The following is a 57,671-nucleotide window of genomic DNA, read 5'->3' as shown; positions in this document are numbered from 1 at the left end:
TTACCAAAATTTGGTCTGCTTGCTGAATGGTTGCTAGTCTATGGGCAATCACAATCGAACTTCTTCCCTTGGTCAATTTTTCAGTAGCGTTTTGAATTAAAATTTCTGATTCGGTGTCAATTGATGAAGTGGCTTCGTCCAAAACCAAAATTTCTGGATTGTATACATACGCACGCAAAAAGGAAATCAATTGTCTTTGACCGACCGATAAACTTGCGCCGCGTTCACTTACTTCCGAACGGTATCCGTTGGGTAGGCTCATAATGAAATCATGAATGCCAATTTCCTTTGCGGCTTTTTGTACTTGTTCCAATGAGATTTCGGGTTTACCCAAAATAATATTTTCATAGATCGTCGTATTGAACAAAAATACATCTTGTAAAACGACGGCAATATGACTTCGTAAATTGCTTAATTCAATCGAATAAATACTTTTTCCATCAATTTTGATATCTCCCGAATCTATGTCATAAAAGCGGCTCAATAAATTGACAATTGTGGATTTTCCAGCTCCTGTGGCTCCAACAATGGCGATGGTTTGTCCAGGTTTCGAATGAAAAGAAATTCCATTTAAAACTGTACTTCCTTGAATATATGAAAAGACCACATTTTCAAACTCAATTTCGCCTTTTACCTCAGTTAATAATTCTTTTCCATTGTTCGGTAATCGTTGATCATCATCCAAGATTTTGAATACTCGATCAGCACCAATCAAACCTCTTTGAATGGCATTGAAACGATCGGCAATTTGACGCATTGGAGTTGTCAACATCGTGATGTACGAAATGTAGGCAATTACTTCCCCAACCGAAACGTCTCCATGCATAGCTGTACGTAAACCTCCAAACCATAACAAAAGTCCGATGGCTAAAGCTGAAATAATTTCCACAACCGGAAACAATAAAGCGAAATACAAATTAGACTTTAAAAAAGCAGTTCGTAAATCTTTATTGATGACTTTAAACTTTTCAAATTCTTTTTCTTGGCGATTGAACAATTGCACAATCGTCATACCCGATAATCGTTCTTGAACAAATGTATTCAATTGAGCTGTGACGGTTCGTTCGGCTTGGTAAACCGATTTTAATGCCTTTTGAAACAAATTGGTAATCACAACCATTAATGGAAGAATAACAATCACGATACAAGCCACCATCCAATTCATATAGAACATCACACTGATGATGAAGATCATTCGCAATGCATCAACCATCAAGGTTAAAATTCCATTGTTGAAAATTTCGGCAATGGTTTCGATGTCAGAGACAGATCTTGTGACCAAAACACCATTGGGTGTTCGATCAAAATAGGCCAATTTGAATTTGATGATATGATTGAAAAGACGTACGCGAAGAAATTTGATGACTTTTTGGGCAATGCTATTGGCGTAGTAAATGACAAAAAAGTTCAAAGCAACTTCCAAAAATAAAACTGCCGCAATAAGGAAGATGAATTTCATTAATCCATTTACATCTTTATTTAAAATGTATAGATCAATTGCGTCTTTCATCAAATAAGGACGATAGGTAGACACAACTGCGCTTAAAATCGCAACAATCACCACGGCAATAAATAAGCCGCGATAACTCATTCCAATTTTCACCACACGTTTTAATCCACTATAATCGAACTTTGAGTCACTCATGAAGATAAATCGTTTCTGGATAAACTACATCCACCAAATACAATCCTTGGGCTGGTGCAGAACCACTTGCAAAACTACGGTCTTTTTGGTCAATTATCTTGATAAATTTGTCTAAACTAATTTTTCCTTTTCCAACATCTACCAATGTTCCAACAATAGCACGTACCATGTTTCGTAGGAAACGATCTGCTGTTATGGTGAATTTTAATTCATTCCCACATCGAACCCATTCAGCAAATTTCACGGTGCAAATATGGGTTTTGACATCAGTATGCAATTTGGCAAAACTACTAAAATCATGAGTTCCCAATAGGTTTTGAGCAGCTTCATTCATTTTATCTAAGTCCAATTCAATTTTGATTTGCCAAGCATAATCATAATTAAATGCATCTTTTCCAATTTGAACAAAATAATGATAGGTACGATCGGTTGCATCAAATCTTGCGTGGGCATCGCTTTGCATTTTGATAACGTCATAAATTACAATGTCTTTTGGTAGGAAAGAATTCATGCGATGGACGAAATCATGGTTGAGTTCTCCATCAAAATCAAAATGTGCAAACATGGTTTTGGCATGAACCCCAGTATCCGTACGGCCTGCACCCATGATATCGATTTTGGTTCGTAGCAAAGTTGACATGGCATGTTCCAACACTTCTTGAACCGAAATCTGTTTGGGTTGTTTTTGCCATCCAAAATAATTCTTGCCGTTGTAGGACAATTTGATAAAATACCTCACTACGAAAATTTTAGTTTTGCGAAATTACAAAATGAATTTTTCTGAATTCAGTAAAAAATTAGATAAATCTTTGAAGCATTGCAAAGCTTTGTTCATTTCTGTTAATTATCATCAAGTAGGATTTTTTACAAGTCGATGATTTTCTTATTTTTGTGAATTGAATTAACAATTAATATAGAAATACGTTAGACATAATGGAAAAAATTAAAGTAATCAATCCAGTAGTGGATTTGGATGGTGACGAAATGACTCGCATCATTTGGCAGTTTATCAAAGATAAATTGATTTTACCTTATTTGGATATTGACATTAAATATTTCGACTTAGGTATTGAAAATCGTGATGCAACCAATGACCAAGTAACCATTGATGCTGCTGAGGCGATTAAAAAGTATAACGTTGGTATCAAATGTGCGACCATTACTCCAGATGAAGAAAGAGTAAAAGAATTCAATTTGAAAAGCATGTGGAAATCTCCAAATGGTACCATTCGTAACATTGTAGGTGGAACTGTTTTCCGTGAGCCAATCATTATGTCAAACGTTCCTCGTTATGTTCAAGGGTGGACACAACCAATCGTTATTGGTCGTCATGCTTTTGGGGATCAGTACAAAGCGACTGATAAAGTAATCAAAGGAAAAGGAAAATTAACCATGAGTTTCATTCCAGAAGATGGAGGAGAAGCTCAAGTTTGGGAAGTGTATGATTTCAAAGGTGATGGTGTAGCAATGTCTATGTACAATACTGATGAATCTATCTATGGATTTGCACATTCTTCTTTTCAAATGGCTTTGACTAAAAAATGGCCTTTGTATTTGTCTACAAAAAATACCATTTTGAAAGCATATGATGGACGTTTCAAAGATATTTTCCAAGAAGTTTACGAACAACACTATAAAACAGAATTCGAAAAATTAGGAATTACTTACGAACACCGTTTGATTGATGACATGGTAGCATCAGCTATGAAATGGAACGGAGGTTTTGTTTGGGCTTGTAAAAACTATGATGGAGACGTTCAGTCTGATACAGTTGCGCAAGGATTCGGATCTTTAGGATTGATGACTTCTGTTTTGGTTACTCCAGACGGAAAAACTGTAGAGGCAGAGGCTGCACATGGAACTGTAACTCGTCACTACCGTCAACATCAACAAGGAAAAGAAACATCAACCAACCCAATTGCCTCTATTTTTGCTTGGACTCGTGGTTTACAACACAGAGGAAAATTAGATGATAACCAAGCATTGATTGATTTCGCTAATACGTTGGAACAAGTTTGTATTGAAACGGTTGAAAGCGGAAAAATGACCAAAGATTTGGCGATGTTGGTTTATGGAGACAATATGACTTCTGATAACTATTTGAACACGCAAGATTTCTTGAATGCTTTGGATGAAGCTTTGAAAGCGAAATTAGCTAAATAATAATCGAAAGATTAAAACATAAAAAAAGAGGCTGTATCACAACTCGTGAAAACAGCCTTTTTTCTTTAAAATATTCGACCCCGGAAAAGGAATTCGTTTCAAATATGAAAACCTCAAAGGGTTAATGGGTCTTGTGAGACTCCTTCTTCTATTTTTAGAAGAATCCTAAGGGATGGTAATTGTATTGTCAAATACTTTTACATCTCTCAAATCAAATTGATTTGTCTGTGGATTAAATTCTCCTAAAATTATATAAGGGTAGTAAGTTCCGGGCTGCATATTCTCAATGGCCCAGGTTGTTATAAATGATTGTTCTACTTTATTCCCTTTTGCTTCAATCGGATCAATGTCAATAAATGAATACATATTACCGATAAGTTCTGGTTTTTCCAAACTAAATCCTTTGTCAGCAAAATAAACCATCATACGAAGTTTTTGTGTTGGAACATCTGATTTGTTCAAAATTGTTCCTCCAGTCAAAATAATTTCTTTCTGCTCTGGATTCATACCCAATTCCCAATTTCCTTCAATTCCTAAAGCAGGAGAAAATTTCGCATCTGTCGCAGATGACATAGATCTAATTTCAGCTGTAGAAGCTGTTCTTACATTCAATTCTTTTCCTTGCTCTAAAGCAATTTCAGCTTCAGATTTTTCAGCAGCTACTTTTACTTCTTCTTTTGCGGTGGCTCTATTTTCTTGTTTTACTTTTTCTGGGGATAATGGTTTATCTTGTCCAAATGCAACAAAAGATATTCCAAGAATGGCGGTTAAAAATAATCGTTTCATAATTTTAAATTTTAAATTTACATTCACTTTTAAAATTCCAATTATTACGCCAATAGAAGTTAAAGAGCTGTTAAATCCTCTAAATTAATCTAAATTGAAGATGATCAAACTTATTGAAACTATGATAAATAAAGGTTTTTTCAGAAGATTAAAATTTATTAAAAAACCTTTTATGGTTTTAATTTTCGCGATTTTATTGGTTAGAATTTTAGGATTTACCCGATTTCCTGATTTAGTTTTCCCAAAAATTCATTCCTTTTTTGCCAATATTTTCTATTCTATTACAAGTCTTTTTTCAATTTCCATTGGTGATTTGATTTACTCAATGCTAATAATTTTGGGAATTTTATTTTTAGGTCGAATTATATATTATGTATTAAAAAGGAATTATTCAGAATTAAAAAATTCGATTGTAAAAATTCTATATTTCCTAGCTGGGTTTTATTTGTATTTTCATCTAATTTGGGGATTTAATTATTACAAAACTCCTTTAAAAGAGAATTATAATGTAGAAGTTGATTCAGTTGAAGAACTAAAAGGAATGGCTCATCAGTACTTTGTTAAGGCTGCTTATTATCGCAAAATTGTTTCAGAAGATGAAAATGGAAATTTCAAAATGAGTCTATCTATTCAATCTTTACGTGAAGAACTGAATCAATCAGCACTGAAAATTCAATCACAATACCCAGAATTGTTCATGCGAAACCCAAATCCTGCCAATTTAAAATCTTCTCTATATAGTGAAGGATTTAGTTATTTGGGAGTTTTAGGCTATTTTAATCCTTTTACCAATGAAGCCCAATACAATGTCAAAATGCCAGATTCCAAATTGCTTTTTACCAAATGCCATGAAACGGCACACCAGTGGGGATATGCTTCTGAAAGCGAAGCAAATTTCATCGGATTTGTTTTGGCAAATGAATCTAATCATCCCGATTTGCAATATGCTGCCAATTTTAAGGCTATGAGAAGTTTGCTCAATCGAATTTTATGGGTTGATCCTTTGTATGTGAAATATTATGTAGAAGTTTTGTATACAGATGGCATGAAGCGAGATCGTCAAAATGAATTGGATATCAATGCACAATATGGTGGATCTGCAGAAGACGCATTTTCCTTAATGAACGAAGCCTTCTTGAGATTAAATAATCAAGAAGGCCTCGAGTCTTATGGTAAATTTGTTGAATTATTGGTTGGTTTCAACCGAAAATATTCGTCAAATTAAAATTTAATAGTTGATGTAAAAGCACGTTTGTTACGAACTGCTTTACCGTTAGCATCGTTGGAAGAAACCGTTAGCAAAATATGGTACGTACCTGATTCAGGGATTGTAAACATATTGGTTTTTACAGCTGTATCAACAAATTTCTTGTTTGCATCAATTTTATTGATATTAGCAGATGCGATGTGTACTCCTTCAAAAGTTTTGGTAATAGTTGTTTGATCTTCTTTTGTCAAGTAAACATCTAAAATTACATTTTCAAAATCAGTGGTTGTGTTATTGGTAATGTCACCACCATTGATGTTTACCATGAAATTTTTGAAATCAATGTCCACTTTCCAATCCTTTTCAAAAGCAATGGCATTGTCTTCTTTTAAGTCAATCATTACTTTCGGATGTAAATTTGGAGCTTTTACGGTATGAGTTTGAGGCTGTTCTTTGAAGATAGCCAAAGTTCCATTTGTCGACTCTACGATACTTCTTGTTACCTTATAGGCCAACACATTATCTCTTCTGTCCGTTAATAACAATAAGGATTTGTATTTTCCTACAGGTGGAACCTCATCAATTGATTTGCGGATGTTCACGCCAACCATGTTTGAATTTTTGGCAATTTTTGACAAGAGAATAGAACTAACCAAATACCCGCTAAATTGACCATTATCTGGATTAGCATCTTGGTCCAACAAATAATAGGAAAGAGTTAAATTTTTCACATCATCAGATGTGTTATTTTCAATTCTTCCATTGTATATTAAGACAGAATTGTTTTCTATATGTGTAACCCAATTGTCAGATAATGAAAAAGATTCACTAGCTATTTTCATATTGTCAATCTGAACAGTCTTAAGCTCTTGCGAATACGTTAGAGCATTTAGGCTCAACAGTAAAGAAGCAGTTAAAAATAATTTTTTCATAAATTTTGAATGGTTTCGGTTTATTCTTGTCTGTAAAAATATTCATTATTTTTTAAATTCGCTAAAGGTTGAGCGTAAAACTTCTAGCGCATCATTTAATTCCTTCTCATTGATCACCAAAGGTGGTGCAAAACGTATGATATTACCATGGGTAGGTTTTGCCAATAAGCCATTCTGCATCAGTGCAACACATAAATCCCATGCAGTCGAACTTTCTGGTGAATCATTGATCAAAATCGCGTTTAATAATCCTTTTCCACGTACGGATTGAAGAAAATCAAATTCAGGTATCATTTTTTCAATTTCTGCACGGAAAATTTTACCCAAATTTTCAGCCTTTTTAGCTAAATCTTCATCGATTACCACATTCATTGCTTCCAAGGCAACTGCACAAGCTAAAGGATTTCCTCCATAAGTTGAACCGTGTTGACCAGGTTTAATTACATTCATTATGTAGTCATTGGCTAACACAGCTGAAACCGGATAAGCTCCACCGGATAAGGCCTTTCCTAAAATTAGCATATCTGCTTGAATTCCTTCGTGATCGATAGCCAACATTTTTCCAGTACGTGCAATTCCCGTTTGAATTTCATCTGCAATAAATAAAACATTGTTCGCTTTACAAATCTCATAGCAAGCTTTCAAATATCCTTCATCTGGAACATTAACACCCGCTTCTCCTTGAATTGGTTCTACCAAAAATCCACAAATTGAATCTTTGTTTTCTTCGATTACTTTTTTCAAAGCATCGCTGTCATTGTAATCCACTGAAATAAATCCAGAAGTATAAGGATTGAAATTTTTACGTGCATCATCATCATTGGAAAACGAAATAATCGTCGTGGTTCTTCCGTGGAAATTCCCGTTACAAACCACAATTTTGGCTTCGCCAGAAGCGATTCCTTTTTTCTCGTAACCCCATTTTCGGGCAATTTTAATGGCAGTTTCAACCGCCTCAGCACCTGTATTCATGGGTAGTACCTTATCAAATCCAAATAATTTGGTGATGAATTCTTCGTATTTACCCAATTCAGAATTGTAAAAAGCACGAGAAGTTAAAGTTAATTTTTGTGCTTGATTGATTAACGCATTGATGATTCTCGGATGACTATGTCCTTGATTGACGGCTGAATAAGCCGAAAGGAAATCAAAATATTTTTTTCCTTCAACATCCCATACAAATGCTCCTTCACCACGTTCCAATACGACAGGTAGTGGATGGTAATTGTGTGCACCATATTGATCTTCTAAAGCTATTAGGTTTTGGGATGTCATCGTTTCCATAGTTTGCAAAATTTTGCGCAAAGTTAGGAAATTTGAGATAGTTAACCGAAAGGATTATAATTGTTTTTCTTCCAATAAGATTGATTTTCCGAAGAAAAGTTTAGCCGTTTTGGCAAAATTTTCCGTGTAATCAGACAAATAGAAATGATAAGTTGGATTTTTAGTATTTCCGAGAAGATTGGATTTTTCCAATTCATGAATCAATTCATTTACGACAATCAAAGCGGAATTCACCACTTTTACTCTTCCTTGAAAAATAGACTGAACTTCTTTTTCAATCAATGGATAATGAGTACAACCCAAAATTAAAGTATCAATATCTTCCAATTTTTTATTGGATAAATATGATTCTAATGCGTGTTTGGAAACAGGAGTATTGCGAAAACCTTCTTCGATAATTGGAACCAAAAGGGGTGTAGCAAGTTGTATAACCTGTATGTGTCGATTGTATTTTCTGATGAATTTTTTGTAAGCGTTGGAATTTACGGTTGCTTTTGTCGCAATCACACCAATTTTTTGATGAAGTTCGTAGGCAACTTTTTTGGCAACAGGCGAAATCACGTCGATCACCAACGTACCATTGGCGGCTTGTTTGATTTCATCGATTGAATTGGAAGTTGCAGAATTACAAGCAACCACAATAGCCTTACAATCTTGTTTGACCAAAAAATCAGTAATTTCTGTGGTGAATTTTGTGATGGCCTCTTTTGATTTTTCACCGTACGGCAAATGCTTGGTATCTCCAAAATAGATGATGTTCTCATGGGGCAATAATCGCTTAATTTCTTTCGCGACGGTTAATCCTCCCACGCCCGAATCGAACACCCCAATCGGTCTGTTGTCATTCATTTGGCAAAGGTATTTTAATTTGTTTTAAGTAGAAATAGGTTTTCAAATTAATTATTTTTTAGTCTATTTCGACAATTTCAAAATCTTTTCCATTCCACAAATAATAAATGGGCAAACAATTGATTTCATTATAATATTTTAAATTCCCATTTAACAGATAATTTGAATTTCTAATTAATAAATAACTTGTTGGTTGGTATAAAAATCCACAAGATTCATCATTGATAGAAATTGAATCAAACACTTTTCCAGTAACACGATTAATTATAAATATATGGCTACAATCAACTCCACAACTTTTTTCAATAAGAGTATATTCTCCTGCGAAATTAATGGGACTTTTAAGTGTTTCGTTATTTATGAAATTCACAAAATTTGAATCTGATTTAAATTTATTTTTAGAAAAATCTAATTCTGCCAGAGGGCCAAAGTAAATATGAGTTGAATATTTATTGAAAACTGTTTTCAAATTATCTAAATTTAAATTTTTAATAAAATCTTCATTTTTCTCCATTCCATTATGTCCTTGATTCTTCAATCCAATTAATAGGTCGTTTGGTTTTAAAAATTTTTGAAGATGAAGAATTTCCTCTTTATGGGAAATTACATCTTCTTCTCCGTAAAAAATCTTGATGGGAACTTCGACATGTTGAATCATTTCATCAATTGGAAATTCGTATTTGCATAGAAATTTTGGCAAATAAAATTTGTCTTGTTTGAATTTTTCATCAACTTGAAAATAAGGTGCTAAAAGAATCAGTTCTTGGGGATTATTTTCTTTTGCCAAAAAGGTTGCTGCTCCAGAACCTAAAGAAAATCCGACAACAGAAATTTTATTTTCAGCATATTTATTTTTTAAAAAATTATAGCCCAGTTGAACATCTGAATAAAACTGTTCTTCCGAATGGATTTTCCCTTCCGACATTCCAAATCCGCGATAATCCAGCATAAAAACATCATAGCCCCAATCCAAATAATGATTAGCAATTGGTGCCCAAGTTTTCATATTCCCCGATTTTCCGTGTAAATAATAAATAACTCCTTTGGGATTTTCTTGTTGAAAAAATAATCCGTGAAGTTGGATTCCGTCTGGCGTTTCGAGGAAAACTTCTTCAAAAGAATTCTCTAATTGAAATGTATATTCTTTCTCTAGCGGAATGGGCGCGAATATCATTCTTTCTTGATTGACATAATAATAGACGCAAAGTCCCAAATACAGTCCAGCGATAAATAATGAAGAAATGAAAAGCTTATTTTTCACGGTAACAAAGTTTTTAAATCCTCTCTATAAACTGAGTTTTCGTTCATAGCTTGATGACCTTGATTTTCTAAGGTTATATAGCGGTCAGTTGGTTTTAATTTATCCTTGATTTTTGAATGATCTTCATAAAATAAAACCTTGTCTTGATTGCCGTGGTAAATCGAAATTGGAACATTGGTTTGAGAAACGTAATATTGGTTATCGAAAGAATATTTCAGTAAAAATCTTGGAATAAAAGGATAATGCGTTTTGGCAACGGTTTTTAAATTATAAAATGGCGAATTTAAAATCAATTGCTGAGGAGAATTTTTGTAAGCTATAAAGGATGCCGGCGCTGTTCCAATGGAATATCCAACTACTACAATCTGATTTTCTGCAAAATTATTCTTCAAAAAATCATACCCCAATTGCGCATCTTGAAAGAATTGTTCTTCATTTTCAATTTGCCCTTCCGATTTCCCAAAGCCTCTATAATCGAGAATAAATACATTGTAATTCAAATCTAAATATACTTGAGCTACATCGCCCCAACCTTCTAAATTTCCTGAATTTCCATGTAAATAATAAACGACTCCTTTGGGAGTGTCCACTTTAAAATATAATGCATGAAGCTTTTTGGAATCAGGTGTTGTCAAATATATCTCTTCAAAATCGGAATTAAAATTGTAGTTGAAATCAGAAGGAGTTTTCGTCGGAAAGAAAATGATTTTTTCTTGGTTGTAATAAAGCAAAAGCGCAAGTGTTAAAAAGATTCCAACTATACCCATTGAAATATAAAGAGGGATTTTTTTCATGACACTCGATTTGAATTCTAAATTACAATTTAAATCCGAAACAAACTCGAGGCAATTCCGTCTGCTAAAAATTTTCCTTTGTCCGTAATTCGATAAATTCCATTGGAATATTCCACCGTTTCATTTTCTAAATGTGGTTTCAATTCTTCTAAAAAATCTGTATAAAATTCCTTCGGAAAATTTGCTTTGATTTCCAATTCATCCAATCCGTAAATCGTTCGTAATCGAATCATTACCAATTCATTGAATCGATCATTCTCACTTAAAACTTCAACTTCATTTGCCAATTTATTTTCGTGTAAATTCTTCAAATACAAAGAATTATTGGCTAAATTCCAACTTCTATTTTTCCCATCATAAGAATGTGCCGAAGGGCCAACACCCAAATAAGGTTTTCCTTTCCAATAATTGCTATTGTGTTGCGAGAAAAAGCCTTCTTTTCCAAAGTTGGATATTTCGTAATGAATAAAATTATTGGATTTTAAGGTTTCAACTAAAGTTTTAAATTGACGTTCCTGTTTGGCTTCATCCACATCTTCTAGTAAATTTTGTTCGATTTGATGCGCCAAAATCGTTTTGGGTTCAACCGTTAGAGCATAGGAAGAAATATGCGGAACCTGTAAATCCAATGCAATTTCTAAATTCTTTTTCCAGATTTCATCTGATGTGGTTTGACCACCATAAATCAGATCGATGGTGATGTTTTCAAATCCTGCATCTTGAACCATTTTGATGGAATTTAAGGCTTCATTTGCATCATGCGCACGATTCATCAAGCGTAAATCCTCATCGAAGAAAGATTGAATCCCTATGCTAAACCGATTGATGGGTGTGGTTTTGAATTGAGCAATTTTAACGAAGTTCAAATCGTCTGGATTGGATTCCAAGGTTACTTCTGGATTGTCAATTACTAGGTAATTACGGTATATAGAATCAAAAATTTCATTTAGTTCATCTAATTCTAAGAGGGATGGAGTTCCACCTCCAAAATAAATGGTTTCAATGGGTTCTGTAATTTCCTCTTTTCGCAATTTCAATTCATTGGATATTGCAGAAACTAAATCTGATTTCTTCGACAAATTCGTAGAGAAATGAAAATTACAATAACTGCACTTTTGTTTGCAAAATGGGATGTGTATGTAGATACCCGCCATGGCACAAATGTAGATAGTTTCGCCTGATTTGATGAAAAAAAACTTAAGTTTGTAGTGATTCAATAAAGAATCAGAATTATTAGTAAGAAAAATTAAAATAAAGATGAAGAAACTAATCGTATTAATTGCGACGGTAACTTTCCTTTTTGCGCCGCTTCAACAAGCAAAAGCAAACGAGGGAATGTGGTTTTTGATGTTCATCGATAAGAAAATCGATGACATGCAGAAAATGGGTTTAAAATTGACTGCAGAGGAAATTTATAGCATTAACAACAGCAGTTTAAAAGATGCAATTGTTCAATTTGGTGGTGGATGTACTGCCGAAATTATCTCCTCAACAGGTTTGGTTTTGACCAATCATCACTGTGGATTTGGACAAATTGCGGAATTGTCTACACCAGAAAATGATCATTTGACCAATGGGTTTTGGGCGTCTGATTATTCCAAAGAATTGAAACCGAAAAGTTTAAAAGTTCGTTTTTTCGTTCGTATGAATGATGTTTCCAAACGTATTTTAGGTCAGGTAAACGATAAAATGACCGAAGATGAGCGTATGGCAGCGATCAACAAAGAAATTGCGAAAATTGAACAAGAAAACAGTGAAGGAGGGAAGTATGTGGTTTCCGTTCGTTCATTCTTTGAAGGAAATGAATATTACTATTTCGTGTACCAAGATTTTCAAGACGTTCGTTTAGTAGGAACTCCTCCCGATATGATTGGACGTTTTGGAGGTGATACAGACAACTGGGAATGGCCTCGTCACACCGGTGATTTTGCTTTGTTCCGTGTGTACACAGACAAAAACGGGAATCCTGCTGATTATTCGCCAGAGAATGTTCCAATGAAACCAAAACACCACTTGCCAATCAGCATCAAAGGATATGAAGCAGGTGATTTCTCCATGATTTTGGGATATCCAGGTAGAACCAATCGTTGGATGCCAGCGCAAGGAGTTGAGCAAAATGTAGAATTTGCTTATCCAGCTTGGGTTGAAGGTTCAAAATTGGGAATGGATGTATTGAAAAAATACATGGATGCTGACCAAAAAGTACGTTTGGATTATGCTTCTAAATATGCAGGTTTGGCGAATTATTGGAAAAACCGTGCAGGTATGATTGAAGCTTTGAAACAACACAAAACAGTTGCTTCTAAAACCAAAACTGAAGCTGATTTCACAAAATGGGCTCAAGATCCTTCACGCAAAGCAAAATACGGAGACATTGTTGAAATCATCAACAATTATTACGCAAAAACAAACGAATCTGCACGTCATAACAATTATTTGATGACTGCATTGCGTTCTAGTACATTTGCAGGATTGCCAGCTAATTTGGGGAAAACTTTGGTTCAATATGCCAATGAAAATGAAGCGAAACGTGCTGAAATGCGTCCTGGAATTGAGGAAATGATCAATGCTACTTTCCAAAAATCTCATATGGGATTGGAAGAAGATGTTTTGGCTGCTCAATTGAATTTATACTATACCCAAGCTGCAAAAGGTGGTTTAGCGCCTTATTTGAAAATTATTGGAGATGAAAACAAAGGTGATTTCAAAAAATATATCAACAAAGCCTTCAATTCAAGTGTATTTACCAACAAAGACCGTTTGATTGGGTATTTGAATAATCCGTCTGCTGATATGATTGAAACAGATGAATTGTACAAATTATCATCTGATTTAATGGATCGATACAGAGCGGAATCTCCGGAAGACAAAGCCTTAAAAGATTCGTATAGCAAAGCATTCCGTTTGTTAGTTGAAGGATTAAGAGAATCAGGTTTAAGTCCAATTGAATATCCAGATGCGAACTCAACCTTGCGTTTGACGTATGGAAAAGTAATTGATTTGCCTTTAGGAAAAGGAAAAGTAAACGATGCTAAATACAATTACTATACAACCTTGAAAGGGACGATTGCGAAACACAAAGAAGGAGATCCAGAATTTGACAATCCAGATAAATTAATCGAATTGTACAAGAAAAAAGATTACGGACAATATGCTGACAAAAACGGTGAATTGTGGGTGAATTTCTTGACAGATCACGATATTACAGGAGGTAATTCTGGTTCACCTGTATTGAACGGAAATGGAGAATTAATCGGTTTGGCATTTGATGGAAACATCGAAGCTATGGCAGGTGATGTTATTTTCGATCCAGCTTTGCAAAGAACTATTTCGGTAGATGCTCGTTATATTTTGTTTATTATAGACAAATATGCAGGAGCTAAAAATATTATTGACGAATTAACGATTGTGAAGTAATTCTTAGAATTTTAATTCATACCATAAAAAAATCCCACTCTCAATTGAAAGTGGGATTTTTTTATTCCCCAACCATTAAATTCTTACTTTTGCACCACTTGAATTGAAATATGAAGAATTTATTTTATTTGGGTTGTTTCATGAGTTTGTTTTCTTGCCAAACCAATACTCAACCCGAACAAACGTTAGAACAATTAGATAAATCATCTGCTCGCGAAGTAGTTTTAACTTCAGCGGAAAAAGGTGATACCATATTGCATATAACCAAACAAAAAATTTGGTCCAACAATGAATTAATTGCAGAAAAGATTGACACCTTGAAAACGGTGAAATCTTGGAACGACACCATCAAAGCTCCTATTTACGTAACCATTCAATAAGAGAAAAATGAAGAAGAATACTAGAAGAGCAAGTCAATTGGTAACTTTGGTTTTGGTTTCATCGGTTTTGAGTTCTTGTGGCCAAACCGGTCAACCTGCAGTAACCCATAACGATCAAAAAGTCTATATGCGTGCCGATTCTACTGCACCTTATACCGATGTAACCGAAAATTATGCTCAAAATAACAGCAATGGAATGGGCGGAATGAGTACTTTATTGTGGTTTATGGCGTTTAGAAGTTTGACAGGTGGAATGGGTTATGCAAGTCAAGGTTTGCACCAACAATCCAACGTGGGAACCAATACCGCGAAATCCAATGCGATGAAAAGTCAAGCGATTCGTGGTGGATTCGGAAGTTCAGCTAATAATAAAACGGTTTCTTCCTAAAGTCCTATGCGCGTAAAATACCTTCAAAAAGATTCTAATTGGAAAGAGCGATTAGAAAACATCGGTTTTGGATACCATACTGATGAAAACGGCAAAACCTATTGGGTGGAAGATTATTATTATTCCATTTCCGAAAAGGAAGCCGACCAAATTCACAATGCTACAGAGGAATTGTGGGAAATGTGTTTGAATGCTGTTGAACACGTGATTGCCAACAACCGTTTGGACGAATTTAAAATTCCGTCTTTCATTCAACCTTATTTGATTGAAACTTGGGAAAATGATGTTCCGAGTTTGTATGGACGTTTTGATTTTGCTTTGGACGAAAGAAACCAATTGAAATTATTGGAATTTAATGCGGATACGCCGACCTCTTTGTTTGAATGTGGCGTGGTGCAATGGCTTTGGATGGAAAACTATTTTGGCGATTCCAAAGATCAATTCAATTCCGTTCACGATAAATTAATTGAAACTTGGCGCGAATTGAAACCGCATTTGAAAGGCCAAACTTTGCATTTCACTTGTGTGAAAGAATCTTTGGAAGATTTGACGAATTTGGAATATTTACGCGACACAGCGATCCAAGCTGGAATCAATACGAAATTGGTTTACATCGACGAAATCGGATGGAACAATGTAAGTTTTGAGGATTTGGAAGGTGAAGACATTACCGATATTTTCAAATTGTATCCTTGGGAATGGATGGTCAATGAATTGTTTGCCTACAACATCAAAAACGACGAATTGAGAGCCAATTGGATTGAACCTGCTTGGAAAATGATTTTGTCCAACAAAGCGATTTTAGCCGTTTTGTGGGAATTGTATCCGAACCATCCTTTGCTTTTGGAAACCTATTTACACGAACCCAAAGAGATGACTTCTTATGTGAAAAAGCCTTTTCTATCAAGAGAAGGAGCCAATGTTTCGGTTGTGGAAGAGGGAATTTTGAAACACGAAACCTTTGGTGAATACGGCGAAGAAGGATTTGTCTATCAAAAGTTCATCAAGATTCCGAAAGAATTTTCAGGTTATGGAATCATCGGAAGTTGGATTATTGGTCAAGAACCTTGTGGTGTTACCTTTCGCGAAAGCGATGAAATCGTAACCACCAACAAAAGTCGTTTTGTGCCGCATATAATTGAGTAATTAAAATATACAACATAAAAAAAGCCTCGAATTTCGAGGCTTTTGTATTTTGAATAACTTGGAATTATAAAGTTCCGCGTTTTTCTTGTTCTCTTTCGATGGATTCAAACAAAGCTTTAAAGTTTCCAGCTCCAAATCCACGAGCACCCATACGTTGGATTACTTCGTAGAATAGAGTAGGACGGTCCTCCACTGGTTTGGTGAAGATTTGTAACAAATAACCTTCTTCGTCTGCATCGATCATAATTCCTAATTTTTGCAATTCATTGATGTCTTCTTTGAATTTATGCATATGATCTTTCAAACGATCTGGAATCGCATCGTAATAGGCTTGTGGCGGAGTTGATAAGAATTCTACACCTCTTGCTTTCATTTCTGCAACGGTTTTGATGATGTCGTCCGTAGCCAAAGCCAAATGCTGCACTCCTGGACTTTCGTAGAAATCCAAATATTCTTCAATTTGAGAACGTTTGATTCCTTCTGCAGGCTCATTGATTGGGAATTTAATTCTTCCGTTTCCATTTGCCATTACTTTTGACATCAAAGCCGAATATTCAGTTGTAATTTGTTTATCATCAAACGATAAGAAGTTGACGAATCCCATAATGTCTTCAAACCATTTCACCCAAACGTTCATTTGGTTCCATCCAACATTACCAACCATATGGTCAATGAATTTCAAACCAACGGGTGCAGGATTGTAATCAGATTCCCATTTTACATAACCTGGCATAAAGATTCCGTTGTAATTTTTACGTTCTGTGAACATAAAAACCGTTTCACCGTATCCGAAAATACCAGCTTGTACAACTTCACCATTTTCATCAGATGTTACTTTTGGTTCCATAAAGGAAACCGCTCCACGTTTGGTTGTTTCTTCGTATGATTTACGTGCATCTTCAACCCACAAAGCGATGATTTTCACTCCATCTCCGTGTTTTTTTACGTGTTCACCAATTGGCGAATCAGAGTTCAACGCAGTTGTTAAAACCAAACGAATTTTATCTTGTTTCAAAACATACGAAGCTCTATCTCTCAAACCTGTTTCCAAGCCTGCATAAGCCTCAGACTGAAATCCAAATGCTGTTTTATAATAGTGTGCAGATTGTTTTGCGTTACCCACGTAAAATTCTACATAATCTGTTCCCAATAAAGGCAAGAAGTCTTGTGCTCCTTCAAATATTTTTTCTAAACCGTATTCTACGCTTTTTAAATCTTCTGACATTTTTTAATTTTTTTTGAATGAATGAATAAATTGTATGAAATAAACTGAATTCGAATAATCCTTGGGACTATTCATTCATCGCAGCGACCACATCGCTCTATGCAAAACGGAAAGTAAAACTCGACTGTACATATCTCCCAAATGTACAAAAGATTTCAATGTTAAAAAACTATTTCGGCGAGGAAAAATGGCGAGGAAACCGCTTTTCAGCTTTTTGTCCAAATACATTCAAGGAAATCCAAGAAACTAAAAATCCCCATCCATAATTGAAAAATTGAACCAAAGTTGTAAGTGCCGATAAAAATCCGACTTTCAAACTATCAAATTGCATAGCAGCAATGATGATTAACAATTGAAAGTAAAATACATACGCCAAAAACGGCATTCCCAATAAAAATCGGAATTTTTCTTCCATAAGAAATGAAACCAAATAACCCATAATACTCAAAATCAATCCGATTGAAAATAGGGTAGGAAACCAAAAAGTAGGTTTGGTGTATTTCGGATGGCGTTGATTTAAAATCGGACGAGCAATTCCAAATTCTCTGACTTGCTTCGCGAATTTAGAAAGAGAAGTTCTTCGTTTATGATATACTTTTGCCGAAGGAAATAATCTTGTTTCAAATCCTTTTTCCCACAAAGTCATACTCAAATCGGGATCTTCACCAATTCGCAAATCTCCAAATCCACCTGTTGCTTCAAAAGCCTCTCTGGAAATTCCCATATTAAAACTTCTCGGTTGAAACTTTCCAATTTGCTTTTCGCCACCACGAATTCCACCCGTAGTCAAAAAAGATGTCATCGAAAAACTAATCGATTTTTGCAAATCTGTAAAAGATTCATCTGCCGCATCGGGTCCACCAAAAGCATCCACATAATTTGATTCCAATTCTTTACGAACGGTTTCTATGTAAGTTGTTGGCGTAATCGTATCGGAATCCAAAAAGATGAAATAATTCCCTTTTGCGCGTTGCATTCCATAATTTCGAGATTGAGCTGGACCTGAATTTTCCTTGTAGAAATACTGAATGTTTAATTTCGATTGGAAAGCATTTACCAAATTTTCTAAAGCTTCTGGCGAACCATCATCGACAACCACAACCTCAAAATCTGAATCTGTTTGATTGGACAAACTGTTCAATAATTCAGTCAATTCTTCTTTGCGTTGGTAGACGGCAATGATGATGGAAAAATTCAAATTCAATACTTTCGAAATATAAAGTTATAAACCTCCCAAATGATTTTATCAAGGAGGAATATTTTAATTGAAACAAATTTAATTTAATTTTCGGTTTCGGTCTCGTTTTTTGATGTAATCCCAAATGGCTTCCTCAGAAGTCAACCAATTTCGACCTTCTTTGAATGCATCAATTTTTCCTTGTCTAGCCAATAAACTCAAATATTCTTGTCCATAGGGAATCTTGCTTTCTTCTACGATTTGGGAAATAGGTTGATAGTCGTCATAGGTATTATTAAGTGAACCCAAATAAATATCCAAACTCCTTTCCAATGCTTGCATCACAATCAATAGTAATTTCGAGTAATCTCCATTGTTGGCTTGGTTCAAAGCATCGTAATACTTTTTCCGATCGTTTTTTAAAATGATGGCAGGCGGATACCCCTCTTTCATCAACAACAAATTAAAAAGCAAACGGACTGTTCTTCCATTTCCATCAAAGAAGGGGTGAATCCAAACAAACCGATGATGAAATAGGGTAGAAGTAATGACAATATCCAATTCAGAATCGTTTACCCATTGAATTAATTCCGTGATATAATCTGAAATTTTTAGTGCATTGGGTGGAACAAAATTGGCACCTGCAATCCTGACACCAGACGTTCTAAACCGACCTGCGAAATCCTTTTCAATGTTTTTGAGGACTAATTCGTGTGTGTTGAGAATGTCTTTTTCTGTCAAAACATAGTCTTTTGAAACCAATTCTTCAATGTACGAAATGGCGTCTTGATGGTTGACCGCTTCAAAATGTTCACGAAGTGATTTTCCCTTGATGGTGAAACCTTCTTCAAGGATCAGTTTCGTTTCTTGCAGTGTCAAAGTATTTCCTTCAATGCTATTGGAATTGTACGTCCACTCAAGAGTAAGACTTTCTTTGATGCTTTTGAGTGCATAATTTGGAATAGGACGATGTTTGTCCAATTGAGATTTTTTCTCTTGGATTCGCTCTAAGGTTTTTTCAAGTCCTTCATACTCATATGGGTTTTTCCACCATTCCATACCCAAAGGTACAATTTTTTCTTTAATATCGGATAATTACAAAAATAATCCTATCCGATAGTAAGACTAATTTTATAAAAAAAGCGGAAATCAAATTCCGCTTTGTATCTATTATAGTCTGAATTATTTCTTCACTAAACTAATTTCCAATTCATCCAATTGGGTTTGATCAATTGCAGCCGGCGCATCAATCATCACATCACGTCCTGAATTGTTTTTCGGGAACGCAATATAATCACGGATGGTTTCGCTACCATCTAAAATCGATACCAAACGGTCAAATCCAAAAGCAATTCCACCGTGTGGAGGCGCACCATATTGGAAGGCATTCATTAAGAAACCAAATTGTTCTTGTGCTTGTTCAGCCGTAAATCCTAACAATTCGAACATCTGAGATTGCAATTCGCGATCGTAAATTCGGATGGATCCACCACCGATTTCGTTTCCATTTAATACCAAATCATAGGCATTCGCACGAACTTCACCTGGAGCTGATTTCAATTTGGAAATATCTTCAGGTTTTGGAGAAGTAAACGGATGATGCATCGCGTGGTAACGACCAGACTCTTCGTCCCATTCCAACAATGGGAAGTCAACTACCCAAAGTGGAGCGAACTCATCGGGTTTACGCAATTCCAAACGTTCAGCCAATTCCATACGCAACGCACTCAATTGTTTGCGTGTGTCATTTGCTTTTCCAGCCATTACGATCATCAAATCACCTTTTTGCGCACCCATTCTTTCGGCCCAAGATGCCAAATGTTCTTCGGAATAAAATTTATCGGCAGAAGATTTAAAGGTTCCATCTTCATTCACACGCACCCAAACAAAACCTCTTGCACCAATTTGCGGACGTTGAACCCATTCCAACAAACGGTCAATGTCTTTTCTAGTATAGGAATTCAATGTAGGAGCACAGATTCCGACGATTAATTCTTCTTTGTCAAAAACATCAAATCCTTTGTCTCTCGCCAAATCGTCTAATTCGTGGAATTCCATACCAAAACGAATGTCCGGTTTGTCATTTCCATATCTGCGCATCGCTTCATCGTAGGTCATACGAGGGAATTTTTCGATGTCAATATTGTGAATCGATTTCAATAAATATTTGGTCAAACCTTCGAAGATGTTCAAAATATCTTCTTGTTCCACAAACGCCATTTCACAGTCGATTTGGGTAAATTCTGGTTGACGGTCTGCACGCAAATCCTCATCACGGAAACATTTCACGATTTGGAAATAACGATCCAATCCACCGACCATCATCAATTGTTTGAATGTTTGTGGAGATTGTGGTAAAGCATAAAACTGCCCTGGATTCATTCGAGAAGGAACCACAAAATCTCGTGCACCTTCAGGTGTAGATTTGATCAAAACTGGGGTTTCAACTTCAATGAAACCTTGGTCTGATAAGTATTTTCTAACTTCTTGTGCCACATTGTGACGGAAGATCAATTTATTTTTAACCGGATTTCTTCTGATGTCCAAATAACGGTATTGCATACGCAATTCTTCACCACCATCGGTTTTGTCTTCAATAGTAAATGGAGGAAGTTTGGATTCATTTAAAATCTCTAATTTTTCTACTAAAATTTCAATTTCTCCTGTTGGAATATTCGGATTTTTTGAAGCACGTTCAATGACTTTTCCGGTTACTTGAATGACAAATTCACGCCCCAAAGTTCGTGCAGCGTCCAACAAAGCTTTTTCAGATCTTTCTTCGTCAATGATCAATTGCGTGATTCCATAACGATCACGTAAGTCAATCCAAATCATAAATCCTTTGTCGCGTAAGACCGAAACCCATCCGCTTAAAGTTACCGTTTCATTTACATTGCTAAGGTTTAATTCCCCACAGGTATGTGTTCTGAACATTCTTCTAAATTTTAGAGTGCAAAGGTATGATTAGAAGTTAGAAGATTGAAATTAGAACCTAAATTTTTTTGAAAATCTCAGTTGCCAGATATATCCTAATTTTATTTGAGTTAATTTTAGCACAAATTCAATAAAAATTAATAGAAATGAAACATAAAATAGGAGTTATTGTAGGAAGTTTACGTGAAGCGTCATTTTCAAAAAGATTTGCAAAGAATTTAATCGAATTGGCATCTGATGAATTTGAATTGGAAATCGTTCCGATTGGAGATTTGCCTTTGTTCAATGAGGATTTTGATGGGGATAAAGCACCTGAAGCATACAATGAATTTCGTTCGAAAATGAAAGAAAAACAAGGATTTATTTTTGTTACACCTGAATACAATCGTTCGATGCCTGGATGTCTGAAAAATGCAATGGACGTTGGGTCAAGACCAAAGGGACAAAGCATTTGGGCAGGAAAACCAGGAATGGTGATCAGTTTATCGCAGGGCAATATGTCAGGATTTGGAGCAAACCATCATTTGCGTCAAGTGTTGGTCAATCTAAATGTTCCAACAATGCCTCAACCTGAAATTTATTTGGCAAAAGTGCAAGAAATGGTCGATGCCGAAGGAAATATCACCAATCCAAAAACTACAGAATTGTTGCAAAAAGGGTTGGATTCCTATGCAAATTGGTTTAAAAAATTGTCATAAAAAATAGGATCTAAGCGTAAAATAAGTTTAATTTTGCGCTCCATTGCGCACGTGGTGGAATTGGTAGACACGCCATCTTGAGGGGGTGGTTTCCTACGGATGTGCGGGTTCGAGTCCCGCCGTGCGCACAAGATTTACCAAAAAGGGATTCCATTGAGAAATCCCTTTTTTTTGATGAATTTTCGTATTACTTCAAATTTTTTACAAGCAAAAAGGCGCTCTTTTAGAAGCGCCTTTTCTGTTTTCATTATGTCAAATTATTTCACTTTTTCTGAATCAAAGATTTGTATCCAAAAATCAGAATATGTGCAATCCCAAATAGTAATGAGAAATAATATAAGGCTGCATCTTTGATTTGACCTGTTACAGGATCAACTTCTGATACCTGATGGTGTGCGATAGCTAAACCAATTAGTACAACTGAAAAAGCAAGCCCTGTTAAACCAACGTATTTGTTCGCATTTTGAGCGATGCCATTATCGGTTTTCGTTAAATTACTATGCCTTACAGAATAGAATAAATAGACATCTAAACCAACAATCATCCATAAAATCAAACGCAACCAAGTGTCCAATGGTAGAAATGCCATCATAAAGAAACAAACCAAAATTCCCAAAATAGGAATAAGAGGTACAAGTGGAGTTCTAAATCCTCTTGGCGCATCTGGCATTGTTTTACGCATTACCAAAACCCCTACACAAACGAGAATAAAGGCAAATAAAGTTCCAATACTTGTCATTTCCCCAACGACTCTTCCGGGAACAAATGCAGCAAATAAACTCACAAATAATAAAAAGAATAAGTTGGATTTATGCGGAGTTTGATATTTCGGATGGATTGCTGAAAATACTTTTGGCACCAATCCATCTTTACTCATGGAATAAAACACACGGCTTTGTCCCATTAATAAAACCAAGATTACAGATGCATATCCCAACAAAATTGCAATAACAATTGATTTATTGAGCCAAGGATAAGCTGCATGAACTACACCATCTGGCCCCATATCTCCCATATTGGCAATCGCAATTGCAACAGGCGCTAATTTGTCTGTCGGATCTGCTCCATAAGCTTGATAATTTGCCACACCTGTCATAACAAAGGCAAACAAAATATACAAAACCGTACAGATTAGTAGGGAACCTAAAATACCTAAAGGCATGGATTTTTTTGGATTTTTCGTTTCTTGAGCTGCGGTACTTACAGCATCAAACCCAATATAGGCAAAGAATACCACCGCGGCGGCTCGAATAATTCCAGAGAAACCAAATTCTCCAAATTTCCCTGTATTTTCAGGAATAAACGGTACATGATTCTCAGGACGAATGTATTGAAATCCGACTGCAATAAAAATCAAAACAATCGAAACTTTCATGATGACAATAATGGTATTGACAAATGAAGAACCTTGTGTTCCTCTAATCAAAACCATAGACATCACAGCAACAATGATAACTGCTGGTAAATTGATGATTCCTGTTACCACATCTCCATTGGCCAATTGCATGGTATCAAAAGGTGTCATTAAGAATTCAACTGGCATATTCACACCGACACTTTGGAGAAATTTATCGAGATAACCCGACCAACTTGAAGAAACGGTAGCTGCACCCACAGCATATTCAAGAACCAAATCCCATCCAATGATCCAAGCAACGAATTCGCCCATTGTAGCATAGGAATAGGTATACGCACTTCCTGCAACAGGAATCATGGAGGCGAATTCAGCATAACACAATCCCGCCAAAGCACAACCAATTGCTGCAATGATAAAGGAAATTACGATGGAAGGTCCTGCATAATCTGCTGCGGCCAATCCCGTGATGGAAAACAATCCTGCTCCGATAATCGCTCCAATTCCTAAGGAAATAAGTCCCCAGGTTCCAAGCGTCCTCTTCAGCGTATGTTCACCACTTTCATTTGCCTCTGCAATCAGCACAGACATGGGTTTTCTTTTAAATATACTCATGTGAATTAAGATTTGTTATTGTAAACAAGCTAAACAAAAATAATCAAATCTTTAAATTAATGTTAAGACTTCTTTCTTAATTCCTAAAATCTAGAAGATAATTTCAAAAATAACGGGATTTCGAAAACAAGATTCCATGCAAATTTGATTTTATAACTATCTTGCCGAAAATTTTGAACAATCAGCTCATTTGAAAAATTTAAGTCGAAAAAATTAGATTGAATAAATGAGAAAATTAATAATAAAACACTTTAAATGAAGAAATCCTTGATGATCCTTTCGCTTTTTATAGCAATTGTTTCTTGTAAGAAAGATGAACAAAAAGTGGTAGGGACAAATGAAAATGGTGAGCAATTGGTAGTCAATGAAGCGGGTGATACCATTATGTTGGAAGAGACGGATAGTCTAAATATAACTTCTGAAAATTCAGGAGAAACAGCATTAGTCAAAAATGAAGATGATACTTATTCGTTTCGTTACAACTTGAAAAAAGGAGAAACTTATCCTTTTTTATTAAAAACGAGTCAATCACAAACTATGTCGGCTGCAGGACAATCCATGACAATGAAATCGGAACGTACGGTGAAATTTGATTATTTTGTAGAGGATGTAACCAATAATGTTTTCAAATTAAAAGCGACTTTCAAAGAATTTTCCGAGAGTTTTACAGGACCATCAGGTGAAAAAATGGCGTACCATACAAGTTCTGCAAAACCTTCTGATGAAACCACTGCGAAAAGTTGGCAAATTTACAAAGCCATTATTGGTGAAAGTTTTCAAATGGAAGTTGATAACAAAGGTAAAGTTCATTCTGTAAAAGGTTTGAGTGCAATTGTGAACAATGCCAATGGAAAATTGAAAAATGATTTTACGCCAGACGAACAAAAAATGATCAAAGAATTGTTGACGGCAGCTTTGAATGATAAGGCCATCAAGTCACAATTTGAAGAAACTTTGAATATTTTCCCAGATAAAAATTTGAAAGTTGGGGAAGAATGGTCAGATACGCAAAATATAAGTGAAGGTCCTGTAAAAGGAACCAATAAAGTAACGCGTACCTTCAAAGAATTGAACAATAATGTTGCGAAAATTACGGTCAATGGCAATCAAAATGTAAGTGGAAATGAAACACAACAAGGAATTACAGCCAATATGAAAAGCAATGCGACCTTAGAAGGTTTCATTGAATTGGACATGAATTCTGGTTGGATTAAGAAGGTGAACATTACGAAAAAAGAAAATCTTTCGACTACTTATCAACAAGGTAATCAGAAAGAAACAGAATCTGGATCGTCAACGACTATTACAACAGTTAATTAATTATGAGCTTACTGAAATACATATTTTATTTCATATTGGCGTTTATCATCGTTCGTTATTTACTTCGAATTATGTATCCGCCTAATCGAAACACACCCAAATCTCAACAAAACCAAGCTTCCAATACAACAGAATCTTTGGAAAAACCAAGGATTAATATTGAAGCAGAGTCGGTCGATTATGAAATAATTGATGAACCAAAAAGAAAAAATGAAGAATAAAAATCTAATTTTCAGCGCAATTGCCTTGGTGTTTTTCGCTGTTTTGTCACTTGTTTATAATTCTCCCGTTTTATCAGATAATGCAATCATTCAACCCGATATTGTCAATTATAAGGGTAGTGCAGAGGAAATGAAAACCTTTGAAAAAGCAACAGGAGAGAACATCTATTGGTCAAATGCCATGTTTGGAGGTATGCCTACCTATCAAATGGGTGCTCAATACGACAATGATTTCATCAAAGCAGTTGACAAAGTTTTTAGATTTTTACCTCGTCCAGCAGATTATATCTTTTTATTATTCTCTGGGTTTTTCATTTTAGGAATGGTCTTATTCAAGAATTGGAAATATGCTTTGGCGGGTTCCATATTCTTTGCAATGGGTGCTTATTTCTTTATCATTATTGGAGCAGGTCACAATGCCAAAGTACATACGATAGCTTATTTTGCTCCATTGGTTGCTGGGATTATTTTGCTGTATCAGAAAAAATATCTCATTGGATTTATTCTGACAACACTTTTCATGGGACTGGAATTGGCAGCCAATCACCCACAAATGACCTTCTATTTGTTTTTGGTCATGTTGGTGTATTTCGTAATTGAATTCATCCAAGCGATTAAAACAAAAGAAATCAAACCGTTTGCTTTGGCAACTGGATTGCTGATTTTAGCTTCCTTATTAGGAGCTGGAATGAATTCTACTCGTTTGATGACGACTTACGAATACAGCAAAGAAACCATTCGTGGGAAGTCAGAAATGACCTTGTTGCAAGACAAAACTTCTGGTTTGGATTTGGATTATATTACCCATTGGAGTTATGGAAAATTGGAAACCATGAACCTTTTCATCCCGAACTTCATGGGTGGTGGAAGTCAACCTGACCAAGAAAACTTAAAAAATTATATTGAAGAAATCAAAAAACAACAATATGCCATTGACCTAAACAATGAGTTCAATGCGCAGGCTTTTGAATATTTGGCATCTTCACCGGTTTCTACCTATTGGGGTGATCAACCAGGTACTTCGGGACCAGCGTATCAAGGAGCTGTTGTCGTTTTCTTGTTTTTGCTTGGATGCGTTTTGGTTCGAAACAAATTCCGTAATTATAAATGGTGGTTGGTCATTGCTACAATATTAAGTATCACCTTGGCTTGGGGGAAAAATTTCCCATTCTTGACCAATTTATTTGTCGATTACTTCCCATTTTATGACAAATTCAGAGCTGTTTCGTCTATGTTGGTTATGGCTGAATTTACCATGCCATTGTTGGCAATTTTAACGGTTTATGTCTTTATCAAAGACGAAACACTTACAGATGAATTCAAGAAAAAAGTATTGGTTTATGGTGGTGGAGCTGTTGTAGGATTATTGTTAATTTTCTTAGTTGCAGGTGGAAGTTTGTTTAGCTTCACAACCGAAATGGACCAATTGAGCAAACAACAATATTTGGATTTGGTCAAAGAATACAATCCGCAAGGTTTTGGATCTTGGGATACCATGTTAAATAATTTGAACAATGCTTTGCGTCAAGATCGAATTGATATGTTCAAAGCCGATACGTTGAGAACCTTGATTTTTGTTCTTTTGACGTTAGGTTTGCTTTTGGCATATCATTTCAAAAAAATTCAAAACAGTTTAATAGTCGTTTTAGGAATTGGAGCCTTAGCATTGATTGATGGATGGCAAGTTGACAAACGTTACTTGAATGACGATAATTACATCGATAAAATGTTTGTAGATAATCCGTTCCCGACTGATGTTTCATCCAAATTAATGGAAGGAGCAAGGGAAAATTATCAGATTGCCGGAATTGCCCAAAAAGTTCCATTTAATCGTACATTGGATAGTTTACGTAAGGCAGACAAAACGCAATATCGCGTCTTTGATAATATTTTTAGTACGTTCAATGATGCCACAACTTCTTATTTTGCACATTCGATTGGTGGATATCACGGAGCGAAATTGCATAATTACCAAGACGTGATTGATTTGTATTTTTCAGGATCTGGAACTTCTCAGAAGTTGGGTATTTCACAAGTTCATACCCAAAAGATTTTGAATATTTTGAATACGAAATATTTGGTTCATGGAAATCCAAGTAGTCCTTTGGTTCAACAAAACAATGAGGCATTTGGAAATGCTTGGATGGTTTCCAATATAAAATGGGCAGCCAATGCCAATGATGAAATTTTGGCGATCAAAGATGAAGATTTGAAATCGACTGTAATTTTGAATTCGAATTTAAAAAACACAATCAAACCGATTTCAACTGGAAATTCTTCTATTCAATTAACGAATTATCAGCCTAACAAATTGACCTATTCAGTTTCGTCAACAAGTCCTCAAATCGCTGTGTTTTCAGAAATTTATTATCCGCACGGATGGAAAATTTTGGTGGATGGAAAAGAAAGAGAGATTTTAAAAGCGAATTATTTCTTGCGTGGTGTTGAAATTCAACCAGGTGATAAACAAATTGTGATGCATTTCGATCCTACAAGTGTGAAAACAGGAAATACTTTGACTTTGGTATCCGTTATTTTGTTTGTTTTATTAGCAGGAGCAGGTGGATTTGTAGGTTGGAAAAACCGAAATAAACTCGAAAATAAAGAAGCAGTATAAATCAAAAAATCCACCAATTCAGGTGGATTTTTTTTGGTTATTATTTTCTCAGCAGCAATTTGTCATCTGTCATAAATCCGCCTAAATAAAGATCCTGAGATCCATTTTTATCGAAATCGGCTGAAATGATAGAAATATAATTCCCTGGGACGGATGGAAGCAATTCATTGGAAACCTTGAATTTCCCTTTTCCATCATTGAGTAAAACACTGGGCTGAACTCTTCCCATATGCGCCAACACCAAATCCTGAAATCCATCTTTGTTCAAATCAATTACAATTGCATCCAATGTATCAATGTTTTGATCGGGTAGATGTGTCGAACTTGCATCGATAAAACTTCCTTTCCCATCATTCAAGTAAAGCTTATCGGGTTTGGGATTTTTTTCAGGTGAATCTACATTACAAACAAATACATCTTTCCAGCCATCTTGATTGGCGTCTAAGACAATTATTTTTCTTGTTTCCATGGTTCCTTCAGGAAATCTACCAGAGGTTTCATTCTTGTAAAATCCTTTGCCATAATTGATCCACAATTCATTTCCATCTTCATTGCCCAAAATTAGATCCATATCACCATCATTGTCTACGTCAATTAAGGCAACATCTTGTGTGATTTTTTGTTCAATTGGCAGTCTTTTTTGGGTTTCTTCGGTGAAATTCGCTTTTCCATCGTTGATGAAAATTCGATTTTGGCCTTTGTTTCCAAATAGGAGATCCATATGACCATCTTCATTGAAATCATGTGCAATCACTGCATTGGAAATGAATTTTGGAAATTTGTTTTTCACTTCATGAAAACCATCTTTTCCTTTGTTCCAATAAAATTCGTGATTCTCATCGTCTTCTGCTGCAAATACCAAATCCAACCAACCATCTTTGTTAAAATCGGCTATAGCAACATCTTCCGAATCATATCGATTATTGCTTAATCGGATGGAATTGCATTCGCGAAATTTTCCATCTTTGCTACCCCATAAAATGGCATTTGGCGCCCATTCAACAGCTAGAACCAAATCCAAATATCCATCTTTATTCAAATCAGCCGTTTTAATATCCATCGTTCGAAGAAAAATTGCATGCGAATGAATATTTTGACTTTTGTTTTGGAAAATTTGTCCCCAACAAATTGAACCAAAACTTAACCACACAATCATGACTTTTGTTTTCATACTTATTCCATTTTAATTAATTTAAATTCAAACAAGTAGACGATAATTAAATATATTTGTTACATCAAATAAATTATTAAATGAAAAATAAATCATACTTTTTGATTCTAATTCTATTATTTTCAACTGATTATGTGTCGGGTCAATGTTTGGAAATTTATGCCATACGACATGCAGAGAAATCAGAGAATGATCCAAAAGATCCTGATTTATCGAAAAAAGGAATCTTGCGCGCCGAATCTTGGGTGAAGTTTTTCGAATTTGTTCCATTTGATGCGATTTATACATCGAAACGAAAACGAACCCATCAAACGGCGACTCCTATTTCCAAAAGTCGAAACCTAGAAATCAAGGAATATGAAATAGGTAAGGAGGAAGAAATTTTCCAGAAAGAATTGGATAATCAAAGCCAAAGAATTCTTTGGGTTGGGCATAGTAATTCGATTCCGAAATTTGTGGGAAGATTGATGAACAAAGATTTGGGACATATTGATGAAAATAATTTCGGGCAGTTTTGGTTGGTTCAATATTGTAAGAAAACGCCTGAGAAGAATTCGTTTCAAATTTTTCAACTTCCTTAAGCATGGATTTCGTATTTTGCTAAAGGATAATTGGACGAAATGAAAAATTTTAAAGTGTTGATTGTGACCTATTATTGGCCGCCTGCAGGTGGTCCAGGAGTACAACGCTGGTTGAAATTTTCGAAATATTTGCCAGAATTTGGTATCGAGCCGATTATATATACGCCAGAAAACCCTTCCTATCCGATCTTGGATGAATCTTTGGTAGAAGAAGTTTCTGAAGATTTAATCATTTTGAGAAAACCCATATGGGAACCTTATCAGATTGCGGAAAAAATCAATCCAACCAATCGAAAGTTCAAAGCAGGACAATTTGGATCTTCCAAAAAGAAAGGAGTTCTTTCCAAACTTTCCATTTTCATCAGAGGAAATTTTTTCATTCCCGATGCGCGAAAATTTTGGGTGAAACCTTCCGTGAAATTTTTGAGATCTTATTTGAAAGAAGAGGAAATTTCGACCTTGATCACAACTGGTCCACCGCATAGCATGCATTTGATTGGATTGAAATTGAAAAAGAAAAATCCGAATTTAAACTGGATTGCTGATTTTCGTGATCCTTGGACCCAAATCAGTTACCATTCGGAATTGAGCATGACTCGTTCGGCACAAAGCAAACATCAAAAACTTGAAAAAGCGGTTATTTCTTCTGCGGATTTGGTTTTGGCAACGAGTTTTTCCGATGCTGAAAATTTCGCCAAACTTGGCGCAAAGCGTGTTGAAGTCATCACCAATGGATTTGAACATACTGATTTTAAAGTTGGAAAGATTCTTAGCAGTAAATTTAAAATTACCTATTCAGGTGGATTGGAAGAAGCACGAAATCCGATTCTGGTGTGGAAAGCTTTACAAAATTTAGTGAGCAACAATGTCAATTTTCAATCGAAATTAGAAATTCAATTTTATGGCAATTTAAGTCAAGAGGTTACAGAATCTATGGAAAGTTTTGGTTTAACTAAATATTTAGTAAATAAAGGATATGTGTCTCATCATGAATCTGTTCAAGGAATTAAAAATGCGGATTTGTTGTTGTTGACGAATTTTCCACAAGAAAAATCCAAAGGAATTATTCCAGGAAAATTATTTGAATATTTGGCTACGGGAAATCCCATATTGTCATTTGGCCCAAAAGATGCAGATGTTCAGAAAATCCTTATGGAATCAAAAGCGGGTAAACACTTTTATCCAGAACAACTAAAAGAAGTCGAAGCTTATATACTTCATTGTTTTGACAACTTTGAAAATTCTATTTTGAATCCTGTTTCAGAAGAAACACTTCACTATTCACGTAAAAACCTAACAGAAAAACTCGCCAATCTGTTAAAAGATCTGGGATAAAATCCCTATCAAAATACCGTAAATTTCCTGTAGTAAAATAAGGTAATTTCCTGATGGTGAATTCAATATGTTTTGTAAATTTGTATAAGCCAAACTTCACTAATCAGTGCTTAAACTTCTCTCTATCTAAATTAAGTGCGCTCAAAGTTTTCTTAACTTTACTTACTCATTTCGAGAAAACTATTGAAAACGAGAAAGCAGGAATCCCAAAGGTTTCCTGCTTTCTTCTGTAAAAATATGAGGTAATTATTCGGGTACCCCACCATTAAAATCTAAGCGAAAAGACATTTCTTCGTTGGGATTGGATACCGATCCAGACATTGCAGTTCCCGTAATGTATCCGCTCACATATCGACCATTTCCTGCTGGATTCAATCCACCAATTTTAGTGATGGTAATGGTTGCAGTGGTTTCAAACGGTTCCATAATTTGAGAAATAAATGTACTGGAAGGATTGGTTGTATCACTATAAAAAAATTGGTTGTTTGCATTGGCCGTGAAATTATAGGTTCCAACTTCTGTAATATTATAGGCAAGAACCATAATCATTTTGCCTAATCCGGTTTGTGTATAGGTATCGTTTCCTGTCACAATTGACAAGGTATTGGCAGGAATCGTTGTTCCATTTAAGGTAAATTCTTGTGTGGAAATGGTCGCATTCAAAAATTCCGCTGAAGGATTGGGATTGTTGGTGCTTTTATCAAATACGGTTGCACCATCTAATTGGAGTTTTATAAAAGAGGGTCCGGCGGAATTATTGGGTGCATTTCCATTGTCGTCGTTACTGCTACAATTCCATGTGAAAATGGAAAAAAGTATGAATGATGTAAGTAGGCTCATTTTTTTCATGTTATAATTTTTTAAATTCAACTCGTCTATTTTGTTTTTTACCATCTTCTGTATTGTTATTAGAAACAGGTTCTGATTCTCCTTTTCCTGAAGTCAATATTTGATTGGAAGGAATTTTGAATTTGGTGATTAAATAATTTTTGACAGATTCTGCTCGTTGCTCACTTAATTTTTGATTCGCATCTTCTGAACCATCACTGTCGGTATGACCGATGATCACAATTGTTGATTTGGAATTTTTGATACTAGTTCCCAATTCATCTAAAATTGGATGACTTGAAGATTTAATCGTGGATTTTCCTGTATCGAACAAAATATCGCTAGTTGAAGCAGATCCTTTTTCAAATAAATCTTTGGCAACCGAACTTCTCGCATCTACATCGGCCGATGCAATTCTCAAATTGGAAATGTACAAAGGTGTTTGAGTAGCTGGAATGACCATGGAATTGGTAATGAAGAAGTTGTTTCTTAATTCTGGAGTCAAGGCTTTGGGCAGGTCAATGATTTTTTCACCATCTAAATACACCCGAATTCTAGTTCCATTAATGGCAATGTCTACATGCAGAATTTCGTTCACATAATTGTTCAATGGAAAATCACTTTTGTTCCCAATTGGGGTTTGATTTAAACCATATTCCAAGGTTTTGGAGTTTTTATCGGCGTATTTTCTTAATTGAATATAAAATCTACCTTGTTCTGTTTTTTCTTTCAAAATGTTTTTGGATTTGGTTAATCCAAATTGGATGGTTGGCGTGGTTTCACCTTTTTTGGAAACCAGTAATAAATCAAACGAGATAGTTGAATTTTCGGGTAAAGCTTTTGTCAGTTCAGGATGAGCGGCTGAATTATGGTTCAAAGCCAACCATTTTGTATTATCAATTGTTACGACTTGTCCGCTACCATTGGTATTCCATTTCGCAGGAAAATCACCTTTGGCATCTTTTTGAAAATCATCGGAAAATACTAAAGAATTTCCAGGGACGAAATCAGATTCTTTGGTAACATTAACCTCTTTTCCTTTTGTTGAAGTAGAGGAATTGTTTTCCTTGTTTCTCGGATTATTTTTGGTGTTTGTTTCTTTTTTATTCCCATCAAGTACGCCATCAATGGCTTCATTTGTTTTCTTTTCGGCTTCTCGTTCTACACGACGTTCAACCGTACGTTCAGCTGCATTTACAGCTTTGTCGGCAAGTTTTTCTAAAAATTGTGCTTCGGAAAAACTGGTTCCGATTACACATAATGAAAGGGCGAATAATTTTTTCATATTGTTACGATTTAAAAAACTGAGATATAAAAATGAATTTTCATACCTCAGTAATATTGGTTTATTGTTTAATTAGCTTTTGAGAAGACCATCCTTGAGCCGTTTTGATTTTGGCTAAATAGATTCCAGAAGGAAGGTTTGCTATGTTTACTTGAACGGAATTTCCAGTTTGTTTAGAGGTTAAAACGACTTGTCCCGATAAATTGACTACTTGTATTTCTTCAATTTTTGCTATCGATTGGAAATTAGTTACGTCTTTAACTGGATTCGGATAGATTTTAATTTTGTCATATTCAATAGCTTGATCCTCTACATCAAGAATTGTATTGGGGATAATCACATCAAATGTAACGTTTGAAGGAAAACTAACGGCATACGCATAAATATGCCAATATCCATCTGCATAGGTAGCATCTGTTATTGAAGATAGATATACAGAATTGCTCGTATCTGGATAGGCATATCTATGGGAATAAACAAAAACTGCATTTGGATTATTATTTAACATAGGATGATCCAATCGTAAACCATTAGGAGTTATATTGGAAGTTTCTGAAATAAAGAATGCCAAGGTAGAGGATACATCACTTCCGCCCATAATCATGAACGCAGCACCCATTGGTATATCTGTCACATTTTCTGCCATTATCCAACGATCTGGTCCAGTTTGCCAAGTTCCATAAACTTTATCGTTATAAATATTGTTTGGATTGTAGTAATTACTGTGAAATACATAGGCTCCATTGTCAAAACCATTTAAGTAAGAAACATGTCCAATCGTGTTTGTAGCATCGGTTACATGAACATTTATAGAACTATCATCTGGAATGAAAATGTTAAAACCTATTCCTGCTGGCATAGAAGATAAATTTTCATTATAAACAGCCCATTTTTGAGCAGATGCGCTATACCAAATACCAGTAGCTCTGTTATTGCTAATTCCATTGTAGCGTTGCGAAATAACAAATTTTGCAGAAGGGTTATTGTTCAATAAAGGACTGTCTATGTAAGAATAATTACCAACAATATTTGTTGAATGGGTCATGTGAACAAATCCCACATCTTGAGCAAAAATAGGATGTAGGAAGAGCATCAATCCTAATATGATCGATACTTTAAGTTTTGAGTTAAGGGTAAAATTTTTCATAATTGTTTTTTTGACAAACTTAAAAGGTGTTTCAAAGTCATTCAACTACATAAATATGTGATGGTTATCTATTGAAATAAAAAAAAAGTTCCAGATGTAATTCCGGAACTTTTATACGAAACCATTCTAATTTATTTTTTGACAATTTTCTGACTAATCCAGCCTTGGTTGTTTTTGATTTTTGCAATATAAACACCTGTAGGTAAACTAGAAATATCCATTTGAACCTTCATTCCAGTTTGTTTAGAATTTAAGATATTTTGCCCTGATAGATTATATACTTGGATTTCTTCAATCATAGTTTTCGATTGAAAGTTTATCAAATCAGTTGCAGGATTCGGATAAATAGAAATCTTGGATAAACTAGCATCGACATCTTCTACACCTAAAACTGTTTCTGGAACGATTATATCAATTAATACTTCTGTTGGAAAAGCTTCTCCACCATACGCATAAATATGCCAATAGCCACCACTATAAAAAGCTTCAGAAACAACCGGTAAGTACCCTTGATTACTACCTGTTGGAATTCCCCAATAATGAGAATATAAAAACACAGCATCGGGATTTCCATTTAATGTTGGGATATCAAGACGCATAGAGGATCCTGTTATTACAGCTGCACTTGAACTGATTGAATTTAGGTATGATGAAGTACCTGATCCTTTCATGATTTTAAAAGAAGCATTTTCTGGAATATTGGTAGCATTTTCCGAAAATAATGCTCTCTTTGCACTGGCTGAGTTGTAATAATTTCCATAAATAGACGTATTATAAACTGCGAAAGGATTCCAGTACGTATTATAAAACAAATAATCTTCTTGAGCTGTATCGTCCAAATAGGTATATAATCCCGAAGTATTTGAACTTGATGCCGTGTGAACAAACACGGAACTGTCATCAGGTATAAAAATATTGAACTGTACACCTACATTTAAGGTAGCCATATTTTCATTGTAAATTGCCCAGCGGTTTCCATCGTACCAAATTCCTGTCGGATTATTATTGTCAACGCCTGAACCGTCAATATATCGTTGTGAAAATAAAAAATGAGCACTAGGATTATTATTTAAATCTGGATGATCCAATCGGGTTATATGCCCACTCGTATTAGTGGATGTTGTGGTATGAACGTATCCCACATCTTGAGCAAAAATAGATGGTAGAAAAAGCATTGATCCTATTAAGATGGATACTTTAAGTTTTGAGTAAAGGGTAAAATTTTTCATTATTGTTTTTTTTGACAAACTTAAAAGGTAAATAAAAGTCACTCAACTACATAAATATGTGATTGCGAATACGTTGTTTTATTATTCGATAATTTTTTCTATTTTTAGAATACTAAAACGACCAAAACTCCCTAATTATGAAGGTACTTCTAACCCCTACCTCTCAACATCTTAAAAAACTATTTTTAGCCATTTTTCTATGTTGTTTATCTCAAATTTTACTAGCTCAAAACGAACAAATAAATCGAGCAAAACAACTAGTTGAAGTACTAAAATACCAAGATGCGGAGCAAGAATTAAAATCCTTTTTTCAAAATTCTGGAAACAGCATAACCAAAAAGCAGAATGCGGAAGCCCGAGATTTGATGGCTGAAATATACTTTCAAACAGGGAAAATGAATGAGATGAAACAATACAATTGTGATTTGCTCGAATTGGCGAAAGAACTTAAAGACACAACTTTACTTATTGAAGCCTATAACCGTTTTGGCGTATTTGAAATGAATGCAGGAAATGCAAAAGATTCTGAAAATTATTTCCGAAAAGCCTTATCGATGGGTTTGGAAAAGAAAAATAATCTTAGAACAGCAGAAATTTATAGTAATCTTGGATCTACTAATCTTACGGCAAGTAACCATAATGAAGCAATGCAATGGTTCATAAAATCCATGAAATTACGTGAAAAGTTGGGGGATCAAAAAGGTTTAGGAGAAACCTATAGCAATATTGCTTCTATTTATTATTTGATGGGAAATGTTGACGAAGCCATTCAACATCAAAAACAAAGCATTGAAATTCGAAAAAAAATAAAAGATGTTACAGGTTTGGTAATCACCAATTTAAACATTGGTCAATTGTATATCCTTAAAAATCAAATGGACCAAGCAAATAAACATTTGAAAGCTTCTGTAGTCTTGGCTGAACAAACCCAAAATAGTAAATTGATGGCTTCTGCTTATTCGGGTATGGCTGCCTATCATTCCCGTACAAATGATTTTGAAAATGCCTTGGTCAATTATACAAAAGCTATAACGATTTTTGAAATGGCTGAAAACAAACCTTTGTTATCAAGATTGTATGTTGCTGCTGCGACTGCAGCAAAAGAAGTCCAAGATACTGCTACTGCGACCAAATATTACCATAAAGCCTTGGCCTATTCGCAAGAATTAAAAAACAAAGAAAACATTTCCAATGCTTTAGAGAAACTAAGTGCATATTACCAAGATTTGAATCAACCCGAAAAAGCACTGAAATACTATAAAAATTATGTTTCCTATCGCGATAGCATCAGTACAACTTCCAATATGGCGAAAATTGAGGAAATTAGAACCCAATACGAAACGGAAAAGAAAGACAACGAAATTCTAAAATTGCAAACTGAACAACGAATTCGAGATCTTCAAATCGATAAACAAAATGCGATCATTTTAGGAAACGAAGCCGAAGCCAAACGAATTCAAAACGAAATCGATTTACTTTCTCAAACCCAAGCATTGAATGATTTAAAAATCAAACAACAAGAAGAATCTTTGGAAAAGCAAATACTGATTTCCAAAACCAATGAACAAGAATTATTACTTGCCCAACAAGAAAAGAAATTACAAGAACAAAAACTTTTGGAACAAAGGCATACGCGAAATTTTATGATTGTTGGCTTTTTACTTTTATTAATTTTAGGTGGAATTTTATTCAATCGATTTAAACTAAAAAAGAAATTAGAACAACAAGAAGCACTTTTAGCAGTTCGGAATCACATTGCACGAGATCTACACGATAAAGTTGGTTCAACTTTGACGGGAATTAAAATTTTATCGGAAGTTTCGGCTAAATCAATGAATTCAGACAATTCCAAAGCCCAGAATTTCATCAACCAAATAACCGAACAAACCAAAGCCATTCAACAAGAAATGAGTGACATCGTTTGGGCGATCAATCCCAATAACGATAAAATTGAAAATTTGGTCGTTAGGATGCGAGAATACGTTGCGCAAACTTTAGAACCCAAAGACGTGGATATTTCGATGAATGTCGATAAAAATGTACTCGATCAAAATTTAAATATGAATAGCCGAAAGGAATTTTTCTTAATCTTTCGTGAAGCCATTAACAATATAGCCAAACATTCAGAAGCCCAAAAAGTCAACATTTCTGTGGTAAAAAGAGGTGCCAATTTGCTGATGGAAATTCAAGACGATGGAGTAGGAATGGACGTAGATAAAGAAACTTCTTCCAATGGTTTGCGTAATATGAAGGACCGAACAAAGGCTTTGAAGGGCCAAATTAACATCGACTCGGAACTTGGAAAAGGAGCAAATATTCGACTAGAATTTCCAGCTACATAAAAATGTAGTTTCATTTACGAATTGTAAAGCATACTTTTACGATATGGCAATACGAGTACTCGCATACGACGACAATGATTTGATTCGGAATTCTGTAAAACTACTTCTGGAAGTAGAAACAGATATTGAATTATCTGGTTCATTTTCTTCCGCTTTAAGCATCATTTCAGATGTGGAATATCTGAAACCCGATGTGATTTTGATGGATGTAGATATGCCTGAAATCAATGGGGTAGAAGCGGTAAAATTACTCCGAACGAAATTCGACAGCATTCCTGTGATTATGTTAACGGTTTTTGATGATAACGATACGATTTTCAATGCCGTTTGCGCTGGAGCTACGGGTTATATTTTGAAACAACATGTGACGGAGGAATTAGCTTCTGCTTTACGAATGGTGATAAACGGTGGTGCACCCATGACGGGAAGTATCGCCAAGAAAATTCTCTTTATGTTGCCCGTAGCAACGACTCGCGACCAAGAAACTTATAATCTAACAGAGAAAGAAACCGAAATCCTGAAATGTTTAGTAAAAGGTTTTAGTTATAAAATGATATCCCATGAAATCGGAATTAGTATTGACACCGTTCGTTTTCACATCAAGAAAATCTACGACAAGCTTCATGTTCATTCGGCTACTGAAGCGGTTTCTAAAGCGATTAAAAATAGATTAGTTTAAAATTGTAAAACATAAAAAATCCCTAATTCAAACTTGAGTTAGGGACTTTTGATTTTATTTATTTCGAAGGAGTTTCTTTTAAAACTTCAACGAAGTAACTCCAGAATTTTTGAACAGATTTAATTTCGACACGTTCGTCTGGTGAATGCGCACCGAAAATATTCGGACCGAATGAAATCATATCTAAATTAGGATAATGCCCACCAATGATTCCACATTCCAATCCACCGTGTGTTGCACTGATTTTTGGATCTTCACCAAATTGTTCTTTGTATAATTTCTCCATCAAACGAAGAATTTCAGAATTCGTATTGGGTCTCCAACCTGGATATCCACCAGAAAATTTCACATCAAAACCACAAAGTTCGAAAGTTGCTTTTAAGGTTTCCGATAAATTCTTTTTGTTGGAATCCAATGCAGAACGAGTTAAACAAAGAATTTTCATTTCACCGTTTTCAACGACCACATTGGCAACGTTGTTAGAAGTTTCAGTCAATCCTTCAATTTCAGGACTCATTCTATAAACACCATTGTATGCAGTCATCAAAGCAAACGCTAAATTTTTTGTTTCCGCTAAGCTCGCAACTTGGTTGACTAAAGCTACATTTTCAACTGAAATCTGAATGTTTGGTTCAATTCTAGCAAATTCCACCAAAATATCTTCACGCAATTTTTCAAAAGCCGCTTTGATCGCATCAGCTTGATCTGCTGGAAAAGACAAAATGAAATGACCTTCACGTGGAATTGCGTTGCGTAAACTTCCACTATTCATCGAAGCGATTTGTCCTTTGAATGAAATGGATTCGTGTAAAAATCGACCTAAAATTTTGTTCGAATTTCCTAAGCCTAAATGAATATCACCTCCTGAATGTCCACCTTTTAATCCTTTTACGTCTACTTTGATGGATTGATAATCTGCTGATAAAGTTTCGATTGAATAGCTTTTGGTTGCTGTTACATCCAATCCACCAGCACATCCGATTGTCAATTCATCGTCTTCTTCTGTATCTAAATTCAACAAAATATGACCTTGTAAAACCGATTCATCTAAACCGATTGCACCAGTCATACCTGTTTCCTCATCAATCGTAAACAAAGCTTCAATAGGAGGGTGGGCAAGGTCAGTTGATTCTAAAACCGCCATAATCGTTGCAACACCAATTCCGTTGTCGGCTCCCAAAGTAGTTCCTTTTGCACGAACAAATCCTTCGTTGTCGATATACATTTCAATTCCTTGGGTATCAAAATCAAAATTGACATCATTATTTTTTTGACAAACCATATCCAAATGCGATTGAAGAACAACCGTTTTACGGTTTTCCATACCTGCTGAAGCTGGTTTTTTAATGATCACGTTACCAACAGCATCTTTTATCGTTTCCAAACCTAAACTTTGACCAAAGTCCATCATAAATTGAATAACTCTTTCTTCTTTTTTAGAAGGACGTGGTACTTCATTAAGTTTGGAAAAGTTTCTCCAAATTGGTTTTGGCTCAAGGTTCAAAATATCATTCATATTTATTTCGTTTTGTGGACGCAAGTTAAAAAGATCGAATTTATAAACCAGCTGTTTTTATTTATAATTTTCTAAAACTTGAATGGAATAAGCTAGTATGTATCATACAGCTAAAAATTTCCCGAATAAAAAACAGGTTTTTTCCTATTTATATTCATTTCATATTCGATACCTTTGTATTTTAAATAAATACTTAAACCCCCTTAAATAAAAAACTCTCTCTCATAAAATATTATTGTTGCTATGAAAGCTATCGAAATCTCGCAATATTGTACTCTTACAATAGCGAGATTTTTATTTTAGGGGAAAATCACCCAAAAAATATAGGATTTTTCCTGTTTTTTCAACCAAACTTTGAAGGTATATTTGCTTTAGAAAAATATAGAAACTCTCTCTAAAACAATCAACCATACCGAACCTTAACAACCTGAAAAGAAACCACATTTAGTGGTTTTTTTTTGTGCAAAAAAAAATGGATACGTTTAAGTATCCATTTTTACTTTATATGCTTCTACTGAATTACAATTCCAAAGCTTTACGAGGGTTTCCATCCATCAACAAATTAATTGGATCTTCTAAACCTTCTTTAACTGCTACCAAGAATCCAACAGATTCACGTCCGTCAATAATTCTATGGTCATATGATAAAGCGATGTACATCATTGGGTGAATTTCCACTTGACCGTTTACGGCAATTGGACGTTCAATGATGTTATGCATTCCTAAAATTCCTGATTGAGGTGGATTGATGATAGGTGTACTCAACATAGATCCAAATACACCACCATTGGAAATGGTAAATGTTCCTCCTGTCATTTCGTCTACCGTAATTTGACCGTCACGCGCACGCAAAGCCAAACGTTTGATTTCTGCTTCAATTCCTCTAAAGGTTAATAATTCTGCATTTCTCATTACTGGAACCATCAATCCTTTTGGTCCAGAAACCGCAACGGAAATATCACAGAAATCATAGGAAATTTTGTAATCTCCATCGATCATTGAATTTACGTCTGGATACAACTGCAATGCACGAACAACTGCTTTGGTGAAGAACGACATAAAGCCTAAACTTACACCATGTTTGTTTTTGAATTCTTCTTTAAATTCTGCACGTAATTCGTTGATAGGTTTCATGGTTGCCTCGTTGAACGTAGTCAACATAGCTGTTTCATTCTTTGCAGCAACCAATCTTTCTGCAACCTTTCTACGCAACATAGAAAGTTTTGTTCTTTCTGAACTTCTATTTCCTCCAGTTGGAGTTCCCATAGCAGCTACAGAAGCTGACATTGCATCTTCTTTAGTGATACGTCCATCTTTTCCAGTTCCTGAAACTTGAGAAGGAGCAACACCTTTTTCATCCAAGATTTTCTTTGCAGCTGGAGAAGGAGTTCCGCTAGCATAGGTTGTAGCAGCAGGTTTCGCTTCTTCTTTTTTAGGTTCTTCAGCTTTTGGAGCTTCTTGTTTTGGTTCTTCTGCTGGAGCAGCACCTCCTTCTGGTTTTGCTGCAGAAGTATCAATCAAACAAACAACTTGTCCAACAGCAACTGTGTCACCTTCTTCAGCTTTCAACGTGATAATCCCGCTTTCTTCTGCTGGAAGTTCCAAAGTAGCTTTGTCTGAATCAACCTCGGCAATTGCTTGGTCTTTTTCTACATAATCGCCATCTTTTACTAACCAAGTTGCGATTTCAACCTCGGTGATGGATTCTCCCGGTGAAGGGACTTTCATTTCTAATACCATAATATGTTTAGTATTTTGTTGCTAATTTATTCAAAAACTTTATTAATTGCTCTATTGTGTTTAATTTCAAATGATTTGTGCGAACCTGGAGCAGTAGAAGCACTTTCAGCTGGCGATACCAATTCAAATGGTAATTCTCTCATTTTTCTTAAAATGAATGTCCAAGCTCCCATGTTTTCTGGCTCTTCTTGTGCCCAAATCAATTGTTTACGATTCGTATATTTCTCTAAAATCGAATTAATTTTGGCTCTATCCAAAGGATAAATTTGTTCCAAACGAATCAATGCTACATTCTCTGCATTTAATTCTTCTTTTTTCTTCAACAAATCATAATAGAATTTCCCTTGACAGAAAACTACTTTTTCAACTTTTGCTGGATCTGCAGTAGCATCATCAATGATAGGTTGGAATTGACCATTGGCTAATTCGTCCATGGTAGAAGTCACCAAAGGATGACGCAATAAACTCTTCGGAGTGAATACCACCAAAGGTTTTCTGTATTTTGCTTTGATTTGTCTTCTTAAAACGTGGAAGAAGTTTGCAGGAGTCGTACAATTCACTATAAACATATTTCCTTGTGCCGACAATTGTAAGAAACGTTCCAATCTCGCAGAAGAGTGTTCTGCTCCTTGACCTTCGTATCCGTGAGGTAATAACATGACCAATCCGTTTTGGATTTTCCATTTGTCCTCAGCAGCCGATAAATATTGGTCGATTAAGATTTGTGCGCCGTTGGCGAAATCTCCAAACTGCGCTTCCCACAAGGTTAAGGCAGAAGGAGTAGCCATCGCAAATCCATAATCAAATCCTAAAACAGCATATTCTGAAAGCAAAGAGTTGAATACGGTATATTCACCTTGACCATCTTTTAAATGGTTCAATAAGATTACTTCTTCTTCTGAATCTTCCGTTTTGATAACTGCATGACGATGTGAGAAAGTTCCTCTTTCAACGTCTTCTCCTGACAAACGAACGCTATTTCCTTCGTTCAAAATAGTTCCATACGCCAATAATTCACCCATTGCCCAATCTAATTTTTCATCAGCAACCATTTGTTTGCGTTGATCCAATAGACGTTCAATTTTTTTGATGAATTTTTTTCCTTCTGGAACCGAAGTAATTTTTTCTGCAATTGCTTTCAATTCGTCCAATGAATATGAAGTATCAACTGGTTCCAACATTTCTGCTTCGGATACCAATTCATATCCTTCCCATTCTTCTGGCATGAAAGGAGTCAATTTATTTTTCTCGATTGTTTTGGCTTCATCAAAGTTTTTATCTAATAAAGCTTTGAACTCTTTTTCTTTTTCGGCCAAAATAGAATCTCCAATAACACCTTCTTTGATCAAATGTTGTTTGTAGATTTCTCTTGGATTTGGGTGTTTAGCGATGATGCTATACAATTTAGGTTGTGTGAAACGAGGTTCATCACCCTCATTGTGTCCGTATTTACGGTAACCCAATAAGTCGATGAATACATCTTCCCCAAAACGCATTCTATAATCAGCTGCAAAATGCAAGGCATGAATCACTGCTTCGGCATCATCTGCATTAACATGCAATACAGGTGATAAATTTACCTTTGCAATATCGGTACAATAAATACTCGATCTAGCATCTAAATAATTCGTTGTAAATCCAACTTGGTTATTGACAACTATATGAATTGTTCCTCCCGTTTTGTATCCGTCCAAATTCATCATTTGAACAACTTCGTAAACAATACCTTGACCAGCAACAGCAGCATCACCGTGAATTAAAATGGGCAATACGCGACTATAATCTTTTGCGTAATCATTGTCTGCTTTGGCTCTTGCAATACCTTCCACTACCGCATCTACTGTTTCCAAGTGCGATGGGTTAGGAGCAAGGTTCATTTTGACTTTTTTACCCGATGGAGTTGTTACTTCTGTCGTTGAACCCAAATGGTATTTTACGTCACCAGCAAATAAATCTTCTTCAAATTCTTTTCCTTCGAATTCACTAAAAATTTGGGAATACGATTTCTTGAAGATATTGGCCAAAACGTTCAAACGTCCACGGTGAGCCATACCCAAAACAACTTCTTCAACGCCAGCGTCGGCTGAGCGATTGATTAAAGCATCAAGAGCAGGGATTAAACTTTCGTTTCCTTCTAATGAGAAACGTTTTTGTCCAACGAATTTGGTATGTAAAAAGTTTTCAAAAGCGACAGCTTCATTTAATTTCAATAAAACACGCTCTTTTTCTTCAACACTTAATTTTGGATGATTCAAATTGGCATTTAACCAATTTTGAATCCATTTGTTTTTTTCTGGATCACGTATGTACATGTATTCCACACCAATGGAATCGCAATACATATTTTTCAAGTGATCGATAATATTTCGGAGTGTAGTACTTCCTCCAATTCCTAAAATTTCTCCAGCATCAAACGTTTCATCTAAATCGGCATCTGATAAACCAAAATTCTGTAAATCCAAAGTTGGCGCATGTTGTCTGCGTTCACGAACGGGATTGGTTTTGGTAAACAAATGTCCTCTTGTTCTATAAGCATCAATTAAGTTGATAACTTTGAATTCTTTTTGAACTTTTTCTGGGATCTGATTAGTTCCTTGCGCAACTTGATTAGAATTCGTATTTCCATCTGTCAATGATTGACCATTGTAGGACATAGATCCAAAATCAAATCCTTGGAAAAAAGCTTTCCAACTAGGTTCAATACTATCAGGATACTTTTGATACTGCTCATACAATTCAGCAATGTATTCCGAGTGTATGGCATTTAAAAATGAAAATCTCTCCATTATATTTTGTCTCTTGTGAGAATTAGCTCACAAATTTAGGGTTTTTAGATTTTTAAAAAAATTTGAACGGCATGAATTTGGGCATTTGAGCCTGAAAAAATTCATATGATGAAAAGAAAGCAATCATTGTTTAGATGATTCTTATTAAAAGTCTCCATTAATTGTGAGATTTACAATTCTTCATATTCCAATGCCCTCGATGGACAATTATGAATTTGTGCCTTTAATTCTTCTATTTCGGCATTTTCAGGAAGAACCCAAGGTTTGTCTTTTGGATGGTAAACTTCTGGCAATAATTTTACACAAATTCCAGAATGAATACATCTTGAGGCTGTCCATAAGACAGTGAAATTTTCGTTTTTAGGATATCGTTTGGTTTCCATTTTATTTGGCTTTTGGAATAACTAATAAAGGGATTTTTGAATTTTTGATGACTTCTGAAGCTACACTTCCAATCAACATATTATATAAGGTATTATGCCCCAATGAACCGATGACAATTAAATCAGCAGAAATTGAATTGGCTTCTTCTAAAATGATATCTGCTGGAATTCCTTGTTTGATGATTGCTTGACAATTGAATCCCTTGCCTTGAATTTCTTTTTGTAGAATTTCCAATTGTTCTGCCTCTTCCTTTAGTGCCGTATCTTCCAATTCAGGTAAATAAGTAAATCCAGTTTCACTCACGATTACACCTAAATCCAATGTAGCAACATGAATGAGGAAAATCTCTGCTTGTGTAAGTTTTGCATAGTCCAATGCTTTGGCTATCACTGTTTGATTGAAATCGGAAAAATCAATGGGGACTAAAATTTTTTGAGACATCGTAAAGGCTTTTAATTCTTTAAAGTTACATTATTTGACGTTAATATCAAAAACTTTTCGACCTTCTAAAAATCCAACCAATTGATCTTCTTCATTTACTTTCCCTACACCCGATGGTGTTCCGGTCATGATAATGTCTCCAGTTTTTAAGGTGAAATATTGAGAAGCTACAGAAATAATGTTGTGAAATGAATGAATCATATCTTTAGTGTTGCCTTTTTGAACCGTATCATCATTGCGATGCAATTCAAATTCAAGGTTGTTTAAATCAAATTCATTTTTTGAAACAAAATCACCTATAACGGCAGAGCCATCAAATGATTTGGCTATTTCCCAAGGATGACCTTTGGATTTCAATTGAGCTTGTAAATCTCTCGCAGTAAAATCGATTCCTAAGGAAATTTCTTCAAAGTAATTCGACGCATATTCGGGTTGGATGTATTTTCCCGCTTTGGAAATTTTCAAAATCACCTCTACCTCATAATGTACATCTTGACTAAATTCTGGTAGATAAAAATCGCGATTTTTGGGAAGAATTGCAGTGTCTGATTTGATGAAAAATACAGGATTTTCAGGAATTTCATTATTTAATTCTTTTGCATGATCAGCATAATTTCTTGCAATACAAATAATTTTCATGAGGTTTTCTTATAAATAAACCTCAAAATTATCAATTTATATTGATTAATTCGTAATTCAGAAATTCTTTCAAAGAAATTTGTAATTGTGAAGTTAGTAGAGAATGATTAATTTTGTTTGCAGAATTTAAACGCAAGTATGAAAGTAAGGCCACTGTTTATTACGTTATCTGTTTCTATTACAGCATTATTACTAATCATTTCACTTTTCTGGAAACCTATTTTGTGGGCATTTGTCCTCGTCCTTCCCTTGATTATATTGGGAATTATTGACATTAATCAGAAAAAACATGCGATCAGACGAAACTTCCCTGTTGTAGGTCGTTTGCGTTATTTCTTAGAAAGCATCCGTCCTGAAATCATGCAGTACTTTGTGGAAAATGACCGTGATGGTCGTCCTATGGATCGTGTTACACGTAGTATGATTTATCAGCGTGCGAAAAACGTAACCGATACAGTTCCTTTTGGAACCCAAATGGATGTTTATGATGTGGGATACGAATGGATGAATCATTCGATGTATGCAGGGAAAATGAAAGTAGACGAAGCGCCAAGAGTTATGGTGGGTGGTGAACATTGTACACAACCTTATTCGGCAAGTTTGTTGAACATTTCAGCTATGAGTTTTGGATCTTTGAGTAAAAATGCCGTTTTGGCCATGAACAAAGGAGCTAAAATGGGTCAATTTGCGCATAATACTGGTGAAGGTGGGGTAAGTCCTTATCATTTAGAGCCAGGTGGAGATTTGATTTGGCAAGTGGGAACAGGTTATTTTGGTTGTCGTGCTGATAATGGAAAGTTCTCTCCTGAGAAATTTAAAATCACGTCTCAAATTAAGAACATTAAAATGATTGAGTTGAAAATCTCTCAAGGTGCAAAACCTGGTCATGGAGGGATTTTACCAGCGAAAAAAAATACACCAGAAATTGCTGCAATTCGTGGGGTGAAACCTCATACAGAAGTGGATTCTCCGCCATCTCACTCTGCTTTTAAAGATGCAGAAGGATTGTTGAGAATGATTCATGAAATGCGTGAATTGTCTGGAGGTAAACCCATTGGTTTCAAAATGTGTATTGGGGTGAAGCAAGAATTCATCGATATCTGTGAAGCCATGGTGAAGACAGGGTTAAAACCAGACTTCATTACCATTGATGGAGGAGAAGGAGGAACGGGTGCTGCGCCAGTTGAATTCTCCAATTCCTTGGGTATGCCATTGTTAGATGGATTGGCATTTGCAGTTGATACCTTACGTGGTTATGATTTGAAAAAAGACATCAAAGTAATGGCTTCAGGGAAATTAAATAGTAGTTTCTCGATTGCTAGAGCTTTGGCATTAGGTGCAGATATGTGTTCTAGTGCTCGAGCGATGATGTTAGCAGTTGGTTGTATTCAAGCTTTGCAGTGCAATACGAATACATGTCCAGCTGGTGTTGCGACCCAAGATCCTGATTTGATGAAAGGATTGGATGTAGAAGACAAATCGGTTCGTATGTACAATTACCATAAGAATACGATGAAGAGTTTTGCAGAATTGATTTCTGCGGCTGGTCTTGTGCATCATAGTGAAATTGACCGAAGCTACATCAATTTACGTGTAGCCTATAATAAAGTAATGAGATACGATGAATTGTATCCAGAAGTAAAAGAAGGAGCTTATTTAGAGAAAATGAAAGATCTCACTCCTTCTCTATAAATCATTTAATATTATGCCTGATAATTATCTAAACATCCAACAGGCGCTTCAAAAAATAGAATTAGCAAACGAAGTCTTTTTGAAAAAGAAGGCTTCGTTTCCAATTCGTCCCATTGAGAAAGTTCGAAAAGTTGGAGAAATTCTTCTTGCAAGAAAAGAGGAATTTGGTCGTGTGATCACCGAAGAAATGGGGAAAGCTCTTTATGAATCGTATGCAGAGATTGAAAAAAGTGCTTTAAACTGTACTTTTTACGCAGATCATTGTGAAGAATTTTTGGCGGATAGATCGTATTCGACCGATAAATATGATGCCTTGGTTCGCTACGAACCTTTAGGAGTGATCTTGGGAGTTATGCCATGGAATTTTCCTTTTTGGCAAGCCTTTCGATTTGCGATTCCTACGATTTTAGCAGGGAATACCATTGTGTTAAAACACGCTAGTAACGTTCCCAAATCGGCTCAATTGATAGAAGATATCTTTTTAGAAGCTGGTTTTGAACCAGGAACCTATTTAAATCTTCCTTTAGAAAGCAGACATATTGAGGAAGTGTTAAATCATCCTTACGTGAAAGCTGTTTCCTTAACGGGAAGTGAGAAAGCAGGGTCTTCTGTTGCGGAAATTGCGGGGAGAAATATTAAGAAATCGGTTTTAGAATTAGGCGGAAGCAATGCATTTATTGTATTGGATGATGCCGATTTGTCCATAACAGTTGATCGAGCAATTGATGCGCGTTTTCGTAATGCGGGTCAAAGTTGTATCGCTGCAAAACGTTTTCTTGTTCAAGAAGGAATTTATGAGGAATTCTTATCGAAATTCTCAGAAAGAGTTAAAGAAATTAAATTGGGCGATCCTTTTGATCCAACCACTACCATGGGACCTATGTCTCGTGAAGATTTGGCAGAAGAATTAGAAAATCAAGTAACCAAATCTGTTGAAATGGGCGCAAAGGTTTTAGTTGGAGGAAATCGAAATGGAGCCTATTTTGAACCAACTATTTTGACTGATATAACGACAGAAATGCCCGTTTTTAAAGAAGAAACTTTTGGTCCTGTTGCGGTCATTATGAAAGTAAATTCACTTGAAGAATCAATTCAGTTGAGCAATCTAACAAGCTTTGGTTTAGGTGTTTCTATATTCTCAAAAAATGTCAATTTATTGAAAGAAAACATTCATTTGTTTGAGGAAGGAGCTGTATTTTTGAATCAAATGGTTCGATCCGATCCTGCTTTGCCTTTTGGTGGAGTGAAGAAGTCTGGATTTGGTAGAGAATTATCTGAGGAAGGAATCCGTGAATTTGTCAACACTAAAACCGTTTTTATTGCTAAAAATTAAAATTATTTCGTAAATAATAATTCTTAAATCAATTCGAATAATCCTTATTTTAGTTTTTACTAACCAAATATCTATTCAAGATGGATTTACATTCTGGATTGGCCTATTGGATTATCAAAAATGAATTGTTCAATTATTTTCATCCTTTAGAAAATGATTATAAAATAGATGTAGCAATCATAGGATCTGGAATAACCGGATCTTTGATTGCGCATGAACTCTGCAAAGCAGGAATTCCTTGCGCAGTATTTGATAAACGGACAATTGGAACTGGTTCCACTGCTGCAAGTACGGCTCAATTGCAATACGAAATTGATATTCCATTGTGCGAAATGTCCAAAATTGTAGGAGAAGATTTCGCGAGTAGAGCCTATCATGCAAGTTTAGAATCCATTGCTGATGTTGGAAAAGTCTTAAAAGAAGCCAAAGTAAATGCAGACTATAAATCTTTGTCTAGTGTTTGGTTGGCTTCCTACAAAAAAGATGTGAAGTTGTTGGAAGATGAATTTGAAATTCGTCAAAAACATGGACTTCCAGTGGAGTATTTAAATGAAAAAGATGTTTTAAAGAAACACAATATCAAAGCGCCTGCAGCCTTGAAAAATAAAGAAGCCGCACAAATGGATTGTTATGCAGCGGCGACAGGTTTACTCAAATACCATTTAAAAAAGAAAGAACTAGAGCTTTATTCCCATACCGAAATAGTGGATTGGAAAGAAGTGAAAAATGGCTACGAATTGGAAACTCGACGTGGACATATCATTAAGTGTAAGTATGTAATCATTGCCACTGGATTTGAAGCAGGTCAATTTCTTCCTAAAAAAGTCATGAATTTATTGTCGACCTATGCCTTGGTTTCTCAACCTGTGCATGAAGATGAATTATGGCCAGAGCGTAGTTTGATTTGGGAAACCAAAGAACCATATTTCTATATGCGAACAACTATTGATAATCGGATTATGATTGGAGGAGAAGATGAAGAATTTCAAAATCCTGATAAGCGAGACAAATTATTACGCAATAAAATCAAAAAATTGGAACGTCAATTCAAGAAAGTTTATCCAGACATTCCCTTTATAGTAGATATGGCATGGTGCGGAACTTTTAGTTCCACCGCTGATGGATTGCCTTATATTGGAACTTGGCCGGGAAAAGATCGCATGTATTTCGCCTTGGGATATGGTGGGAATGGCATTACGTTTAGTATGATAGCTGCACAAATAATCGCAAATGAATTATCGGGTAAAAAGGATGAGCGAGCAGAAGTTTTTGCGTTTGATCGGTAAAATGAAAAATCCCAGATTTCTTGAATGAAATCTGGGATTTACAATAATGAGTAAAACGATGAGGCTTTTATTTAACATGAATCACATCTCCAGAACCTGAAGAGTTCACTTTTACTTTTGAGGGATTTCCTTTGTAAGAAATATCACCCGATCCAGCAACAGCACCTAGTAAAGAATTGTTAACGGTAACTTCTGCATCACCCGATCCTGCAACTCCAATGTTGACATTATCCGCATTTAAATTATAGGCATAAACATCCCCAGATCCAGAAATTCCTACTTTGAATTCATCTGTTTTTCCTGAAAGCTTAATGTCTCCAGAACCTGAAATACTTGCCGTTGTAAGATTTGCTTTTACATTGGCTTCAATATCACCGGAACCACTGATTGCAGCTGTAAATTCGTTCACATTTTGAGTGCCATGAGCACGAATGTTTCCTGAACCCGATAAAGCAATTGATTTTAAATTTTGGGCTTTCAAAGTAATTTTAATCGGTTGTGAAGAGCGAAAATTATATCCTCTTTTGAATTCAATTTTCAATTTTCCATTTTCTACTTCCACCACAATTTTTTCCAAGATATTGGATTCACCTTCTAATTGGATTTTTCCATCTTGAGGCGCATTTTGGATTTCAATGTCGAAGGATCCAGAGGATCCAATTCCATCAAAATTTGCACTAACTTGTTTGGTTATGTTCGTTAATTTTCCGTTTCCTTTGATGGTTTCTTGTCCGCAAGAAATGATGGACAAACTGGCTAAGATTGTTAAAAATAGTGATTTCATCGTATATTTTTTTTATAGTTTACTTATTTGATTTTCGCATTTCCATAGGTCATGTTCAATAAGATGTCACCTGAACCATTTCCTGCAGAACCTTCATAGGAGGCAGAGGAACCTTTTTGAATTTCTTTGGACATTTTGACATTTTGAGGAAAGGATAAACTTCCATATTTAAAATTGCCTTCCAATTTATATCCAGCATCTTTGTCAATTCCCAAAGTGACCGAAATGTAATTTGACCCGATGGAAACTTTATTGAATCCTTTTTTGACATGAGCTATGGAGATTGAACCATATTTCCCTGAAAAGACAAATGAATTGCTTAAGTTTTCAATTTTAATATTGCTATAACTTGACGCATTGGTGACAGCATTGGCATTTTGGATGGACAAATTTCCATAGCTAATGTTGTTAATCAAATCATGAACTTCGCCTAAAGAAATATCAGAATAACGAGCGTTTGTATTTATAAGTTCAGATTTTGAAATCGTTATTTTACTATAAGCCAGATTGATGGATGCAGATTGAACAAAATCGATACTAGCCTTGGTTACATAATCAAAATCCAATAAGTTGATGGCATTTTGCAATTGACCTGCAGTGAAGTTTCCGTATTTCAGGGATATATTGGTAGAACCTTTAAGATTATCAATATCAATATTTCCATATTGGTTTTGGATGTAAACGTTATTGGTTTTCGGAAGTTTTACGAAATAATGAATGGAAATATTCACATTGTTCTGATTTTTGATATTCTCGATAAGGGTTTCAGCGGCAACTAAATTCTGGTTAGATGAAAAATTGATTTTAATGGCATCCAAACGATCTTTCACCCTTTGAGCATCTTTGCCGTCAACTTGAATTTCGATATGAAAATCAACTTTGTTTTGATTCCAGCTACTGATGTTTACGTTTCCGTATCGATTGTTAATTTTAACATCAGCTGTTGAGTTCACTTCAAAACTACGTTTGATGACTTTTGATTCAATGATTTCGGGCTTGGCTCCCCAAGCAAATTGAATTCCAAAAAGGATAATCCAGAGAAAGTTATATAGTTTCATTTTGTTTTGTTTTTAAATTTTGAATGCTTTCAATTTGAGTTAAGACGTTTTCCAATAATTCCACTTGGAATTGTAAATTTTGAAGAATGGAACGTACGACTTGAGCGTTTCCACCGCTTTCTTTTAGGTCTATTAATAATCGATTATAATCTTTTTGTAATTCGTTTAAACTGGTCATGGAATGATCAATAAACAGTCTATTATCGGGAGTTTCAAGTGCTTTTACTTCTTCAATTTTCTGCTGAACGATGTATGAGAAATGATTTTCAGCTTCATTTAAATCGGGCGAATAAGCAGCCAAAATTCTATCATTTTCTAAAGTTTCGTTTGTTGTTGGACTGAATTCTAAAAAGAAATACGTTGCCAACATCGCAATCGGAATAAATATGGCTGCAACTTTCCAATAATTAATTTGAACTTTTTGTTGTTGTTTATTTTGTTCCTTTAATTTGGACATAAAGCGATCCTCATGACCATTTGGTAAGGTAAATTCTTGTTGGAATTTTTCCTTATTTTGTCCAATTATATCTTTCCATTTATCTTCCATTATTCCTTTAATTTAATAATGTAATTAGTTTATTTTTAGCACGATTTAGCATCACTCTTGAATTGGTATTACTCATTTCTAAAATCTCAGAAATTTCTTCGTAATCATATCCTTCTAAATAGTACAAAGAGAAAATAACTCGATAATTTTCTGGAAGTAAATCCATTGCTTTTTTGATTGCTTCGATTTGCTCGGTGATATCAAATTCTTCTAATTCTTCTATGATGGATAAGTCATCTGTTGAAGCCATTTTCTCATACATTTTGTCCTTTTTTAGATAATCTAGAGATTTATTGATGACAATTTTTTTCAACCAAGCACCAAAGGTTACCTCTCCTTTAAATTCATCTAATTTGTCAAAAGCTGAAAGAAACGCATCTTGCATGGCTTCTTCAGCGCGCATATCATCCTTGATTATATTTCTACTTACGTTGTACATAGCAGCCGCATATTTTTTGTACAAAGTCATTTGGGCATTGGTATTGCCTTTTAGACATTGCGAAATCAATTGCTTTTCTGTATGGATCTGAAATAGTTTCAAGGTCGAATTATTCGTTCTATCTAAAAGACGAATTCCTTTTACAAGTTGTTACAGTTTTAAGAAATAATTTCAATTAAAATAGTAAATTCGAATAATCTAAATTTGAAAAACCTTCTATAAGCCTTTATTTTACCGACATAACGATAATTTATGTTTTGTTGAATTTAAAAAAGATATATGAGGAAATTTGGATTCTTATTTATAGGATGTATACTAATGAGCGCCTGCTCGACTAATTATTTTCAATCTACTCAAACCCAAGTAACGAGTGATGTAAAATCCTATCAAAAAGTACAACTTGGTCAACCCTTGGATTCTATTTCACTTTATTTAATGGGTGATTATAAGCAATTTCAAGGTGATAAGGAGTTAATTTGGATCAATCAAAAGGAATTATCTCAACTCATAACATTTAAAATCCAATCTAAACCTGACCATCAAGTTCTTTTTACCTTTAATGATATCTCGGAATTCAACAATACATTTGGTTTCTTTTATGACAATCTTTCTAGTGAACTATTGAATGAAAAAATGGAAGGAATTGATTTTTATAGGTTTCAAAATGGAATTCAATTCTTTTATCCTTTTATGAATTTTCAAGTGGTCGATACTTTTTTGGAAAAGGGTAATGGTCAACTGCGATTCTTATCCATCAATCGCCCGAATTACGAGAAAGATCCTCATCAAGTTTTCTATTATGACGAATTAAATAGATTGTTTTTCACCATTAATTCGCATTTATTTCAAGAATTGGAAGAGAACAAAAGTTTTGAATCAAATCCCTATGGAAATTATCTAAAATACTTCGAATCCATCAAGGATACCACTGCCTATGGCAAACAGATGAAGGCAAATGCCTTGAGTTTTTTAGGCGATTTGGACAGTCGAAATCGATTAATCGCTCAAGTTTTTAACTATCAGAATAGAAAACCTTTTGAGATTTCTGATGATTTTCAACCGCAATCAGCCAATGAATTCATACTTCAACAAACAATAGATCAGCAGGTTGTGATGTTCAATGAAAATCATATGAATCCTGAAAATCGGATTTTTCTTGCACAACTATTAAGCGATTTGAAAATTCAGGGTTTTAAAACCTTGGCTGTGGAAGCTTTGAGCACAAATGATTCTTCTTTTATTGGAAATGTTCCAACCCAAATGGCTGGCTATTATACGAGAGAACCAGAATTTGGGAATTTGCTACGAAAAGCCAAAGATTTAGGATTTGAAATTTTACCCTATGAAAATACCTTGGAAACCGATTTGAAAGGAATGGCGTTCAATAATTTCAAAGATTCTATACAAGCAGAAAATTTGAAAACAATTTTTGAAAAAAATAAGCGAATGATTGTTTTGGCGGGTCATAGTCATATCGAAGAAAAGCAAAAAAGTGATTGGAAAATGATGGCGCAACGTTTTTATGAAATTACCAACGTAAATCCATTGACCATTGAGCAGGCGATTTTTTCCAATTTAGGCTCAGCATCTTGGCGAAACAATGTTTCGGAGAAGATTTCAGAACCAACTGTTATGGTAAACAAGGATGGCAAAATTTGGACTGTTGCAGATGGATATTTTGATATTCAAGTGATTTTCCCGTCAAAAAATGATTGGATAAATGAAAATCGAATCGCGTATACATTTGACTATAGAAGAGGATTGGAAGGAAATATTATTCACATATATAATGAAACAGATGTAATCAGCAATCGACCTATTCCTGTTGCAATTCAAGAGATATATTCAAACGAAAACAACCAATTTTATCTTCCTGAAAAAGGAATTTACCAATTGGTTGTCTTGTCGCCCTTTGGGCAAGTTTTGTATGGGGAACGAATTAATCTTGAGTAAATTCGTTTCGGTATGCTTCAAATTCTTCTAGAATAGTTTGCTCAATCGCCTTGGGCATACGACGAGTTGCTTCAAACTCTGTAGTGCTCAAGGATGGGAAATCTTTTCTTGTCGGAATGATTTCAATGCTATTGACCAACATGTCAATTTCTATTTCATATTGACGATAAGCAACCGAATGAAAGGTATCGTTGCTGTAAATCGGAACCATTTTTTGATCAATTAAAAATCCAGCATCAGCTTCAGAATCCACAAAATGGCAAGTAACACCAAGAGGTTGTTTGTTGTGAATTGCCCATTTCAAAGAATCCAATCCACGAACTTTGGGCAACCAACCTGGATGAGAATTGATCAATTTATGGTTTTCAACCAATTCATCTGGTAAAAGTCCCGCACCGGCAATTAAAATGAAATCCGTTGGATGTTTTTCTAAGTACGGATGAATCTCATCGGCTGTCACAGTTTCAAAACCATACGAAAGTCTTTCACATAAAAGATTTGTTTCAACTTGAATAGCAGTTGAAGGACGATGCGCATAAATAGGTTTGAACGGATTTTCTCTTTGAACAAAAGGCAAAGCCAAAACTGTTACTTTTTCATATCCTTTGGCTTTTAATTGAAATAAAACGTCTTGCGTTTTTCTATGTGGCGTGTTGTAAGAAATGACAACAATTTGAGGTTGATTCATTTATTTTAAAATATATTCTTTGTGGTAATTGACTAAATTGTCGATAGGTTTACGTACCACATGGCCAACCTCTAAATGGTAAGTAGGAGCAACAGCACGTAAAATATCTTCGTAATAATGAGCAACAGATCCAATGAAATTCACTTCTGAGAATCTCGCTTCTGGATTGGGAATCACTTGATTTTCGAAAAATTCACACATCGAAGTGTAAATCAGATTTTGCATAAATGGATGATCTCTTTGCTCGTTAACGAACGTACTAAACGAAGCCAAATATGCATTTGCCAATGGTTTCTGATAAACATTGATGTTGAGAATACTGATGGTTAAATGATAGGTTTCGTGAAATTTATCTGCCAATTCTTTCGGCATTTTCTTTGAAAAATAGGCATGAAGCAATTTTTTACCCATATGGTTTCCACTTCCTTCATCTCCCAAAATATACGCCATGGAAGGTGTTGCTTCTTTGATTTGTTTTCCATCAAAATAGCAAGCATTGGAACCCGTTCCTAAAATACAAACCATCGCAGGAGTTCCCCTGTAAACAGCATAACAAGCAGCCAATAAATCATGGTCTACATGTAATTCGGCATTGGGGAAAAATTTTACAAATCCCTTTTTGACGGTATCTTTCAAGAAATCAGCCGAACATCCTGCACCATAAAAATAGACTTTGGTAATTTTCTCGGCAATCGTTTTGAGTTCCTCGTTTTTGAACATTTCTTCTTCAATCGAATCTGAGTCAATATGGTATGGATTGAAACCAATGGTATTGCTTCTAAAATGTTCAGACAAGTCATCATTCAAAATGACCCAATCCGTTTTGGTCGATCCGCTATCGGCGATTGCTATCATGGTATGGCTATTTAGTGGATGGCTAAATTAGGTTGTTTGAAGGATTTCTGCAAACACAAAAAAAAGAAGGGAAATCAATTCCCTTCTTCAAAACTATTTAGTCTATTCCAATTTCGATGAACTGTTGCTGTTCGTTTCCTGCTGCGTCAATCAAATAAATTCCTAAATGATAATGGCCCAATTCAATAGAATCTCCTTCAATAAGAGTTGGGATTTCTATTAAATGCGTTGCTTGATAGCTATTTGGATTCCCTTCAATTGTAGCGGTATGAATGTAATACCATTCTGCGCTGTTCGCATTTTTGTGTGTATGACCATCTCCCGCATGGTGAACTTCAATCTTATAAGATCCCAAGGCTAGATTGTCTGTAAAATTTGCATTCAATGCAATGCTTTCACCTGGATGAAAGTGTTGATCCTCTGTAGGTGTATTTAAGACAATTGTAGGTTTTGTTGTGTCTGCTGAATCATCGTCAGATGAACAAGCTTGAAAAGTAAAAACGGATGCTAATAATAGACT

At 35.1% G+C, this 57,671-nt stretch carries 50 protein-coding genes and 1 tRNA gene (2 of these 51 cut by a window edge); 19 read left to right on the top strand and 32 right to left on the bottom strand.

Going from position 1 to position 57,671, the window contains the following annotated elements; all coding sequences use genetic code 11:
* Both ABID46_RS08325 and truA read right to left on the bottom strand, forming a co-directional pair.
* On the bottom strand, positions 1-1,645 hold the 5' portion of the coding sequence (locus tag ABID46_RS08325; protein WP_354508972.1) for an ABC transporter ATP-binding protein. Its footprint begins 107 nt before the window's first position; 1,645 of the gene's 1,752 nt are visible here — the first part of the coding sequence; its start codon is at positions 1,643-1,645; the stop codon falls past the left edge of the window.
* A complete protein-coding gene (gene truA, locus ABID46_RS08320; protein ID WP_354508970.1) occupies positions 1,638-2,384 on the bottom strand; it encodes a tRNA pseudouridine(38-40) synthase TruA in 747 nt (248 codons plus the stop codon). The genes ABID46_RS08325 and truA overlap by 8 nt, the downstream gene beginning before the upstream one ends.
* 194 nt (positions 2,385-2,578) lie before the next feature.
* Between truA and ABID46_RS08315 the strand changes: the two genes are divergently transcribed.
* Positions 2,579-3,808 (top strand): isocitrate dehydrogenase (NADP(+)), encoded by a 1,230-nt coding sequence (locus ABID46_RS08315; RefSeq protein WP_354508968.1) that lies wholly within the window; start codon positions 2,579-2,581, stop codon positions 3,806-3,808.
* A 165-nt stretch (positions 3,809-3,973) separates the two neighbouring features.
* Here ABID46_RS08315 and ABID46_RS08310 read toward each other — a convergent pair whose 3' ends face one another.
* Positions 3,974-4,594, bottom strand: coding sequence for a hypothetical protein (locus ABID46_RS08310; RefSeq protein WP_354508966.1), 621 nt, complete (start codon positions 4,592-4,594; stop codon positions 3,974-3,976).
* Between the two features lie 172 nt (positions 4,595-4,766).
* Here ABID46_RS08310 and ABID46_RS08305 point away from each other — a divergent pair, with 172 nt between their 5' ends.
* Positions 4,767-5,819: a DUF3810 domain-containing protein gene (locus tag ABID46_RS08305; protein WP_354508964.1), complete on the top strand. Its 1,053-nt coding sequence runs from the start codon at positions 4,767-4,769 to the stop codon at positions 5,817-5,819.
* Here the strand turns inward: ABID46_RS08305 and ABID46_RS08300 are convergent.
* Genes ABID46_RS08300 through hemW form a run of 6 tightly spaced genes read right to left on the bottom strand, consistent with a single transcriptional unit; the run spans position 5,816 to position 12,075 of the window.
* The gene (locus ABID46_RS08300; RefSeq protein ID WP_354508963.1) at positions 5,816-6,733 is read right to left on the bottom strand and encodes a hypothetical protein; all 918 of its coding nucleotides are present in this window, start codon (positions 6,731-6,733) and stop codon (positions 5,816-5,818) included. The genes ABID46_RS08305 and ABID46_RS08300 overlap by 4 nt on opposite strands.
* A gap of 45 nt (positions 6,734-6,778) precedes the next feature.
* Complete coding sequence (rocD, locus tag ABID46_RS08295) at positions 6,779-8,017, bottom strand: ornithine--oxo-acid transaminase (RefSeq protein ID WP_354508961.1); 1,239 nt, start codon at positions 8,015-8,017, stop codon at positions 6,779-6,781.
* Between the two features lie 54 nt (positions 8,018-8,071).
* Positions 8,072-8,866, bottom strand: a complete 795-nt coding sequence (gene murI, locus ABID46_RS08290) for a glutamate racemase (protein ID WP_354508959.1) — start codon at positions 8,864-8,866, stop codon at positions 8,072-8,074.
* A 58-nt stretch (positions 8,867-8,924) separates the two neighbouring features.
* The gene (locus ABID46_RS08285; protein ID WP_354508957.1) at positions 8,925-10,127 is read right to left on the bottom strand and encodes an alpha/beta hydrolase; all 1,203 of its coding nucleotides are present in this window, start codon (positions 10,125-10,127) and stop codon (positions 8,925-8,927) included.
* Positions 10,124-10,921, bottom strand: a complete 798-nt coding sequence (locus tag ABID46_RS08280; RefSeq protein WP_354508955.1) for an alpha/beta hydrolase — start codon at positions 10,919-10,921, stop codon at positions 10,124-10,126. Before ABID46_RS08280 ends, ABID46_RS08285 begins: the two co-directional genes overlap by 4 nt.
* Positions 10,922-10,950: 29 nt before the next feature.
* On the bottom strand, positions 10,951-12,075 hold the full coding sequence (gene hemW, locus ABID46_RS08275) for a radical SAM family heme chaperone HemW (RefSeq protein WP_354508953.1): 1,125 nt from the start codon (positions 12,073-12,075) through the stop codon (positions 10,951-10,953).
* A 103-nt stretch (positions 12,076-12,178) separates the two neighbouring features.
* Here hemW and ABID46_RS08270 point away from each other — a divergent pair, with 103 nt between their 5' ends.
* The 4 genes from ABID46_RS08270 (at position 12,179) to ABID46_RS08255 (ending at position 16,252) form a co-directional block, all read left to right on the top strand.
* Positions 12,179-14,338 (top strand): S46 family peptidase, encoded by a 2,160-nt coding sequence (locus tag ABID46_RS08270; RefSeq protein ID WP_354508951.1) that lies wholly within the window; start codon positions 12,179-12,181, stop codon positions 14,336-14,338.
* A gap of 110 nt (positions 14,339-14,448) precedes the next feature.
* A complete protein-coding gene (locus ABID46_RS08265) occupies positions 14,449-14,718 on the top strand; it encodes a hypothetical protein (protein ID WP_354508949.1) in 270 nt (89 codons plus the stop codon).
* Between the two features lie 7 nt (positions 14,719-14,725).
* Positions 14,726-15,106, top strand: a complete 381-nt coding sequence (locus ABID46_RS08260; RefSeq protein ID WP_354508947.1) for a hypothetical protein — start codon at positions 14,726-14,728, stop codon at positions 15,104-15,106.
* A gap of 6 nt (positions 15,107-15,112) precedes the next feature.
* Positions 15,113-16,252 carry a glutathionylspermidine synthase family protein gene (locus ABID46_RS08255; RefSeq protein WP_354508945.1) on the top strand — a complete coding sequence of 380 codons (1,140 nt, stop codon included), beginning with the start codon at positions 15,113-15,115 and terminating at the stop codon, positions 16,250-16,252.
* 64 nt (positions 16,253-16,316) lie between these two features.
* Here ABID46_RS08255 and hppD read toward each other — a convergent pair whose 3' ends face one another.
* From hppD to aspS, 4 genes are all read right to left on the bottom strand, one after another.
* Positions 16,317-17,477, bottom strand: coding sequence for a 4-hydroxyphenylpyruvate dioxygenase (gene hppD / locus ABID46_RS08250; protein ID WP_354508943.1), 1,161 nt, complete (start codon positions 17,475-17,477; stop codon positions 16,317-16,319).
* Positions 17,478-17,646: 169 nt separating this feature from the next.
* A complete protein-coding gene (locus ABID46_RS08245; protein ID WP_354509019.1) occupies positions 17,647-18,675 on the bottom strand; it encodes a glycosyltransferase family 2 protein in 1,029 nt (342 codons plus the stop codon).
* Between the two features lie 78 nt (positions 18,676-18,753).
* On the bottom strand, positions 18,754-19,713 hold the full coding sequence (locus ABID46_RS08240; protein ID WP_354508941.1) for a Fic family protein: 960 nt from the start codon (positions 19,711-19,713) through the stop codon (positions 18,754-18,756).
* A gap of 123 nt (positions 19,714-19,836) precedes the next feature.
* Complete coding sequence (gene aspS / locus ABID46_RS08235; protein WP_354508939.1) at positions 19,837-21,588, bottom strand: aspartate--tRNA ligase; 1,752 nt, start codon at positions 21,586-21,588, stop codon at positions 19,837-19,839.
* Positions 21,589-21,734: 146 nt separating this feature from the next.
* Between aspS and ABID46_RS08230 the strand changes: the two genes are divergently transcribed.
* Together ABID46_RS08230 and ABID46_RS08225 are read left to right on the top strand one after the other, a co-directional pair.
* Positions 21,735-22,286: an NADPH-dependent FMN reductase gene (locus ABID46_RS08230; protein ID WP_354508937.1), complete on the top strand. Its 552-nt coding sequence runs from the start codon at positions 21,735-21,737 to the stop codon at positions 22,284-22,286.
* A 45-nt stretch (positions 22,287-22,331) separates the two neighbouring features.
* Positions 22,332-22,414: transfer RNA gene (locus ABID46_RS08225), tRNA-Leu, on the top strand.
* Between the two features lie 134 nt (positions 22,415-22,548).
* Here the strand turns inward: ABID46_RS08225 and ABID46_RS08220 are convergent.
* Positions 22,549-24,255 (bottom strand): amino acid permease, encoded by a 1,707-nt coding sequence (locus tag ABID46_RS08220; protein WP_354508935.1) that lies wholly within the window; start codon positions 24,253-24,255, stop codon positions 22,549-22,551.
* Positions 24,256-24,510: 255 nt separating this feature from the next.
* Between ABID46_RS08220 and ABID46_RS08215 the strand changes: the two genes are divergently transcribed.
* The 3 genes from ABID46_RS08215 to ABID46_RS08205 are packed head-to-tail and all read left to right on the top strand — an operon-like array spanning position 24,511 to position 28,413.
* A complete protein-coding gene (locus tag ABID46_RS08215; RefSeq protein WP_354508933.1) occupies positions 24,511-25,575 on the top strand; it encodes a DUF6263 family protein in 1,065 nt (354 codons plus the stop codon).
* Between the two features lie 2 nt (positions 25,576-25,577).
* Positions 25,578-25,796 carry a hypothetical protein gene (locus ABID46_RS08210; protein WP_354508931.1) on the top strand — a complete coding sequence of 73 codons (219 nt, stop codon included), beginning with the start codon at positions 25,578-25,580 and terminating at the stop codon, positions 25,794-25,796.
* Complete coding sequence (locus ABID46_RS08205; protein ID WP_354508929.1) at positions 25,786-28,413, top strand: YfhO family protein; 2,628 nt, start codon at positions 25,786-25,788, stop codon at positions 28,411-28,413. The genes ABID46_RS08210 and ABID46_RS08205 overlap by 11 nt, the downstream gene beginning before the upstream one ends.
* Before the next feature lie 40 nt (positions 28,414-28,453).
* Here the strand turns inward: ABID46_RS08205 and ABID46_RS08200 are convergent, their stop codons facing one another.
* A complete protein-coding gene (locus tag ABID46_RS08200) occupies positions 28,454-29,584 on the bottom strand; it encodes an FG-GAP repeat domain-containing protein (protein WP_354508927.1) in 1,131 nt (376 codons plus the stop codon).
* Positions 29,585-29,664: 80 nt separating this feature from the next.
* On the opposite strand from ABID46_RS08200, the gene ABID46_RS08195 reads away from it, so the two are divergent.
* Both ABID46_RS08195 and ABID46_RS08190 read left to right on the top strand, forming a co-directional pair.
* Complete coding sequence (locus ABID46_RS08195) at positions 29,665-30,165, top strand: phosphoglycerate mutase family protein (RefSeq protein WP_354508925.1); 501 nt, start codon at positions 29,665-29,667, stop codon at positions 30,163-30,165.
* Positions 30,166-30,204: 39 nt separating this feature from the next.
* Positions 30,205-31,500, top strand: coding sequence for a glycosyltransferase family protein (locus ABID46_RS08190; RefSeq protein WP_354508923.1), 1,296 nt, complete (start codon positions 30,205-30,207; stop codon positions 31,498-31,500).
* A 246-nt stretch (positions 31,501-31,746) separates the two neighbouring features.
* Here the strand turns inward: ABID46_RS08190 and ABID46_RS08185 are convergent, their stop codons facing one another.
* From ABID46_RS08185 to ABID46_RS08170, 4 genes are all read right to left on the bottom strand, one after another.
* Positions 31,747-32,340: a hypothetical protein gene (locus ABID46_RS08185; protein WP_354508922.1), complete on the bottom strand. Its 594-nt coding sequence runs from the start codon at positions 32,338-32,340 to the stop codon at positions 31,747-31,749.
* A 10-nt stretch (positions 32,341-32,350) separates the two neighbouring features.
* Positions 32,351-33,613: an OmpA family protein gene (locus tag ABID46_RS08180; protein ID WP_354508920.1), complete on the bottom strand. Its 1,263-nt coding sequence runs from the start codon at positions 33,611-33,613 to the stop codon at positions 32,351-32,353.
* 61 nt (positions 33,614-33,674) lie between these two features.
* On the bottom strand, positions 33,675-34,760 hold the full coding sequence (locus tag ABID46_RS08175) for a T9SS type A sorting domain-containing protein (protein WP_354508918.1): 1,086 nt from the start codon (positions 34,758-34,760) through the stop codon (positions 33,675-33,677).
* 131 nt (positions 34,761-34,891) lie between these two features.
* Positions 34,892-35,989, bottom strand: a complete 1,098-nt coding sequence (locus ABID46_RS08170; protein WP_354508916.1) for a T9SS type A sorting domain-containing protein — start codon at positions 35,987-35,989, stop codon at positions 34,892-34,894.
* A 137-nt stretch (positions 35,990-36,126) separates the two neighbouring features.
* Between ABID46_RS08170 and ABID46_RS08165 the strand changes: the two genes are divergently transcribed.
* Together ABID46_RS08165 and ABID46_RS08160 are read left to right on the top strand one after the other, a co-directional pair.
* On the top strand, positions 36,127-38,331 hold the full coding sequence (locus tag ABID46_RS08165) for a tetratricopeptide repeat protein (protein WP_354508914.1): 2,205 nt from the start codon (positions 36,127-36,129) through the stop codon (positions 38,329-38,331).
* Positions 38,332-38,374: 43 nt separating this feature from the next.
* The gene (locus tag ABID46_RS08160; RefSeq protein ID WP_354508912.1) at positions 38,375-39,010 is read left to right on the top strand and encodes a response regulator; all 636 of its coding nucleotides are present in this window, start codon (positions 38,375-38,377) and stop codon (positions 39,008-39,010) included.
* Positions 39,011-39,068: 58 nt separating this feature from the next.
* Here the strand turns inward: ABID46_RS08160 and ABID46_RS08155 are convergent, their stop codons facing one another.
* The 6 genes from ABID46_RS08155 to ABID46_RS08130 form a co-directional block, all read right to left on the bottom strand.
* Positions 39,069-40,526, bottom strand: a complete 1,458-nt coding sequence (locus tag ABID46_RS08155; protein ID WP_354508910.1) for an aminoacyl-histidine dipeptidase — start codon at positions 40,524-40,526, stop codon at positions 39,069-39,071.
* Between the two features lie 519 nt (positions 40,527-41,045).
* Positions 41,046-42,266 (bottom strand): 2-oxoglutarate dehydrogenase complex dihydrolipoyllysine-residue succinyltransferase, encoded by a 1,221-nt coding sequence (gene odhB / locus ABID46_RS08150; protein ID WP_354508908.1) that lies wholly within the window; start codon positions 42,264-42,266, stop codon positions 41,046-41,048.
* A 26-nt stretch (positions 42,267-42,292) separates the two neighbouring features.
* Positions 42,293-45,052, bottom strand: a complete 2,760-nt coding sequence (locus ABID46_RS08145) for a 2-oxoglutarate dehydrogenase E1 component (protein WP_354508906.1) — start codon at positions 45,050-45,052, stop codon at positions 42,293-42,295.
* A gap of 170 nt (positions 45,053-45,222) precedes the next feature.
* Complete coding sequence (locus tag ABID46_RS08140; RefSeq protein ID WP_354508904.1) at positions 45,223-45,435, bottom strand: (4Fe-4S)-binding protein; 213 nt, start codon at positions 45,433-45,435, stop codon at positions 45,223-45,225.
* A 1-nt stretch (position 45,436) separates the two neighbouring features.
* Positions 45,437-45,877 carry a universal stress protein gene (locus tag ABID46_RS08135; RefSeq protein ID WP_354508902.1) on the bottom strand — a complete coding sequence of 147 codons (441 nt, stop codon included), beginning with the start codon at positions 45,875-45,877 and terminating at the stop codon, positions 45,437-45,439.
* A 30-nt stretch (positions 45,878-45,907) separates the two neighbouring features.
* Entirely contained in the window at positions 45,908-46,516 is a 609-nt protein-coding gene (locus ABID46_RS08130) for a fumarylacetoacetate hydrolase family protein (RefSeq protein ID WP_354508900.1), read from the bottom strand.
* A gap of 138 nt (positions 46,517-46,654) precedes the next feature.
* Here ABID46_RS08130 and ABID46_RS08125 point away from each other — a divergent pair, with 138 nt between their 5' ends.
* The 3 genes from ABID46_RS08125 to ABID46_RS08115 all read left to right on the top strand — a co-directional run bounded on the left by ABID46_RS08125 (position 46,655) and on the right by ABID46_RS08115 (position 50,827).
* The gene (locus ABID46_RS08125; RefSeq protein WP_354508898.1) at positions 46,655-48,208 is read left to right on the top strand and encodes an FMN-binding glutamate synthase family protein; all 1,554 of its coding nucleotides are present in this window, start codon (positions 46,655-46,657) and stop codon (positions 48,206-48,208) included.
* Positions 48,209-48,221: 13 nt separating this feature from the next.
* Positions 48,222-49,541, top strand: coding sequence for an NAD-dependent succinate-semialdehyde dehydrogenase (locus ABID46_RS08120; protein WP_354508896.1), 1,320 nt, complete (start codon positions 48,222-48,224; stop codon positions 49,539-49,541).
* 80 nt (positions 49,542-49,621) lie between these two features.
* The gene (locus ABID46_RS08115; protein WP_354508894.1) at positions 49,622-50,827 is read left to right on the top strand and encodes an NAD(P)/FAD-dependent oxidoreductase; all 1,206 of its coding nucleotides are present in this window, start codon (positions 49,622-49,624) and stop codon (positions 50,825-50,827) included.
* Positions 50,828-50,894: 67 nt separating this feature from the next.
* Here the strand turns inward: ABID46_RS08115 and ABID46_RS08110 are convergent, their stop codons facing one another.
* Genes ABID46_RS08110 through ABID46_RS08095 form a run of 4 tightly spaced genes read right to left on the bottom strand, consistent with a single transcriptional unit; the run spans position 50,895 to position 53,757 of the window.
* Positions 50,895-51,611, bottom strand: coding sequence for a head GIN domain-containing protein (locus tag ABID46_RS08110; RefSeq protein ID WP_354508892.1), 717 nt, complete (start codon positions 51,609-51,611; stop codon positions 50,895-50,897).
* A gap of 23 nt (positions 51,612-51,634) precedes the next feature.
* Positions 51,635-52,669, bottom strand: coding sequence for a hypothetical protein (locus tag ABID46_RS08105; protein WP_354508890.1), 1,035 nt, complete (start codon positions 52,667-52,669; stop codon positions 51,635-51,637).
* On the bottom strand, positions 52,656-53,216 hold the full coding sequence (locus tag ABID46_RS08100; RefSeq protein WP_354508888.1) for a hypothetical protein: 561 nt from the start codon (positions 53,214-53,216) through the stop codon (positions 52,656-52,658). Before ABID46_RS08100 ends, ABID46_RS08105 begins: the two co-directional genes overlap by 14 nt.
* A gap of 7 nt (positions 53,217-53,223) precedes the next feature.
* On the bottom strand, positions 53,224-53,757 hold the full coding sequence (locus ABID46_RS08095; protein WP_354508886.1) for an RNA polymerase sigma factor: 534 nt from the start codon (positions 53,755-53,757) through the stop codon (positions 53,224-53,226).
* Positions 53,758-53,934: 177 nt separating this feature from the next.
* Here ABID46_RS08095 and ABID46_RS08090 point away from each other — a divergent pair, with 177 nt between their 5' ends.
* Complete coding sequence (locus ABID46_RS08090; RefSeq protein ID WP_354508884.1) at positions 53,935-55,608, top strand: hypothetical protein; 1,674 nt, start codon at positions 53,935-53,937, stop codon at positions 55,606-55,608.
* On the opposite strand, the gene ABID46_RS08085 is transcribed toward ABID46_RS08090, so the two are convergent.
* The 3 genes from ABID46_RS08085 to ABID46_RS08075 form a co-directional block, all read right to left on the bottom strand.
* On the bottom strand, positions 55,595-56,296 hold the full coding sequence (locus tag ABID46_RS08085) for a formyltransferase family protein (RefSeq protein ID WP_354508882.1): 702 nt from the start codon (positions 56,294-56,296) through the stop codon (positions 55,595-55,597). The genes ABID46_RS08090 and ABID46_RS08085 overlap by 14 nt on opposite strands.
* A complete protein-coding gene (locus ABID46_RS08080) occupies positions 56,297-57,151 on the bottom strand; it encodes an ATPase (protein ID WP_354508880.1) in 855 nt (284 codons plus the stop codon).
* 97 nt (positions 57,152-57,248) lie between these two features.
* A protein-coding gene (locus ABID46_RS08075; protein ID WP_354508878.1) for a DUF4625 domain-containing protein crosses the window boundary here: on the bottom strand, positions 57,249-57,671 show its 3' portion. The gene runs 24 nt beyond the window's last position; only the last 423 of its 447 coding nucleotides appear in the window; its start codon lies beyond the right edge, outside the window; the stop codon is at positions 57,249-57,251.

It is taken from the genome of Moheibacter stercoris, from assembly GCF_040545805.1.
Lineage (GTDB): Bacteria > Bacteroidota > Bacteroidia > Flavobacteriales > Weeksellaceae > Moheibacter > Moheibacter stercoris.
The sequence above is the reverse complement of the archived record's forward strand: the minus strand, read 5'-3'. Positions and strand labels throughout refer to the sequence as shown.

Coding starts and splice junctions, on each gene's coding strand:
- hppD (WP_354508943.1), bottom strand. CDS start 17,477: ATGTCAGAAGATTTAAAAAGCGTAGAATACGGTTTAGAAAAAATATTT.
- ABID46_RS08195 (WP_354508925.1), top strand. CDS start 29,665: ATGAAAAATAAATCATACTTTTTGATTCTAATTCTATTATTTTCAACT.
- ABID46_RS08100 (WP_354508888.1), bottom strand. CDS start 53,216: ATGGAAGATAAATGGAAAGATATAATTGGACAAAATAAGGAAAAATTC.
- ABID46_RS08105 (WP_354508890.1), bottom strand. CDS start 52,669: ATGAAACTATATAACTTTCTCTGGATTATCCTTTTTGGAATTCAATTT.
- ABID46_RS08130 (WP_354508900.1), bottom strand. CDS start 46,516: ATGAAAATTATTTGTATTGCAAGAAATTATGCTGATCATGCAAAAGAA.
- ABID46_RS08170 (WP_354508916.1), bottom strand. CDS start 35,989: ATGAAAAATTTTACCCTTTACTCAAAACTTAAAGTATCCATCTTAATA.
- ABID46_RS08210 (WP_354508931.1), top strand. CDS start 25,578: ATGAGCTTACTGAAATACATATTTTATTTCATATTGGCGTTTATCATC.
- ABID46_RS08220 (WP_354508935.1), bottom strand. CDS start 24,255: ATGAGTATATTTAAAAGAAAACCCATGTCTGTGCTGATTGCAGAGGCA.
- ABID46_RS08260 (WP_354508947.1), top strand. CDS start 14,726: ATGAAGAAGAATACTAGAAGAGCAAGTCAATTGGTAACTTTGGTTTTG.
- hemW (WP_354508953.1), bottom strand. CDS start 12,075: ATGGCGGGTATCTACATACACATCCCATTTTGCAAACAAAAGTGCAGT.
- ABID46_RS08240 (WP_354508941.1), bottom strand. CDS start 19,713: ATGGAATGGTGGAAAAACCCATATGAGTATGAAGGACTTGAAAAAACC.
- ABID46_RS08110 (WP_354508892.1), bottom strand. CDS start 51,611: ATGAAATCACTATTTTTAACAATCTTAGCCAGTTTGTCCATCATTTCT.
- ABID46_RS08185 (WP_354508922.1), bottom strand. CDS start 32,340: ATGAGCCTACTTACATCATTCATACTTTTTTCCATTTTCACATGGAAT.
- ABID46_RS08255 (WP_354508945.1), top strand. CDS start 15,113: ATGCGCGTAAAATACCTTCAAAAAGATTCTAATTGGAAAGAGCGATTA.
- ABID46_RS08135 (WP_354508902.1), bottom strand. CDS start 45,877: ATGTCTCAAAAAATTTTAGTCCCCATTGATTTTTCCGATTTCAATCAA.
- ABID46_RS08115 (WP_354508894.1), top strand. CDS start 49,622: ATGGATTTACATTCTGGATTGGCCTATTGGATTATCAAAAATGAATTG.
- rocD (WP_354508961.1), bottom strand. CDS start 8,017: ATGGAAACGATGACATCCCAAAACCTAATAGCTTTAGAAGATCAATAT.
- ABID46_RS08200 (WP_354508927.1), bottom strand. CDS start 29,584: ATGAAAACAAAAGTCATGATTGTGTGGTTAAGTTTTGGTTCAATTTGT.
- ABID46_RS08190 (WP_354508923.1), top strand. CDS start 30,205: ATGAAAAATTTTAAAGTGTTGATTGTGACCTATTATTGGCCGCCTGCA.
- ABID46_RS08315 (WP_354508968.1), top strand. CDS start 2,579: ATGGAAAAAATTAAAGTAATCAATCCAGTAGTGGATTTGGATGGTGAC.
- ABID46_RS08080 (WP_354508880.1), bottom strand. CDS start 57,151: ATGATAGCAATCGCCGATAGCGGATCGACCAAAACGGATTGGGTCATT.
- ABID46_RS08205 (WP_354508929.1), top strand. CDS start 25,786: ATGAAGAATAAAAATCTAATTTTCAGCGCAATTGCCTTGGTGTTTTTC.
- odhB (WP_354508908.1), bottom strand. CDS start 42,266: ATGGTATTAGAAATGAAAGTCCCTTCACCGGGAGAATCCATCACCGAG.
- ABID46_RS08175 (WP_354508918.1), bottom strand. CDS start 34,760: ATGAAAAATTTTACCCTTAACTCAAAACTTAAAGTATCGATCATATTA.
- ABID46_RS08180 (WP_354508920.1), bottom strand. CDS start 33,613: ATGAAAAAATTATTCGCCCTTTCATTATGTGTAATCGGAACCAGTTTT.
- ABID46_RS08160 (WP_354508912.1), top strand. CDS start 38,375: ATGGCAATACGAGTACTCGCATACGACGACAATGATTTGATTCGGAAT.
- ABID46_RS08090 (WP_354508884.1), top strand. CDS start 53,935: ATGAGGAAATTTGGATTCTTATTTATAGGATGTATACTAATGAGCGCC.
- ABID46_RS08120 (WP_354508896.1), top strand. CDS start 48,222: ATGCCTGATAATTATCTAAACATCCAACAGGCGCTTCAAAAAATAGAA.
- ABID46_RS08305 (WP_354508964.1), top strand. CDS start 4,767: ATGGTTTTAATTTTCGCGATTTTATTGGTTAGAATTTTAGGATTTACC.
- ABID46_RS08085 (WP_354508882.1), bottom strand. CDS start 56,296: ATGAATCAACCTCAAATTGTTGTCATTTCTTACAACACGCCACATAGA.
- ABID46_RS08125 (WP_354508898.1), top strand. CDS start 46,655: ATGAAAGTAAGGCCACTGTTTATTACGTTATCTGTTTCTATTACAGCA.
- ABID46_RS08265 (WP_354508949.1), top strand. CDS start 14,449: ATGAAGAATTTATTTTATTTGGGTTGTTTCATGAGTTTGTTTTCTTGC.
- ABID46_RS08215 (WP_354508933.1), top strand. CDS start 24,511: ATGAAGAAATCCTTGATGATCCTTTCGCTTTTTATAGCAATTGTTTCT.
- ABID46_RS08300 (WP_354508963.1), bottom strand. CDS start 6,733: ATGAAAAAATTATTTTTAACTGCTTCTTTACTGTTGAGCCTAAATGCT.
- ABID46_RS08280 (WP_354508955.1), bottom strand. CDS start 10,921: ATGAAAAAAATCCCTCTTTATATTTCAATGGGTATAGTTGGAATCTTT.
- ABID46_RS08145 (WP_354508906.1), bottom strand. CDS start 45,052: ATGGAGAGATTTTCATTTTTAAATGCCATACACTCGGAATACATTGCT.
- ABID46_RS08165 (WP_354508914.1), top strand. CDS start 36,127: ATGAAGGTACTTCTAACCCCTACCTCTCAACATCTTAAAAAACTATTT.
- ABID46_RS08140 (WP_354508904.1), bottom strand. CDS start 45,435: ATGGAAACCAAACGATATCCTAAAAACGAAAATTTCACTGTCTTATGG.
- ABID46_RS08270 (WP_354508951.1), top strand. CDS start 12,179: ATGAAGAAACTAATCGTATTAATTGCGACGGTAACTTTCCTTTTTGCG.
- ABID46_RS08310 (WP_354508966.1), bottom strand. CDS start 4,594: ATGAAACGATTATTTTTAACCGCCATTCTTGGAATATCTTTTGTTGCA.
- aspS (WP_354508939.1), bottom strand. CDS start 21,588: ATGTTCAGAACACATACCTGTGGGGAATTAAACCTTAGCAATGTAAAT.
- ABID46_RS08230 (WP_354508937.1), top strand. CDS start 21,735: ATGAAACATAAAATAGGAGTTATTGTAGGAAGTTTACGTGAAGCGTCA.
- ABID46_RS08155 (WP_354508910.1), bottom strand. CDS start 40,526: ATGAATGATATTTTGAACCTTGAGCCAAAACCAATTTGGAGAAACTTT.
- murI (WP_354508959.1), bottom strand. CDS start 8,866: ATGAATGACAACAGACCGATTGGGGTGTTCGATTCGGGCGTGGGAGGA.